This is a genomic window from Streptomyces sp. NPDC096310 (assembly GCF_044763125.1).
Classification (GTDB): Bacteria; Actinomycetota; Actinomycetes; order Streptomycetales; family Streptomycetaceae; genus Streptomyces.
Genome location: NZ_JBIWFO010000038.1, coordinates 1 through 43,565, shown reverse-complemented (window position 1 = coordinate 43,565; position 43,565 = coordinate 1). Strand labels below are relative to the sequence as shown.

Here is a 43,565-nt window from a genome sequence, read left to right as displayed (position 1 = left end):
CACGCACATCCGCGGCGTTGTCGTCGGTCATCCCCAAGGTCTCGGCTTCGCTCGACCAGGGGAGACCCCATCCGCTCCCGCGTCGCTTCCCTCCTGCGCCTTGCGGCTGCGCTCGGCATCCGAAGGACCGTTCAATGCGCCGAGACGGAGCGAGCGCGGCGAGTGCAGTGCACCTGACACCTCCCCGCCCGCCCCAAGGGGCGGACGACGCTACTTCGGAATGACTCGTCTAGTTGATGGCCTTGATCAGCTCACCGTTCGCGGTGTCCCCGCTCAGCTCCCAGAAGAAGGTGCCGCCCAGGCCCTGCTGGTCCTTGTACGCCATCTTCCCGGCGATCGTGGCCGGGGTGTCGTAGCTCCACCACTGGTCGCCGCAGAAGGCGTACGCGGTGCCGCCGACCGTGCCGCTGGCCGGGCAGCGGTCCTTGAGGAGCTTGTAGTCCTCGATGCCCGCCTCGTACTTCCCCGGCGCCGCGCCCGTCGCGGTGCCGCCCGGCTCCGCCCGGGTGACGCCGGACCAGCCGCGCCCGTAGAAGCCGATGCCCAGCAGCAGCTTCTCGGACGGGACGCCGAGGCTCTTGAGCTTGGTGATCGCGGTGTCCGAGTCGAAGCCCTGCGTCGGGATGCCCGTGTACGAGGTCAGCGGCGAGTGCGGGGCGGTGGGGCCCTGCGCGGCGAAGGCGCCGAAGAAGTCGTACGTCATCGGGTTGTACCAGTCGAGGTACTGCGCGGCGCCCGCGTAGTCCGCGGCGTCGATCTTCCCGCCGTCCGTGCCGTCGGCCGTGATCGCCGCCGTCACCAGATCCGAGCCGAACGTGCCGCGCAGCGCCGCCGCCATGTCCTTGAAGGCGTCCCGCCCGCTGGTGTCACAGGTCAGCCCGCAGGCGTTCGGGTACTCCCAGTCGATGTCGATCCCGTCGAACACATCGGCCCAGCGCGGGTCCTCGACCAGATCGCGGCAGGACTGCGCGAACGCCGCTGGGTTCTTCGCCGCCTCGGCGAAGCCGCCGGACCACGACCAGCCGCCGAAGGACCAGATCACCTTGAGACCGGGGTGCATCGCCTTGAGCTTGCGCAGCTGGTTGAAGTTGCCGCGCAGCGGCTGGTCCCAGGTGTCGGCGGCGCCGTCCACGCTCTGGTCGGCGGTGTACGCCTTCTCGTAGTCCGCGTACGAGTCGCCGATGGCGCACTTGCCGCCGGTGACATTGCCGAAGGCGTAGTTGATGTGCGTGAGTTTGCCGGCCGAGCCGGACGTCTCGATGTTCTTCACGTGGTAATTGCGGTCGTAGACACCCCAGTTGGTGAAGTATCCGATGACCTTGTCCCCGGCCGCGGCGGCAGGCGCGGCAGCGGGTGCGGGTGCGGCCGCTGTGGTCTCGCCGGCCGCGGCGGTGCCCGCCCCGGAGAGCAGGGTCACGCCGAGAACGGCGGTACACGCGGCGGCGGTCAGCGCCCGGAACCGGGCACGGGAACGGGAACGGTGGAGCCTGAACATGGAGTCTCCTCGTGGGGGAGGAAGCAGGAAGCGCGGGTGGGGGGAAGGGCCTAAATCGCCGACTGGGCGGAGATGCCAGGCGTGTGGGAAGGGACTGATGAAGCGGCTTCAGAAGGGGACGTTAGAAGGACTAGACCACTGGGGTCAATGGTTCGGACCAATTAACCCCCGTCGCGACGCCGGTCGCATCCGGTCCCGTACCGCCCGTGACCACACCTGGCGCATGATCGCCAACCCGTGACGAACGCCCTCCGATCGGGCACACTGAACGCGCCACAGCTACCGATCAGACCCTGCCGCGATCCGGGAGGGCAGCATCGGCGAGGCAGGTACGACCCGTCCGGGGACCTCCCCGGACCCCACGCCGGCGGCGCCCGCCCACACCCGCGCGCGACCGCCTCAGCGCCCGACAGGGAGGAGAGCGCCGCCATGTCCGACCGCGCCCCGCATCCGGTGGACCGTTTGCTGCCCACCGAGGAGGCCCAGGACCTCGTCGCCCTCGTACGCGACATCAGCCGGCGGGAGATCGCCCCGAAGGCCGCCGAGGAGGAGGACGCCGGGCATTTCCCGCGCGAACTCTTCCGTCTGCTCTCCACCTCCGGTCTGCTCGGCCTCCCCTACGACACCGCCCTCGGCGGCGGGGGACAACCGTACGAGGTCTACCTCCAGGTACTCGAAGAACTCGCCGCCGCCCGGCTCACCGTGGGCCTCGGCGTCAGCGTCCACACCCTCGCCTGCCACGCCCTCGCCGGCTACGGCGGCAAGGGCCAGCAGACCGGACTCCTCCCCGCGATGCTCGGCGGCGGCCTGCTCGGCGCGTACTGCCTCTCCGAACCCGCCTCGGGCTCCGACGCCGCCTCGCTCAGCACCAAGGCCGTACGCGACGGCGACCACTGGGTCCTCACCGGCACCAAGGCATGGATCACCCATGGCGGGATCGCGGACTTCTACACCGTGCTCGCCCGGACCGGCGGGGACGGCGCGCGCGGCATCACCGCGTTTCTCGTACCCGGCGACGCGCCCGGACTGAACGCGGCTCCGCCCGAGAAGAAGATGGGCATGAAGGGCTCGCCCACCGCCCAACTCCACTTCGACGGCGTACGCGTGGCCGACGACCGCCGGGTCGGCGAGGAGGGCCAGGGCTTCACGATCGCGCTCTCCGCACTCGACTCGGGACGCCTCGGCATCGCGGCCTGCGCCGTCGGCGTCGCCCAGGCCGCCCTGGACGAGGCCGTCACGTACGCCACCGGACGGCGGCAGTTCGGCAGACCCGTGGCGGACTTCCAGGGGCTGCGCTTCCTGCTCGCCGACATGGCGACCCGTATCGAGGCCGGACGCGCGCTCTACCTCGCCGCGGCGCGGCTGCGCGACGCGGGCCGGCCCTTCTCCCCGCAGGCCGCCATGGCCAAGCTGTTCTGCACCGACATGGCCATGCGGGTCACCATCGACGCCGTACAGGTGCTCGGTGGCTACGGCTACACGGCCGACTTCCCGGCGGAGCGCTATCTGCGCGAGGCGAAGGTGCTACAGATCGTCGAAGGCACCAACCAGATCCAGCGGATGGTCATCGCACGCCATCTCGCGGGCCCGGAGACCCGCTGACAGCACTTCAGGCGGCGTCGCGCCGCACGGTCGGCACCCTGACCGGACGCGAGCCCGGGCCGCCGACGTGCGAGAAGGGCTGCGTACGCCAGTCGAGCCCCTGGGGGAGCGTCAGCAGCAGCCCGGTGTCCTGCTCCTGGGCCTCGTACGAGGAGTCCGCGGGCCGCGCCTCGGCAGCGGCGCGGCCCGTACCGGCGCACACCGACAGCACGAACGGGTTCCACGGAGTGGGGCACAGCGCGTGCTCCGGCAAGGTGTCCTCGTCGGCGAGCAGCGCGATCGGCTGCACGCAGTCCGGGCAGACGACCCGGTACATCTCGAAGGTGTCGTAGGAGTCGATCTCGTCACTCTCGTCGAGATCGACAGGGACCGGCTCGGTACGTCCGGCGCGCTTGAGACTCTGCATGGAGACATTCCCCCTCGGGTGGGCCGACCAGGCTGCTGTGGTCTCGACCACAGCAAGCACTTCCCGTCGCGCGCGCCAGGTAACCGTAAGGTCTCGGCGGACACGGCCGCAGGTATGTGGTCTTCGTCACATGCCACCCGCAGATGCGCGCGGAACCGCCCCCTCCGATCCGGCCCTGGCGCGGCCCGGCTGTGCCGGAACGCCCCCGGGGCAATAGGTTGATCCGCATGGAGGAGCTGGATCGTCAGATCGTGGAATTGCTCGTCAAGGACGGCCGCATGAGCTACACCGACCTGGGCAAGGCCACCGGCCTGTCCACCTCGGCGGTGCATCAGCGCGTACGCCGCCTGGAGCAGCGCGGAGTGATCCGCGGCTACGCGGCCGTCGTCGACCCGGAAGCGGTCGGCCTGCCCCTCACCGCGTTCATCTCGGTCAAACCCTTCGACCCCAGCGCCCCCGACGACATCGCGGAACGCCTCTCCGGCATCGCGGAGATCGAGGCGTGCCACAGCGTCGCCGGCGACGAGAACTACATCCTCAAGGTCCGCGTCCCCACCCCCCTGGAACTCGAACACCTCCTGACCCGGATCCGCTCCCTGGCAGGCGTCTCCACCCGCACCACAGTGGTCCTCTCCACTCCTTACGAATCCCGGGCGCCTTCTTTTTAGGGCTCGGTTCGCCTCCGGGGCGCCTCCCGTCGACGTCGACGGCCGACCGTCGACAGTGGCATGAGGCGCCCCGGAGGCGAACCGAGCCCCCCAAAAAAAGAAGGCAGACTGGGGTTATGAGTGACCGTATTGGCTCCCAGGCCGACCATCGCACCGTGCTTCTGCGTCGTGGAGAAGTGCACAGCCCCGCCGACCCTTTCGCCACCGCGATGCTCGTCGAGCGCGGACATGTCGCCTGGGTGGGCTCGGAGGGGGCCGCCGACTCCTTTGTCGCCGGGGCGGACGAGGTCGTGGATCTGGATGGCGCGCTGGTCACGCCGGCTTTCACGGATGCCCATGTGCACACCACGGCGACGGGGCTCGCTCTGACGGGGCTCGATCTGTCCGGTGCCGGCAGTCTGGGGGAGGCGCTCGCGCTCGTACGGGCGCACAGTGCCGCGCGGCCGGACGAGCGGGTTCTGCTCGGGCACGGGTGGGACGCCGAGCGCTGGCCCGGGCGGCGGGCGCCGACGCGGGCCGAGTTGGACGAGGCGGCCGGTGGCCGGGCGGTGTATCTGCCGCGGGTCGATGTGCATTCGGCCGTGGTGACGACGGCACTGCTCGATCTGGTTCCCCGCGTCACCTCGCTGGCCGGCTACCGCACTGAGGGGCCGCTGACCGCCGCGGCGCACCATGCCGTACGCAAGGCCGCTCAGGGGGCCGTCAGTGCCCGTCAGCGCACCGAGGCGCAGCGCGCGGCCCGGTCGCGGGCCGCTTCGCTCGGGATCGGGACGCTGCACGAGTGCGCGGGGCCCGAGATCTCCGACGAGGGGGACTTCACGGCGCTGCTGGCGCTCGCCCGGGACGAGGCGGGGCCGCGGGTCCACGGCTACTGGGCGGAGCTGGTCGGCGACGAGAAGGACGCCCGGCGGGTCCGGGAGCTGGGGGCGGCGGGGGCCGCGGGCGATCTGTTCGTGGACGGTTCGCTCGGCTCGCACACCGCGGCTCTGGGTGAGCCGTACGCCGACGCCGCCCACTCCGGTTCCGCGCATCTCGACGCGGACGCCGTCGCCGCCCATGTCGCCGCCTGTACCGAGGCCGGGCTCCAGGCCGGTTTCCACGCCATCGGTGACGCGGCGATCGGTACGGTCGTGGCAGGGGTGCGGGCCGCCGCCGAGCGTCTTGGCCTGGCGCGGATCCGGGCCGCCAGGCACCGCGTGGAGCATGCCGAGATGCTCACTCCGGAGACGGTCGCCGCCTTCGCGGAGCTCGGGCTCACCGCTTCCGTGCAGCCCGCTTTCGACGCGGTCTGGGGCGGCGAGGAGGGTATGTACGCGCGCCGGCTCGGCGTCGAGCGGGCCCGTACCCTCAATCCGTACGCGGCGCTGCTGCGCGCCGGGGTGCCGCTGGCGCTCGGCTCGGACAGTCCGGTCACCCCGCTCGACCCGTGGGGGACCGTGCGGGCCGCCGCCTTCCACCGCACGCCCGGGCACCGGATCTCCGTACGGGCCGCGTTCACCGCGCACACCCGGGGCGGCTGGCGGGCTGTGGGCCGGGACGACGCGGGGACGCTGGTGCCGGGCGCGCCCGCCGACTACGCGCTCTGGCGTACCGAGGAGCTGGTGGTGCAGGCGCCCGACGACCGGGTGGCGCGCTGGTCGACGGACCCGCGCTCCGGGACGCCCGGCCTGCCGGATCTCACGCCGGGGCGTCCGCTGCCCGTATGCCTGCGGACCGTTGTCGGCGGGCACACCGTGTTCGTGAGCCCGAACGAGTGACGTACGGACATTTCGTACCGCCGACCGATGCTTACCGGCCTCTGCCGCGACCTGCGGGTCTTCGGCGCTGACCTGGTGTTTCAGGTAAACGGTGCTGGTCAAGGGGGTATTGACAGTGAGCCGCCACCGGCGGGTAGGTTCGGCCGGGTCCACCACAGGACGTCCGTCCGGCAACCTCCCCGCACGTCGTCGAACGCCGCTGGGCCATGGGGCGGTGTGCCGCACCGGCGCACCACCACTGGGAGCCAGGTCCAGCGCCCGCGTCTCGGGGGCGAGGGAAGGTGTCCGCCGGCCGGCAGGTGCGACCCGGACGGGGCCCCGGCGTTCAGTAGACAACGGCTTTCGGTCGACCCGCAGCCAGCGGGTCCCAGGTCGGCCCGAAGGACGCCGGGTCCCGGTCCGCAGCGGGTGCCCCGTACGGGACCTCGGACCGGCGGTTCCTTCCGTCATCTCCGGACATCACCGGCCAACTCGTCCGACACCGGGCCACCGTCGTGCTCGGAGGCCCCTGTCCGCTCGCTAAGCTGTGGCGTCTGCGTACGGCGATAAAGGGGCAGCAGTGAACGACGGTGGCCAGAGGCGGTACGGCCCGCTCGGTACAGCCTTGGTGATCATCCCGACCTTCAACGAGGCCGAGAACATCACGCCGATCGTCTCCCGCGTGCGCGCCGCGGTACCGGCGGCCGACATCCTCATCGCCGACGACAACAGCCCCGACGGCACCGGGAAGATCGCCGACGAGCTGGCCGCCGCGGACAGCCAGGTCAAGGTGTTGCACCGCAAGGGCAAGGAAGGGCTCGGCGCCGCCTATCTGGCCGGATTCCGCTGGGGCATGGAGCACGGGTACGGGGTCCTGGTGGAGATGGACGCCGACGGCTCCCACCAGCCCGAGGAGCTGCCCCGGCTGCTGACCGCACTCAAGGGCGCCGATCTCGTGCTCGGCTCGCGGTGGGTGCCGGGCGGGCGGGTCGTCAACTGGCCCAGGACCCGGCAGATGATCTCCCGGGGCGGCAGTACCTACTCACGGGTCCTGCTCGGCGTCCCGTTCCGTGATGTCACCGGCGGCTACCGGGCCTTCCGCAGGGAGACCCTGGAGGGGATCGGTCTGGACGACGTCTCCTCCCAGGGCTACTGCTTCCAGGTGGATCTGGCCCGCCGGGCGGCCGGGGCGGGGTGCCATGTGGTCGAGGTGCCCATCACCTTCGTCGAGCGCGAACTGGGCGACTCCAAGATGAGCAAGGACATCCTGGTCGAAGCGCTCTGGCGGGTGACCGCCTGGGGCGTCGAGTCGCGGGCGAACCGGCTGCTGGGCCGCAAACCGGGCGGATCCTCGGGTCCCTCGGCCTGATCGCGTCCCCGCCGGGGCCCATGATCGTCATGGGCCGCCCCCGCACGCCGTAACGGCCCGCGCCCAGGCACACTGGAACCATGACGACCGCGCAATCGCCCCGGCCCGTTCCCCCCAAGCGCTCACGCGCCCGCACCCTCCTTCCCCTCGCCGTAGCCGTCTGGCTGGTGCTGGAGATCTGGCTGCTGACCGTGGTGGCCGAGGCCGCCGGCGGCTTCACCATCCTGCTGCTCCTGGTGGGCGCGGTCGTGCTCGGCGCGGTGGTGATGAAGAGCGCCGGGCGCCGTGCGTTCCAGAACCTGACCGAGACCCTTCAGCGGCAGCAGAACCCCGGCACCGCCCCGCCCGAGGCCGCCACCGGCTCGACCGGCAACGGCTTCCTCATGCTCGGCGGTCTGCTGATCATGCTCCCGGGGCTGATCACTGACGTACTGGGCCTGCTGCTGCTCGTACCGCCCGTACGGACGGCGCTCGGCGGGTACGCGGAGCGGTCGCTGGAGCGCCGGATGCGCTCGGCGGGCCCGGGCACCCTCGGCGACGCGTTCCAGCAGGCCCGGATGCGCAGGCCGGACGGCAAGGTCGTCCAGGGCGAGGTCATCAAGGAGGACGGTACGTCCGCGCGGCGCCCCGAGGACGAGGGCCCGCGTCCGCCGCTGACCCCCTGACCGTACGCCCTCGCGGGCACAACGCCGCGGGCCGCGTCACACAGTTCGTGTGACGCGGCCCGCGGCGTGTGCTGTTGTGCGCTTGACGCGGTCAGGCGGACTTCCGGCTGTCCCGCGGGTGCACGGCGATGTTCATGGCGCCGGAGCGCAGGACCGCCAGCCTCTCGGCCAGCACCTCCTCCAACTCCTCGCGTGTGCGCCGCTCCATGAGCATGTCCCAGTGCGTACGCGCAGGCTTGCCCTTCTTCTCTTCGGGGCCATCCCCGTCCACCAGGAGTGCCTGGGCGCCACACGCCTTGCACTCCCACTCCGGCGGAATTTCCGCCTCAACCGAGAACGGCATCTCAAATCGATGGCCGTTCTGGCATGCGTACTCCACCGCCTGGCGCGGGGCCAGATCGATGCCGCGGTCCGTCTCGTAGCTGGTCACCACGAGTCGCGTGCCGCGGAGAGCTCGCTCACTCATGAATCGTGCCTCCCGGGCTTGTCGCCCACAGGACAGGTGTCGCTGTCGTCGTCATCCGGTCAACGTTCGGTCGGCGGTAAAGATTCCCGTTGCGGGTCGTGCCTCGTCCGTCGTGCCGCTGCTTATCAAGGGTTGCGTACCCACCGGCGCCCGGTTTGTCACATCTAACAGGAGATGTCACCCAGCTATTTCATTGGTCGAGTACGCAGTAACGGTCCGCCTGGCAGGCCAAACGCGTACACTACCGCCCTTTCACTTCAACGTCTAAATCCGGTCCGGTACGGGGTTCCCCGCGGCGGCGATCGCCGCCTTGACGGGTACCCGCGCCAGCAGCGCCGAACCGATCGCGAAGAAGACCACCAGCGAGATGATCGCATCCCGGTAGCTCCCCGTGAGCTGAAACGCCAGACCGAACACCAAAGGCCCCAGCCAGCTCAGCCCCCGGTCGCTCATCTCGTACGCGGAGAAGTACTCGGCCTCCTTGCCGCTCGGTACGAGATGGGAGAAGAGCGAACGCGAGAGTGCCTGGCTGCCGCCCAGGACCAGGCCGATCGCGGCGGCCATCAGATAGAACGCGACCGGCGCCCCCGCGGGCAGGAAGTAGCCCGCCGCGAGAATCAGCGTCCAGACGGCCAGCGAACCCAGGATGACGCGTTTGGCCCCGTACGCCCTGGCCATCCGGCCCATCCCCAGTGCGCCGGCCACCGCCAGGATCTGCACCAGCAGCACGGCGGTGATCAGGGTCGTCTGGTCCAGGCCCAGCTCCTCCGAGCCGTAGACCGACGCCTGGGAGATCACCGTCTGGATGCCATCGTTGTAGATCAGATAGGCGAGCAGGAAGGAGAGCGTCAGCGGATGGCGGCGCATGTCCCGCAGCGTGGCCATGAGCTGCCGCCAGCCGGTGCCCACCGCACCCTCGCCGCGCGGCGCCACCCGCCGGTCGCGCAGCCGCCGCAGCGGTACGAGCGTGAAGGCGCCCCACCAGAGCCCCGCCGAGGCCAGACAGATCCGTACCGCCGCCGACTCGGAGACGCCGAAGCCGTCGTGCCCGGTGTAGAGCACCAGATTGAGGACCAGGACCAGCGCGCCCGAGGTGTAGCCGAACGCCCAGCCCCGCGAGGAGACCGCGTCGCGCTCGTCCGGCCCCGCGATCTGCGGCAGATACGCGTTGTAGAGCACCATCGAGACCGCCAGCGCGGCGTTCGCCACGACCAGCAGCAGCGCGCCCAGCAGATAGCGGTCCCCGTCGAGGAAGAACATGCAGGTCGTGGCCGTCGCCCCGACGTACGCCGCCGCCGCGAGCAGCGGCTTCTTCCGCCCGGTACGGTCCGCCACCGCGCCCACCAGCGGCATCACCAGCACCGCCACCACGATCGAGACGGAGACCGCGTACGCGAAGACCGAGCCCGCGCGCACCGGGACGCCCAGCGGATGGACGAACCCCTCGGCGTCGGCGGCGTTCTTCGCCACCGATGTCAGATAAGGGCCGAGGAAGACGGTGAGCACGCTCGTCGAATAGACCGAGCACGCGAAGTCGTAGAAGTACCAGCCGTGTTGCTCACGCCTGAGGGCGCTCGCCCCGTCGGCCCGTTCCACCGTGTCAGCGGTCACCCGCGCTGCCTCGCTCTCCCCGTACGGACGCCGCACCCGGCCGCCGGTACCCACCCGGGCACTACCGCCAGGCTCCCCGTGCGGTCAACACCGAGCGCAGCGTCTCCAGTTGATCAGTCATGATGCCATCCACGCCGAGATCGACAAGCGCTTCCATGCGTACGGGGTCGTTGACCGTCCAGACATGGACCTGGAGGCCGAGGGCGTGCGCCGTCCGCACGAAGCGCTCGTCCACCACCCGGACGCCGTTCTGCGCCTCGGGGACCTGAGCGCACACCGCGCCGGCACGGACCGGGACGGGGATCCCGTACGACCTCAGCCGCAGGCCCGCCACGCCCCGTACGCCGTACGAGGTGGCCAGCCGGGGGCCAGCGAGGCGGGCCGCGCGGGCCACCCTGGCCTCGGAGAACGAGCCCACGCACACCCGGTCCCAGCTCCCGGTCGCGCGGATCAGCTCGACCAGCGGGACCAGGGCGGGCGCCGCCTTGATGTCCACGTTCCAGCGGGCCTCGGGGAACTCCTCCAGCAGCTCGGCGAAGAGCGGCAGCGGCTCACGGCCCGCCACCCTCGCCCGGCGCACCTCGTGCCACGGCAGCTCCGCGATGGCGCCCCGGGCGTCCGTCACCCGGTCCAGCGTCGGATCGTGGAAGGCGACGAGCCGGCCGTCCGAGGTGGTGTGCACATCGGTCTCGAAGTAGCGGTAGCCGAGGCCGGCCGCCCGGCGGAAGGCGGCGGCCGTGTTCTCCAGGCCGTCCGCGGCGCCGCCCCGGTGGGCGAAGGGGATGGGGCCGCCCGCGCCGGGCCGGTCCAGATAAGGGTGGAGTTCGCGCGTCACCGCCGCAGTATGGCGCCCTCCGGTGACCCGGCGGCGACCACCGTGCTGCCGTTGTCCGCCGCGGGGACGGCGAAGACCCGCAGGAAGAGCTGGGCCAGCGGCCCGATGGCCAGCGTGTACGCCACCGTACCGACGCCCACGGACCCGCCGAGCGCGAACCCGGTGGCGACGACCGCCACCTCGATCGCGGTACGGACCAGCCGCACCGAGCGGCCCGTCAGCCGGTGCAGCCCGGTCATCAGACCGTCGCGCGGCCCGGGGCCGAACCGGGCCGCGATGTACAGCCCGGTGGCCACTCCGTTGAGCACGATCCCCGCGACCAGCAGCGCGATCCTCACGGGCAGCCCGTGCACCTCGGGGACCAGGGCGAGCGTCGCGTCGATCGCCAGCCCCACGGCGAAGACGTTGGAGACCGTGCCCAGCCCCGGCCGCTGCCTGATCGGTATCCAGAGCAGCAGCACCGCCGCCCCCACGACGATCGCCACGACCCCCATCGAGAGCCCCGTCAGCTCGGCCAGCCCCTGGTGCAGCACGCCCCACGGCTCCAGCCCCAGACCCCCGCGCACCACCAGCGCCGCACTCGCGCCGTACAGCGCGAGACCGGCGTAGAGCTGGCAGAGCCGACGGGTCGGATGGGGAGCCCGGAGACCGGAGGTGATGGACACGATGCCGTCCCTTGATGCGATGGTGGACTGATACGTGTCACTCTGTGGCGGGCCGACAGCGAGCAACCAGGGCCAATTCCGAGAAGGTGGACTGATTTCCATGGCGCAGTGGACCTCAGCGGTCGGGGCGGCTCAGCTTGCCCGGCAGCTTCACAACCAGCAGCCGCGGCCCGCCGGACCCGGCAGCCGCCGCCCGCCCGCCTACCGGGCGCTCGCCGACGGCATCCGGCTGCTCGTCCTCGAAGGCCGGGTCCCCGTCGCCGCCCGTCTCCCCGCCGAACGCGAGCTGGCGCTCGCCCTCACCGTCAGCCGTACGACCGTGGCCGCCGCCTACGAGGCGCTGCGCTCCGAGGGCTTCCTGGAGTCCCGCAGGGGCGCGGGAAGCTGGACGGCCGTCCCGGCGGGGCACCCGCTGCCCGCGCGCGGCCTCGAACCCCTGCCGCCCGAGTCGCTCGGCTCCGTCATCGACCTCGGTACGGCCGCGCTGCCGGCCCCCGAGCCCTGGCTCACCCGGGGCGTCCAGGGCGCGCTGGAGGAGCTGGCCCCGTACGCCCACACCCACGGCGACTACCCGGCCGGACTCCCGGCGCTGCGGCAGATGCTCGCCGACCGCTACACGGCGCTGGGCGTCCCGACCATGCCCGAACAGATCATGGTGACCACCGGTGCCATGGGCGCGATCGACGCGATCTGCCATCTCTTCGCCGGCCGTGGCGAACGGATCGCCGTGGAGTCGCCCAGCTACGCCAACATCCTCCAGCTCATGCGCGAGGCGGGCGCCCGGCTGGTGCCCGTCGCCATGGCCGAGGGCCTGGCCGGCTGGGACCTCGGCCGCTGGCGCCAGGTGCTGCGCGACGCGGCGCCCCGGCTCGCGTACGTCGTCGCCGACTTCCACAACCCGACGGGCGCGCTGGCCGACGAGGACCAGCGGCGCGGACTCGTCGACGCGGCCCGCTCGGCGGGCACCGTCCTGATCGTCGACGAGACCATGTCCGAACTGCGCCTCGACCCGGAGGTGACCATGCCGCGCCGGGTCTGCGCCTTCGACCCGGCGGGCAGCACGGTCCTCACGGTCGGCTCCGCCAGCAAGGCCTTCTGGGCGGGGATGCGGATCGGCTGGGTGCGCGCCGCCCCCGACGTGATCCGCTCCCTGGTCGCCGCGCGTGCCTACGCCGACATGGGCACCCCGGTGCTGGAACAGCTCGCCGTCAACTGGCTGATGCGGACCGGCGGCTGGGAGGAGGCCGTCGCGCTGCGCCGCGCCCAGGCACGCGACAACCGGGACGCGCTGGTGGCGGCGGTGCGCGAGCGGCTGCCCGGCTGGCGGTTCGACGTACCGCACGGCGGGCTGACCCTGTGGGTGCGCACCGGCGGGCTCTCCGGCTCCCGGCTGGCCGAGGTGGGCGAGCGGGTCGGCGTACGGGTTCCCTCGGGGCCCCGCTTCGGGGTCGACGGGGCGTTCGAGGGATATGTACGGCTGCCGTTCACCGTGGGCGGCCCGGTCGCCGTGGAGGCGGCGTCCCGGCTCGCGGCGGCGGCGCGCCTGGTGGAGACGGGCGCGGCCACGGGCACGGACGCGCCGCGCACCTTCGTCGCCTGAGCGCCCCGGGCGTCCGGGACGTCCGAGGCGGCCGGGGCGGCCGGGGCGCGGGGCGTCAGCCCTCGGCGGCCACCGGCGCGGGGGCCTGTCCTGGCACCTGTTCGTACGCCTGCCGCTGGATCTGCTGCCGGGGCGGCAGCAGATCCAGTACGGCGCGGCGGTGCGCCTCGCCCGTCGCGTCGTCGTACGGGTCGGGCGTGGCCGGGACCTGGAGCCTGAGCACCGGGGCCGTGCCGAGCCGTACGTACCCCCGGCCCGGCGGGACGTCCGGTGTGGGCGTGGTGTGCGGCTCCACCCCGAGCACCGCCGCCACCCGTTCGGGAGTGGCGGGCCCGAGGACGATCCGGGCGAGAGTGTGCGCCGTCACGTCCTGGTGCAGCAGGTCGAGGGCGTCGAGGTGTTCGGCGACGACGACGGTCACCTGCGCGGTCCTGCCGTGCCGCAGCGGCACCTGGAGCAGCTCCTGCGGATCGGGCCGGCCGCCGGCCGCCGCGAGATGGCCGAGGACGCCCGGCCGGTCGCACAGGATCCACAGCGGGCGCCGGGCGTCCTCGGGGGCGGGGAGTCCGGACTGGCGGGCGCGGTCGATCGCGATCAGCCGCCGTTCGGTCTCGCGCGCGGCCCATTCGAGTCCGGCGAGCGCCCCGTCGAGCCCGCACTCCACGGCGAGTACGCCCGTACGCCCGGCCAGACAGGCGAAGTCGCCGTTCCCGCCGCCGTCCACGACCAGGACATCGCCGTGGGGCAGCGCCTGGAGCGCGAGCGAGCGCAGCAGGCCGGTGGCGCCGCTGCCCGGCCGGCCCACGACCAGCAGATGCGGTTCGGGGGAGCGCGGCCCGGTCCGCCAGATCACCGGGGGAGCGTCCCGGTGGCCGGTGTCCGTCGTCACGGGCACGGTGCGCGGTACGGCGCCGTCGTCGGTGAAGCCGAGGACGCTCTCGCCCGGCGCCGTGACGAAGCGCTGGGCGGCGATGTCGGTGGGGAGCGGGGGCAGGACCGTCATCAGCAGGCGGTTGCCCTCCTCGTCCCAGTCGAAGAGGTATTCGCGCCCGCGCCCGGACTTGGCGTGCAGCAGCTGTTCGATGCGGGCGCGTTCGGCGGGTTCGCCGTCGGGGAAGTACGGCGGATAGGCGACCTGGAGCCGGCTGAGCCGGCCGTCGCCGTCGAAGGCGTGGTCGGCGAACGCGGTGCTCCACGCGCCGCCGTGGGTGAAGAGCGGACTCGGGTCCTCCGCCACGGCGAAGTACGGCACGAGCGCCTCGTAGAGGGACTGGAGGCGCCGTACCTCCGCCTCGTCGGGCCCGGTCCGCACGGTCGGGCGGTCCCGTCCCTGCCGGCCGGCCACGGCCATCACCGCGATCAGGGCGAGCAGCGGCCCGTACGGCATGAGGACGACCAGCAGGACACAGGCGGCGGCCAGGAACAGCGTGGGGCCGCGCCGGTCCTTGGGCATGCCCGCCCATCTCCGGCGCGTCGCGGCGGCGATCCTCCGCAGTCCGCGGACGATCGTGATCAGCGGGTGGAGCACGTCGGTGGCGCCGTCCGCGGCCGTGCGGGCCATCTCCCGCCCGCGCGCGATCCGGTCGCCGCCGCTGGTCAGCAGGTGGGTGAGAGGGAGCCGGGCCACGTCTGTCTCCTGGGGGTGCGGAAGGGATGGGCGGGCGTCAGAACTTGATCCCGCCCAGGAGGCCGGCGAGGCTCGCGCCGCCGGCCGTGATGCTCGGCGCGATGGCGGTCCCCGCGAGGTAGAAGCCGAAGAGCGCGCAGACGATCGCGTGCGACGCCTTGAGCCCGTCCTTCCGGAAGAAGAGGAAGACGATGATTCCGAGCAGCACGACGCCGGACATGGACAGAATCATGAGCATTCTCCTGGTTTGTGGGGACAGTCACCATGAGTTCTTCCAGGATCACGAAAAGTATCTATGCGATAAAAGGTGCAAATGAGTGAAATGGTCTGCATTTCACTGCACTGGCGCACGACCGCCCGCCACGCCGCCCGAGGACGTCCGGACTCTCCGCTTCCTCTTACGGCACCGGGCAGTACCCTGTCGGTTTACTCCGCACAGACATTCCGGAAGGCGGTCCCGCCGATGAGTGAAGCCCCCGACCCCGAGGTCATCGAACTGGCCACGAAGGTCTTCGATCTGGCCCGGACGGGCGAGGCCGCGACGCTCGCCGCCTACGTCGACGCCGGTGTGCCCGCCGATCTCACCAACGACCGGGGCGACTCACTCCTCATGCTCGCCGCCTACCACGGCCACCCGGCGGCCGTCGAAGCGCTCCTCGCCCGCGGCGCCGACGCCGGCCGGGTCAACGACCGCGGCCAGACCCCGCTCGCCGGCGCCGTCTTCAAGGGCGAGGACGAGATCATCCGCGCACTGTTGGCCGGGGGAGCGGATCCGGCCGGCGGCAACCCCTCCGCGGTGGATACCGCGCGCATGTTCGGGAAGACGCATCTCCTGGAGCTGTTCGGGGCCCGGTGACCGTCGTGACGGACAGCGTCGTAAATGTGGTCGCGGTGACGAAATGGCTGGGTCATCATGACGACGGGCCCACGGAGGGCCACCGACGAGAGGCAGGACAGATGGTCTGCGTTTGGCAGAAGACGACAACGGACGGCCGATCATGTCGCCGCACGGTCTAGACGAGTCATTCCGAAGTCCGGTCCGCGGGGGCGGACGACGCTGCTTCGGAACAACTCGTCCAGAGCCGCGACCGGCGATGTCTGCCCGCGACGGGGCAGGGCTCGCCGGAAGGGGCACGAGGACGTGGTCAGGTCCGAGAGGGCTTCGGCACCACACCCCCCGGTTGCGTCGACAGCTTGATGTGAGGCTTTCTCCATGTTCGATCCAGTCATAGCGCCGAGCGGCACGCTGCTCGGCCTGCTGCAGAGGGGCCGTGGCGACGGCACGCTGCACGCGCTCGCCGCGCCCCGGGCGGAGGCGCTCGCCGCCCTCAACCACTGCGTGCTCAACGACCCGCGCCACGACTGGCAGGTCGAGAACCGCTCGCTGTACTACGCCCGTCTCTATCTGGACATTCACGGCGGTCTCGACGCCATCGACGACCACCTCTTCCGCGCCGAGGACCACCTCGACCCCGACGAGTCACGCACCGGGCTCTCGCTCGCCGTCCTCGGCCACCTCGCCGCGTACGGCCGGCACGACGCGCTCGACCTGCTCCGGCGCTACACCGCCACCGGCACCAACTGGGCCTGGGCCCTGGACGAACTCGCGCTGCGCGACGACGACACGGGCCTGCGCGCCCTCGCCGGACCCGTCCTCGACCGGTTCCCCGCCACCCCCGACGGCGACGCCCGACTGGCGTCCACCGTGCGCGACGCCTTCGAACCCCGGCCCTGGCGGCTCTGGGCCGACGACCCGCGCCCCACCGTCGGCGCCCGCATCAGAACCGCCGGCGAACAGGGCTCCTTCGACCGCTGGCAGCGCCAGATGCGGCCCAGCGGCCCCCGCCCCGGCTGGAGCGTCCAGGCCGTCTTCGACTGGGCCCAGCAGGGCCTGGAACGCGGCACCGAACTCCACCTGCCCGCGGCCCGCTGCCTCACCGCCGTCGCCGGACCCGGCGACCGCCCGCTCATCGTCGAGGCGGCCAGGAGCGGCCCCGGCGGGGCGCGCTGCGCCGCGCTCCACTACCTGGCCGAGGCCCGCGACCCCGCCGTCCTCGACCTGATCGAGGCGGCGGCCGGCGACCCGCACCGCGCCGTCGCCGACGCCGCGGTCTCCGCCTTCGAGCGGATGTGCGGCGACGAGGCCGTCGACCGGGCCCGGGGCTGGATCCACCGGCCCGACCCCCTCGGCGCCTCCGCCGCCGGCGTCCTCGCCTGCCGCGGCGGTACGAAGGACACCCCCCTGGTCCTCGGCGCCCTGCGCGAGACCGTACGCGCCGAAGGCCCCGACTCCCCCCGGCTGTGGTCCCTCGTCGACGGCACGGGCCGCCTCGGCATCGTCTGCGCCGCACCCGTCCTGCGCCATGTCTACCGGGAGACCGCCTCCTCCCAGCTCCGTGGCCGCGCAGCCCGCGCCCTCGCCGCCACCGACCCCTCGTACGCCACCGGATTCGCCGTGGAATGCCTGTGGGACTGCGAGGAGACCACCCGGGAGATCGCCGCGCTGCACGCCGAGACCGGCGACGTACGGGTGGCCGACCGGCTGCGGCGGCTGGCCGCCGACCCGGCCGAGGAGGCCGAGGTCCAGACGGCCGTACGCAACCGGATGGGCCCTGACGCGGCGGCCCGGTGAACACGCCGTAACGCCTCGGACGTGGTGCGGGGGCGCCCCCGCACCACGTCCGAGGCGTCCTCCCCCGGTGCCAGGGCGCCCCCGCTTCCAATGCTCACGGGACGTTCCCCACGCGGAAAGATCCACGTTGGCAGGGACACGTTCGGTACGACGACAACACGGATATGCGTGTCGTCATCGTCACCGAGTCCTTCCCGCCCGATGTCAACGGCGTGGCCCACTGCGCCCTCCAGACCGCCCGGCACCTCGCCGCGCGCGGTCACGACCCCCTCGTCATCGCCCCGTCCGTCGCCGGCGACGACGAGACCGACACCCCGTGCCCCGTGGTACGCGTGCCCTCCCTCCCCCTGCCCGGCTACCCCCAGGTACGCGTGGCCCTCCCCAGCCGCCGCATCGCGGCCACCATCACCGCCCACCGCGCCGACCTCGTCCACCTCGCGAGCCCCTTCGTCCTCGGCGTCCGCGGCATGACCGCCGCCGCACGCCTCGGCGTCCCCGCCGTCGCCGTCTACCAGACCGATCTGGCCGGCTACGCCCGTACCTACGTGGGCGCCGGGGAGGCCGCCGCCTGGCGCCGCCTCAAGGCCGTCCACACCGCGGCCGACCGCACCCTCGCGCCGTCCAGTGCCGCCGTCGCCGACCTCGCCGAACACGGCATCCCCCGGGTCAGCCTCTGGCCGCGCGGCGTGGACACCGTACGGTTCCGCCCCGAGCTGCGCGACGAGGCGCTACGGAGCCGGCTCGCCCCCGACGGCGAACTGATCGTCGGCTACGTCGGCCGGCTCGCCGCGGAGAAGCACGTCGAACTCCTCGCGGGCGTCTGCGCCCTGCCCGGCGTCCGCGTCGTCATCGTCGGTGACGGACCCAGCGAGACCTCCCTGCGCACCGCACTGCCCGGCGCCGTCTTCCTCGGCCGCACCACCGGCGACGCGCTCGCCAAAACCTTCGCCTCCTTCGACCTCTTCGCGCACACCGGTCCCTACGAGACCTTCTGCCAGACCGTGCAGGAGGCCATGGCCAGCGGCGTCCCGGTGATCGCCCCCGCCGCGGGCGGACCGCTCGACCTCGTCGACCACGGCCGTACGGGACTTCTCGTCACCCCGCACGACACGGACGCCGTCACCGAGGCCGTCCGCGAACTCGCCCACGCGCCCGCCCGCCGCGCCGCCTACGGACGGGCCGGCCGGGCCGCCGTCGAGGACCGGACCTGGGCCGCCGTCGGGGACCAGCTCCTCGGCCACTACGCCGAGGTGCTCGGCGCGCGTACGGCGGTGGTCGCGTGAACGCGCTGCGGATCGTACGGCTCGCCAACTTCGTCACACCGTCCTCCGGCGGACTGCGCACCGCCCTGCACGCGCTGGGCAGCGGCTACCGTACGGCCGGACACGAACCGGTACTGATCGTCCCCGGGGAACGCGCGTCCGACGAGGACACCGAACAAGGCAGGGTGATCACCCTGCCCGGCACCGAACTGCCCGGCACCGGCGGCTACCGCGTCCTGGCGGCCCGGCGCCGGCTGCGCGACGTGCTCGAAGACATCGCACCCGACCGGCTCGAAGTCTCCGACCGGACCACGCTGCGCTGGACCGGCGAATGGGCCAGGCGCCACCGGATCCCCTCCGTGATGGTCTCCCACGAGACGGCCGACGGGGTGCTGCGCACCTGGGGCGTGCCCGGAGCCGCCGCCGCCCGCGCGGCCGACCGGCTCAACACCCGCAGCGCCTGGGCGTACTCACGGATCGTCTGCACCACCGAGTGGGCGGAGCGCGAGTTCCTGCGCATCGGCGCCCGCAACGTGGTGCGCGCCCCGCTCGGCGTGGACCTCGACCGCTGCCGGCCGCAGCGCCGCGACCCGGCCCTGCGCGCCCGGTACACCCGGGGCGGCGCGCCGGACGTCCTGCTCCTCCTCGGCTCCCGGCTGTCCGTCGAGAAGCGCCCCGGCGCCGCGCTCGACACGCTGGCCGAGCTGCGCCGGCGAGGAGTACGCGCGTCACTGGTCGTCGCGGGCGAGGGACCGCTCCGCGCCGGACTGGCCCGCAGGGCCGGGGCGCAGGGGCTGCCCGTGGTCTTCCTCGGCCATGTCGGCGACCGCGCCGCGATGGCCGGCCTCCAGGCCTCCGCCGACATCTGCCTCGCCCCGGGCCCCGCCGAGACCTTCGGCCTCTCGGCCCTGGAGGCGCTGGCCTGCGGCACCCCGGTCGTCGCGAGCGCCTCGTCCGCGCTGCCCGAGGTGATCGGCGACGCGGGCCGGGCGGCGGCCGACGACGCGGCCTCCTTCGCGGACGCCGTCGAGGACCTGCTGGCCCGCCCGGAGGACACCCGCCGCGCGGCGGCCCGCGCACGGGCCGAACTCTTCGGCTGGGACACGTCGGTGGCGGCCTTCCTGGCGGCGCACGACGCCCGGCCCGTGGCCTCCGCCCCGCGCCCGCACGGGACATGCCCGCACGGGACACCCCGATGACGCCGCGGCCGAGACCCGCACCGGCGGTCACCCCCCTGGAGTCCGTACCGTCTCCGCGCCGCGGCGGCACCGGCACGCCGACGACCGCGACCGCGCCCCCGCGGTTCGCCGCGCTCGGGGACTCCCTCACCTTCGGGATCGGCGACCCCGTCGACAGCGGAGCGTGGCGCGGATGGGCCACGCTGCTCGGAGCCGCCTTCGGCGACGAGGACGGGACAGCGTTCCGGAACTTCGCCGTCAGCGGCGCCCTCACCCGCGACGTCGAGGAACGGCAGACCCCCGACGCCCTGGCCTTCGCGCCCGACATCGCCTCCGTCGTCGTCGGCGTCAACGACACGCTCCGCCGCGCCTTCGACATCCAGGACCTCGCCCCGCGCATCGACCGCATCTGCGCCGCCCTCGCCGCACACGGCACCGTCCTGCTCACCGCCTGCCTGCCCGACCCCGGCGCCATGCTCGGACTGCCCGCCCCGCTCGCCCGGCCGCTCGCCAGGCGCCAGCGGGCCGTCAACGCCGTCGTCCACACCCTGGCGACCCGGTACGACACCGTCCACCTGCACCTCGCCGACACCGCCTGGGTCGCCGACCGGACGCTGTGGAGCGCCGACCGGCTGCACCCGGGGGAGCGCGGCCACCGCATGATCGCGGTACGTTTCCACGCGGCGCTCACCGCGCGGGGGTTCGCGCTCGGCCCGCCGCCCGACCCCGACCCCGACCGGTCGCCGCCCACTCGCGCCGAGTCACTGCGCTGGCTCGCGACCTCCGGCACCGGATGGGTGGCCCGCCGCTGCCGCGACCTCCTGCCGGAGCTGCTGCGCCTGGCGGGCGACGAGGTCACGCACTGGGCCCGAGGCAGCAGCGCCCGCCTCGACCTGAAGGCCGACCACGCCCTCTCCGGGGCGCTGGCCGCACTCGCCGCCCCGGCGGCGGGCAAGGGGAATTGAGCGGACGGCACCGGGGCGCTCTGCGTCGTTTCGACCGTTGTCAGTGCGAGGACATAATCTGTGCACGTGACTTCGCCTGCCCCGACGGATTTCGTTCCGCCCCAGCTCAGCGCGGGGCCGCGGCCCGCACAGGGCCCGGCCGCCGACGAAGGGCTCGCGCGGCGCCTGCGCGCGCTCGCCTGCACCGCGCCGCTGCACGACCTGGACACCCGTAAGGCCAATCTCGCGGGCGAGTACTCGGTGTACGCGATGGCGGAGGTCGCGCTCTCCGCCATCGACCTGGTCACGCTCAACATGGACTTCGACACCGGAGCCGACCACGAACAGATAGTGGCCAGACTCCTGCCCCGGATCGCCGCCCAGGCCCCCCGCCGCCCGGTCGCCGAGCACGAACGCGTCGCCCGCTGGGTCCTGGAGAACCTGATCAACGTGGGCAGCGTGGACCGCGGCTTCCGCGCCGTGTACGGCACGTTCGGCACGGACGGCGTCTACACCCGCAGGGATTACGACTTCAAGCTGATCGAGGAGGTCCCGGGTCCCGGCGGCAGCGTCTTCCTCCGTACGACCGACGAAGCGGTCAACGTCCTGGTCGGAGCCCTCGACACGGACGTCACCAGCGCCCAGATCGCCGCCGAGGTCAAGCTGGAGGTCCTGATCAGCCGGGGCAGGCTGGCCGACGCCCAACTCGCCGCCGAACAGGCCAGATACCGGACCGTCCAGTACGCGGAGACGCTGCGCAGGACGCTGGAGGCGACCCGGCGCAACGTACGGGCCGTCGACTGGCTCCACGCCGTCCCCGACATGATCGACGAAGCCCTCGACCATGTCGCCGACCGGTACCGCCACGAGAACGCGATCCTGACGAACATCCGCAAGGCGCGCGACGAGGCGGAGACCGGCGGCGACCCCAGGACGGCCGAGCACAAACGGCGCGCGGCCGAACTCGTCGACATCGTCAAGGACTGCATCCGCCGCCACACCCAACTCCAGTCCCGTCTGCTGGAGGCGGGCCCCCTCTTCCGCGCCGAACAGGACCGCCAGGCCTTCGCCCGGCCCACCGCCCACACCGGACTCGACCTGTACGGACAGCTCGTCGCCCCGCTGCTGCCGCTCCCGGTGGAGCAGGCGGGCCGGGTCACGGACGCCTTCTTCGCCCGCGGTACGGGGCTGCGCACCCCGGCGTCCGTCCGGGTCGGCGACCTGATCGACCTGCTGCTGACCCCACCGGTGGAGCGCGAACACCTGGGCGCCGAGATGCCGGAACCGGACCTGATCGCGACACCGGACGACAGCCGCTTCAGCGAGGAACAGCTCGCGAGCGCGCGGGAACTCCTCGACCTGGAACACGACGCGCCGCGCCGGCTCTCCGGCCTCCTCGCGGAGGCCCGCCTGCGCGACCCCGAACTGCCCTACCTCGTCGCCCTCCTGGCCGTCCACGCGGCCAGCCCCCCGGTGGGCACCGCCTACCGCCAGGGCGAGGAGCGCCTGCTCTTCGCGGTGGACGACGGCACCCCGCTCGACGACTGGGAGTTCGGCGGCGCGGACCTGATAGTGGGCACGGCGCTGCTGGACGCGGCAGGCATGACGGCGGACCGCACGGAGGCGGCATGACCAGAGCCGCGGAGCGTTCACCGACGGGAGGGGACGGGGGGCGGAGAGGTGCGTGTCCGGACACTGAAGCGTGATGTGTGGCGCGCAGACGCCCGTCTCTCCGTACAAGAGCCGTACCGCGCCGTACATCATGCCGTCCGGACAGGTACCTCCGGAGGCCCCGGGCCCCGCATCACGACGAACCACCCGCACCCCCCTCAAGGAGCCGCCCCGTGAGCGACCACACCGCCGAGCCTTCCGCCACGTGGCCCGACCCCACCGACCCGGATCCGGCCGAGCCCGCCACGCCAGGCGCGGGCGTGAGCCGGACCGTCACCCCCGCCGACGCGGCCGACGCCGCCCGCCTCGTCTCCTTCGGGCTCCAGCCCAAGCTGCTGCCGGCCCGCGACGCCGAGTACACCGAACTGCTCCGCCGCTACCGCGAGGACCCGGCCTTCGCCCGTGTCACCGACGCCGTCGCCACCGGGTTCGGCCTCGTCGTCCTCGAAGTCTCCCCGCGCGCCGGCATGGCCGTCACCGCCGCCGAGGACTCCGTCTTCGCGGTCCGCATGGGCGACTACGCACGCCGCGCCTCCACCGACTCCGCCGACCGCTTCCTGCACGGCCTCGCCCATCTCGCCGTCGCGGCCCTGGCCTTCCCCCGCCCCGAGGACCTCGCCGACGACGGATACATCGGCCGGATCACGGTCAACGGCGTCGACGCGTTCGTCCGGCAGGCCTGCCGCCGCCTGGAGGAACGCGCCGAGCGGGACGGGGAGAACACCGACCCGTCGACCGACGCCCCCGGCCTGGAGGCCGCCTGGCGCACCTACGCACGGCGCAGCGCCACCGGCGCCACCAAGGACGCCCGCCGCCTCGCCGGGTCCACCACCGGCATCATCGGCAAGGCCGTCGCGTTCCTCACCGACTCCGGATTCCTCCAGCGCACCGGCGACGACGCCGGAGGCGCCTACCGCACCACCGCCCGCTACCAGCTCCAGGTGCGTGACATGGCGGGCCACGCGGCCCTCACCGAACTGCTGGAGCTGGGCGTCGTCCCCGTCTCCGACGGCTCCGCCACCCTGCTGCCCCCGCCCGACGGGGACGACCTGGAACTGGCGGCCGACGCTGGCCTCCCCTTCCACGCCTGACACCCACTCGCCCACCCACCCCTCACCGCCGCCATCCACCAGACGAGAGTCCGCCATGTACGAGCTGTCCCGGGTCCGCCTCTACTCCATCGGCCCCGCAGGCGCGCGCTACGCCGACACCGTGCTCGACCTGCGCGGAGTGGGCGCCCCCGTGCCCCACCCCGCGCCCACCCAGGCGGAGTTCTTCGAGGAGGACCCGGTCGGCCCGCCGCGCCGCCCCGCCCCCGCGGGCGTCCTCTTCCTGGAGAACGGCGGCGGCAAGTCCGTCCTGCTCAAGCTGATCTTCTCGGTGATGCTGCCCGGACACCGCAACACCCTCGGCGGCGCCAGCTCCGGCGTGCTGCGCAAGTTCCTGCTCGCCGACGACTGCGGCCATGTCGCCCTGGAGTGGCAGCACACCCTCACCGGGGAACTCGTCGTCGTCGGCAAGGCCAGCGAGTGGCGCGGCCGGCAGGTCTCCAACGACCCGCGGAAGTTCGCCGAGGGCTGGTACTCCTTCCGGCCGGGCCCCGGACTCAGCCTCGACTCGCTGCCGGTCGCCGAGTCCACCACGGTCCGCCCGCCCGTCGAGGGCGTCTCCGGCGCGCGCGGCAGGCGCCGCACGATGAAGGGGTTCCGGGACGCCATCACCGAGGCGGGCAAGTTCTATCCGCATCTCGACATCCACTGGGAGGAGATCCACGACCGCTGGAACGAACACCTCGGCGATCTGGGCCTCGACCCCGAACTCTTCCGCTACCAGCGCGAGATGAACGCCGACGAGGGCGAGGCCGCCGGTCTCTTCGCCGTCAAGAAGGACTCCGACTTCACCGACCTCCTGCTGCGCGCCGTCACCGACACCCGGGACACCGACGGCCTGGCCGACCTGGTCGGAGGCTTCGGCAACAAGCTGGGCCGCCGCGCCGAACTCACCGCGGAGCGCGACTTCACCGCGGGTTCCGTCGATCTCCTCGGCCGGATCATGGAGGCGACCGAGACCCGCTCCCGCGCCCGCGACGTCCACGCGGGCGCCGAGCGCCGCGCCCGTACGCTCGTCACGCGGCTCACCGCGCGCGCCGGTGAGGAGCGCGGCCGGGCCGCCGACCTCGCCCAGCAGGTCACCGCCGCCGCCCACACCGTGACCGAGGCCGAGCGGGCGCGCGGCCGCAGCGCGCTGATCGCCGCCGAACTCGCCTACCGGCACGCCTCCCTGGCCCTCACCGTCGCCGAGAAGCGCGCCGCCGCCCAGCGCCGTGAGCTGACCGACGCCCGAACGCTCCACTCCGCCTGGCAGGCCGCCGAGAACGTGCTGCGCCACCGCGCGGCCGGCGACCGCTCCGCGCGCGTGGCCGTCGCGATCCGGGAGGCCGAGCGGGACGCCGCGCCCGCGCTGGCCGCCCGCGCCACCGCCGCCGCGGATCTCGTCCGGGCGCTGCACGCCGCGGCCGAGGAGGGCGAGCGCCTCGCGAACGAGGAGGAGGAGCGCTCCGCGACCCTCCAGGAGACCGGCGAGGCCGCCCACCGCGACGCGACCTCCGCCGCCACCGACGCGCAGCGCGCCCGCAGCGAGGCCGGTCATCTGCGCCAGCGTCTCGCCGAGGTCGAGCAGGAGACCGCCGAGGCGGTACGGGCCGGCTGGCTCGACGACACCGCGCCCGACGCCGATCCGGCCCGCGCCGCGCTCGCCGCCAGTGACGCCGAGAAGACCGCCGTCGCCCTGTGGGACGCGGCCCGCGACTCCGCGCGTACGGCGGCGGACCGGGCCAGGGAGGCGGCGTCCGCCGAATCCCGTGCCGAACTGGCCGCCGCCCGCGCCGCCGACGCCACGCGGGCCGCGGAACAGTCCTACGAGGCCGAGCGCCGCGCCGCCGAGTCGATCGCCGGGGACGAACGCCTCGCCGAACTGCTCAGCCTGTCCGTGACCGCCGCCGCCCCGACCGCCGCGCGGAACGCGGTCCCGGGGCAGCGCACCGGCACGGCCCCGGACCCGGGCCACCACGGGAACGACGGAAAACCGCACGACGCGGACCCGGACAACGAGCATCCGCACGGCGCACCGGACGGCCCCGGCACCCGCCGGAGGCAGTCGTCCCCGCGGCCCGCCGAAGGCCCCCTGAGCCCCGAGGAGCTGGACCGGTACGCCGACGAGCTGCGCGAACTGCTCGACCAGGGCATCACCTCCGCCGAGCGGAGCCTCTTCGACCTGCGGACCGCCGCCGCCGACGACGCGCGGATCCTCGGCGCCCTCGGCGACGGGGGGCTGCTGCCCCCGGGCCCCGACGTGCTCGCCACCGTCGAATTCCTCGGCGAGCACGGCATCCCGGCCCTGCCCGGCTGGCGCTACCTCGCCCAGGCCGTCGACCCCGCCGACCACGCCGCCGTGCTGGCCGCCAGGCCCGAGCTGGTCGACGGCGTCGTGATCACCGACCCCGACTCGCACGCCCGCGCCCGGGAAGCCCTCGCCGGCGCCGCGCTGCTGCCGCGCTCCACGGTCGCCGTCGGCACCGCCGCCGCGCTGCTGGCCCCGGTGCCCGCGCCCGGCGCCGACGCCGACAACGGGGTGAACGGCGTCTTCCTCGTACCGCCGAACCCGGCCATGCACGACGAACACGCCGCCGACGAGGAGCGGCAGACGCTGCGCGCCCGCGCCGCCGCCCGCGACGAGGAGATCCGTACCCTCGCCGCCCGGCTGACCGGGGACCGCTCGCTCGCCGCCCGGCTCGGCTCCTGGCGCGCCGACTGCCCGCCCGGCATGCTCACCGAGCTGTCCGCCGCCGTGGCCACGGCCCGGGAGAGCGCGGAGACGGCCGCGGCCACGCTCGCCGAGGCGCGTACGGTACGGGCCGAGGCGGACGAGACCGCCGCCGACACCGCCCGGGTGCGCGACGAGCGCCAGGAGACCGCCCAGCGCGCCCGCCGGGCCGCCGATGTGCTCTCCGGCCTCGCGTTCCGGCTCCGCGAACGCTCCGGCTGGCAGGCCAAGCTGCGGGAACTGACCGACGACGCCGCCGCGTACGAGGCACGCGCCGCGGTCTGTCTGGAGCGGGCCCGCGCGGCGGACGAGGACCGCAGAGCCGCCCAGCGCGCCGGCGACGACGCCCGCCGTACCGCACGCGCCCTGCGCGCCGAGCGTGCCGAGATCGCCGGTGCCCCCGAGACGATCCCGGAGGCGGCGCCGGACGCGCCGCGCGCCGCGCTGCCCGCGCTGCGCGAGGCGTACCGGGCGGCCTCCCAGTTGTACGAGAAGGTGGGCGTCGGCGCCGATCTGCGCGCCGAGCAGGCCCGCGCGGAGAGCGACGAGAGCGCCGCGCTCGCCGAACTGGACCGGCTCACCAACAAGGTCCGCACCCGCGCCGCCCAGCTCCTCGAATCCACCGACGGGGCCGACGGCCCCTCCCGGCAGGCCGCCGCCGCCCGCGCCGAGTCCCTGGTCCAGATGCTGGAGTCACGCGCCTCGGCCGCCAGTGAGCAACTGGGCCGGTTCCGCGGCGAGGCCGAACGCCTCGCCCCCGAAGACGGCGACACCCACACCGAACTCCCCGAGGACCAGGTTCCCGCCGACGCCGAGCAGGCCCAGGCCCTGCTCCGTACGGCCACCACCGAACTGGCCGTACGGTCCGACGCGCTGGAGACCGCGCGGGCCGCGCACGGCGAGCTGCTGTACGCGCACCGCGCCGCGGAGGAGGCGGCCGGCGGCTTCGACGAGACCGCGGCCCTCCTGCGCGACCTGCTGCGCGGAACCGTCACCGAGGAGAGCGACGCAGAGGAGGCACCGCGCCCGCCGGAGCCGTACCCGGGCACGCTGGAGGAGGCCCGCCACTCGACGTCGGAGGCCCGCCGCTCGCTGCGCGCCTGCGCGGCCGAACTCTCCGCGGCGGAGGCGGGTGTACGGGAGGCATGCGACGTGCTCGTACGCCACGCCAACTCCACCCGGTACGAGCAGGTACGCACCCCCGCCAGGCAGCAGATCCGCGAGCTGCCCGCGTCCGCCCTGCCCGAGCACGCAGGGGCGTGGGCGCAGGCGTTCGCGCCCCGGCTGCGGGTACTGACCGACGAGCTGGCGCAGTTGGAGCGCAACCGCGACTCCATCGTCGACCGGCTGCGCGGGCTGGTGGAGTCCGCGCTGACGACGCTCCGTTCCGCCCAGCGGCTCTCGCGGCTGCCCGAGGGGCTGGGGGAGTGGTCGGGGCAGGAGTTCCTGCGGATCCGCTTCGAGGAGCCGGACCGCGCGACACTCACCGAAAGGCTGGGCGAGGTCATCGACGAGGCGACCCGCGCCGCCCTCAAGAAGAACTCCGACCTGCGCAGGGACGGCATGACCCTGCTGCTGCGCGGGGTGCAGGCGGCGCTCGAACCCAGGGGCATCGCCGTCGAGATCCTCAAGCCCGACGCCGTGCTGCGCGCCGAGCGCGTCCCCGTCGGACAGATGGGCGACGTCTTCTCCGGCGGTCAGCTCCTGACCGCCGCCATCGCCCTGTACTGCACGATGGCCGCGCTGCGCAGCAACGACCGGGGGCGTGACAAGCACCGGCACGCGGGCACGCTCTTCCTCGACAACCCGATCGGCCGCGCCAACGCCACGTATCTGCTGGAACTCCAGCGCGCGGTCTCGGACGCGCTGGGCGTACAGCTCCTGTACACCACCGGCCTCTTCGACACGACGGCGCTCGCCGAGTTCCCGCTGGTCATCAGGTTGCGCAATGACGCGGATCTGCGCGCGGGGCTGAAGTACATCAGCGTGGAGGAGCATCTGCGGCCCGGGCTGCCGCAGCGGGACCCGGACGGCGAGCCCGTGCACGGCGAGATCACCGCGACCCGTATGTTCAAGCGGACCCCGGACCCCGCCTCCGCTCCGGCTTCCGTCACCGCGCCCGGCTCCACCGCCACGCCCGGCTCCGCCCCGGTCCCGGCCCCGGCGGGCAGTCAGGACCCGGCGCCGGACGCCGTGACGGAGCCGTAACGGCCCCTGGAACCCGTACGACAACACCGCACGGCGCGCCGCCACGGCCCACAGCGCGCCGCCACGGACCCGCGCCCGTGCCGGCGCCACGCGCGGACCCCGTTCAGGCCGCCTTGAGCCCGCCCGGTGTCTGCTCCTCGCTCCTGGCGCTCGCGCCTGTCGGCGGTATCCGTACCCCGTCGCCGCGGGCCGCGCTCCTGGCCGCCCGGCGCGCCCTGCGCCGCTCACGGCGCAACTGCCGCGCCGTACTGCTGGGCGCGGAGACCACTCCGTACCGCTGGTTCCACACCTGGCGCGTCACCCAGACGTCCAGCACGCCCCAGGTCGCCACCACCGTCGAGGCCACACTGCTCAGCACCATCGGGAAGGCCAGCCAGGACCCCGCGAGCGTGCTGAGAAACGCGGTCATGGCCTGAATCAGTGTCACGGCGGTGATGATGACCGCCCGGACCGCGGCCGTCCTGACCGGATCCGGGAGGCGGTAGGACCGCGCGGGCTCCTCGACCCACAAACCGCGCGAGACCCGCTCGAACCCGCCCGCCGACACCGCACCCCGCCGCGCATCCGTCTGCATGGACCGTCACTCCCCAACCCGCTCCCCAACCCGCTGTCCGTATCAAGGGTGACTGCCCGGCTCGTCATGCTTCACGCCGTCCCGGGACCGAACCGGCCCCGAAACGTGATGCGCTCGCCGCTCGCCGTGCTCTCCGCTTCCCCTTGATCCCCGTACATAAGGACGAATGTCCGCCCACAAAGATTCCCGGCCGGATCGCCAAGCGAATGATTTCGGCCATCTGTCCTGACCGGTACCTGTCTTCCCCCGTGACACGCCTCCAGCGGAGGCGGAAGTCATCTCGCCGAATACCAGGACAACTCATGATCAAGGAGTCAGGAGGCGGCTGAAAAACATACGGACGCGTCTTCGAGTTGCCGGTGTGACAGTAGTAGGCTCGCGCCGTTTGCTGACGAAGTATCTCCCGCAACAGGCGGGGATCGACCAGGGGGAGGCCATGCGCTTTCGCGGGAAATCCATCCGCCGGAAGATCGTGGCGCTGCTGCTCGTGCCGCTCATCGGGCTCACCGTTCTCTGGGGGCTCGCGACCACGCTCGCCGGTACTCCGGCCAAGCAGCTCATCGATGTCAGCTACGCGATCAAGGAAATCGGCCACCCGGTGGAGGACGGCATCCGGGTCCTCCAGAGCGAGCGCCGCCAGACGCTGATCTTCCTGGCGGACCCCGAGGCCGCCGATTCACTGACCGAGCTGCGCAGCCGCCGAAGCGACACGGACCGGGCCCTGACCAAGGTCAGGCGTAACTCCGAGTCCGGCGTACGCGACCGGATGGACACCATCACCTCCGAGCGGCTCGGCCGGCTCCTCGACGACCTGGACGGCCTCGACCTGATGCGCCGCTCCGTCGAGGAGAGCACCGTCACCCGTGAGGGTGCCCTCGACTTCTACAACAAGCTCATCGACCCCGGCCACAACGTCCTCGCGTCGCTCTACAGCACCGAGGACATGGACGGCGACAACTGGGGCCGGGCCCTGATCGGCCTGGACCGCGCCAAGGAGATGCTCTCCCGCGAGGACGCGCTCGTCGCCTCCGCGCTGGTCGGCCGCACGATGACCGCCGAGGACCTGCGCCGCACCTCCGACCTGGTCGCCAACCGCGTGCTGCTCTACGAGTCCAACCTGGCCGACCTGCCGCTCTCCGACCGCTCGACGCTGGAGCAGTACTGGCGGACCCCCGCCACCCTGGAACTGCGCGAGACCGAGGACCGCCTCATCGCCGCCGGGCCGGCCAAGAACCCGAAGTCGGTCAGCGCCAAGAGCTGGCAGCGGATGACCGCCTCCGTCCTCAGCGACCTCACCGACGAGAGCGCGGAGGCCGCTTCCCTCTACCGGGACCACATCGACCCCGTCCGCCAGGACATCTTCGTCAGGACCGGACTCGCCGCGGCACTGGGCCTACTCACCCTCCTCATCTCCATCTTCGTCTCCACCCGCGTCGGCCGTGACCTGATCCGCGACCTCTCCCGGCTCCGCAAGGAGGCCCACGAGGTCTCCGGCGTACGCCTGCCGAGCGTCATGCGCAGGCTCGCCGCGGGCGACCCCGTCGACGTGGAGACCGAGGCGCCCCGCCTCGAATACGACAGGGACGAGGTCGGCCAGGTCGGCCAGGCCCTCAACACCCTTCAGCGCGCCGCCGTCGAGGCCGCCGTCAAACAGGCCGACCTGCGGCGCGGCGTCTCCGAGGTGTTCGTCAACCTCGCCCGGCGCAACCAGGTCCTGCTCCACCGTCAGCTCACCCTCCTGGACACCATGGAGCGCCGTACGGAGGACACCGAGGAACTGGCCGACCTCTTCCGCCTCGACCACCTCACCACCCGTATGCGCCGGCACGCCGAGGGCCTGGTGATCCTCTCCGGCGCCGCCCCCTCCCGCCAGTGGCGCAAACCCGTCCAGCTCATGGACGTCGTGCGCGCCGCCGTCGCGGAGGTCGAGGACTACGAGCGCATCGAGGTCCGCAGGCTCCCGCGGATCGGTGTCGGCGGCCCGGCCGTGGCCGACCTCACCCACCTCATCGCGGAACTCCTGGAGAACGCCACGGTGTTCTCGCCCCCGCACACCGCGGTGCAGGTGCACGGCGAGCGGGTCGCCAACGGCTTCACCCTGGAGATCCACGACCGCGGTCTGGGCATGGCCCCCGAGGTGCTGCTCGACGCGAACCTCCGGCTCGCGGAGACCCCCGAGTTCGAACTGTCGGACACCGACCGGCTCGGGCTGTTCGTCGTCAGCCGGCTCGCCCAGCGGCAGAACGTACGGGTCTCCCTCCAGCCCTCCCCGTACGGCGGTACGACGGCGATCGTCTTCCTGCCCGTCGCGCTGCTCACCGACGCCCCCGAGACCGAGGGCACCGGCTTCCGGCTCGACCGCAAGAACGCCCTGGAGCGGGGGCGCGGCCGTACGGACTCCGGCGGTGGACGGCTCACCGCACTGGCGCAGGTCCCCACCGGACTGGGCAGCGGCCCGTCCGTGCTCGACGGTCCGGTCGAACTCGAAGCACCCGTCGGTGCGTTGGGTGCCGACAGCGGGCCGGTACTCGGCGGAGGTGACGGCATCGGCGATCTCGATGACACGGAGAGCGAGCGTGGCGGACTGTTCCGCGCGCGTGAGCACCTTCGCGATTCCCCCCAGGGCACCCACGACACCGAGGGGCGTCGCGACACCCGCGACACCCGCGACAACTACGAAGCACGGGACGCCCGGGACGGCCGGGGTGACCTGTACGACGTACGGGACGCCCGGATGAGCCGTGACGAACTGCGCGAGCTGCGGGACGAGAACCGGCGCGACGACACCCGCGACTTCCGCGAGCGCCGCGACGGCCGGGTCACCCCGTCCCCGCGCGGCCGGCACGCCCGCTACGACCAGGCTCCCGGCACCGGACCCGACGCCGGCTCCGCCGACGAGCCGGCCCTGCCCCGCCGCAAGCCCCCGACCCTGGTCGCGGACCGCGGCCGGCGCGTGGACGAGCCGGAGCGCGGCCAGTCGGCGCAGGACCGGCCGGCACCCGGCGGAGCGAGCGGACGCGCACGTTCGGGCGTACCGTCGCAGACCTCCCGCCGCACACCGGCCGGAACATCGTCGGACGAGGCCCCGCCCATGATCGACGGACTGCCTCGCCGGGTCCGGCAGGCCAGCCTGGCCCCCCAGTTGAGGGATGTCGCACAGGACACGAACTCCGGCCCGGGGCCCGCAGCGGGCCGGCCCGCCGATCAGGAGCGGGACGCGGACGAGGTCCGCAGCCGTATGGCGTCGCTTCAACGCGGCTGGCAGCGCGGTCGTCGGCAGAACGACGCCGACGACACCAGCGGCCGGGCCGAGACACAAGGAACCACATCGGAGGGGGACGGTCGATGACCGCACCGAATGTCGCAGCACGCTCCACCGACCCCAATGGCGCGGGAGAGCTCAACTGGCTGCTCGACGAGTTGGTCGAGCGGGTCGCCAGCATCCGTAAAGCGGTGGTCCTCTCCGGGGACGGCCTCGCCACCGGCACGTCGAAGGACCTGACGCGCGAGGACGGTGAGCATCTCGCGGCCGTCGCCTCCGGATTCCACAGCCTCGCCAAGGGCGTGGGCCGGCACTTCGAGGCGGGCAGGGTCCGCCAGACCGTGGTCGAGCTGGACGACGCCTTCCTCTTCGTCACCGCGGCGGGCGACGGCAGTTGTCTGGCCGTCCTGTCCGACGCGGACTCGGACGTCGGCCAGGTCGCCTACGAGATGACCCTCATGGTCAAGCGGGTCGGGGTCCACCTGGGCACGGCCCCACGGACCGGCCTGCCCGCCGGAGGGTGAGTGGGCTGAGATGAGTGACTCAGGTCAGGATCCGCAGCACTGGTTCGACGGCGAAGCCGGACCGGTGGTGCGCCCGTACGCGATGACGCGTGGCCGCACCAGCAGCGCGACGCGCCACCAACTCGACCTGATCGCGCTCGTCGTATGCGAACCCGAGGCCGGTGACCCCGGCCGGGACCAGACGCTCTCCCCCGAACACGTGGAGATCGTGGATCGCTGCTACACGAGCCCCCAGTCGATCGCCGAGCTCTCGGCGGGCCTCGACCTCCCCGTAGGGGTGGTCAGGGTGCTCGTCGGAGATCTCGTCGAGGACGAAATCGTGCGTGTAACCCGTCCCGTTCCGCCGGCCGAGCTGCCGGACGTGAGCATTCTCCGCGAGGTGATCAATGGTCTTCGGGCGCTCTAGCCGCAGGCAGCGTCCGGTCGATCCGGTGGCGCTGAAGATCCTGGTCGCGGGCGGCTTCGGGGTGGGCAAGACCACCCTCGTCGGTGCCGTGAGCGAGATCAGGCCGCTCCGTACCGAAGAGGTGCTGAGCGAGGCCGGCCGGCCCGTCGACGACGTCGACGGCGTCGAGTCCAAGACGACCACCACGGTCGCCATGGACTTCGGCCGGATCACCCTCCGCGAGGACCTGGTGCTGTACGTCTTCGGCACCCCCGGGCAGGACCGCTTCTGGTTCCTCTGGGACGAACTGGCCCAGGGCGCCCTGGGCGCCGTCGTGCTGGCCGACACCCGGCGGCTCGCGGACTCCTTCGCCGCCGTCGACTACTTCGAACGGCGCGGCATCCCGTTCACGGTCGCCGTCAACTGCTTCGAGGGGGCCGACCGCTTCCCCGGCGAGACCGTACGCTCGGCGCTCGACCTCGACCCCGAGGTCCCGCTGGTGATGTGCGACGCGCGCGAACGCGAGTCCGTCAAGGAGGTGCTGGTCTCCGTGGTCGAACACGCCATGACCCGCGCGGCCCTGCAGCGCGAGCACGCGCCCACCTCCTGACCGCCCGGCGGTCGGGAACGAGAACCGGGAGCGGCCGGCCGGCGTCCCCCACCAGGGGGACGGCCGGAGCCCACGGGGGTGGCCCCGGCCGTCCCGCTCCGTTCCGCGGACTCAGCGGCCGGTCACCGAGCACCACGCCACCGGGAAGTCGAAGTAGCGGTCCGGGAACGTCTCCGGTTTGTGGGTGAAGTGCCACCACTCCTCGGGCAGGTTGGTGAACCCCACCTCGGCCAGGGCCGACCTCAGCAGCAGCCGGTTAGCCCGCTGCTCGCCCCGGACACGCGGATCGTCGGTGTGCGAGAGCGTGTCGAAACAGTCGAAGCCGGTTCCCATGTCGATGGAGTTGTCCGGAAACCGCTCCTCCTTCGGGCCGTGGCACGGAGCGAGCCGCTCACCCGGTACGTACGGACGCGTCGGCAGCGCCGGCAGTCTCACCAGCGTCAGATCCACCGTGGAGCCCCGGCTGTGCCCGGACTTCTCCGCGATGTAACCGTCCTCGAACAGCCGTGACTTGTCGACCCGCGGATAGAACTCCGCCTTCATACGCTGGTCCTGGAGGTCCTTCGCCCAGCGCACGAAGTGGTCGACGGCCCGCTGCGGCCGGTAGCAGTCGTACACCTTCAGTGAGTAGCCCTGCCGCAGCAGCCTCGACTGCGCGGTACGCAGCGCCCGGGCCGTGGACCGGGTGACGAGGCACACCGGCTCCCGGTAGCCGTCCACCGGCTCGCCCAGGAAGGTGTGCCGGGTCGGATAGCGCATCTCCTGGATGATCGTCGGCGCGACCGTCCGCAAGGCGACGAACTCCGGGGGAGCCGCCGGCCCGGAGACGGCCGACGCGGGCGACGCCCCGGCGGCCGGGGCCGTGGCGGTGACCGTGAGCAGCGCGGCGGCCCCCGCGACGGTGACGGCGAGGGCACGGCGGAACGCGAGTCCTGTCATGAACATATGGATGTATCAGCTTCACGGGCACGGGGAAAGAGCGATCGCATACGGTCCGGCCCTCTCCGGTACGGTCCGCGCGTGTCCGGGCCCCCGAAGAAGACCGGCGCCCACGCGTACTGCGGCGCCCCGTACCCCGCGGCGGCCGGCCCCGTACCGGCCCGCCCGAGACCGGCATCGAGGCCGCCGGCCGGCATCTCCTGCGCGCCCCCGACGAACCGGCGTACCCGCTCCACACCGAGGCGGCGCGCGCCCCGGCCGCTGTGCCCCCGGGGCGCGCCGCTGACCGTGCGGCGGTACGGCCCCGCGCCGGCCCGCCCGGTCAGCGGCCCCGGCCCCTGACCCGTACCGGCCACCGCGGCAACACCGCGCCCCCGTCCGTCACCCGCTCGACCCGCACCGCGCCGTCCACCAGCCGCGACGTGTACCGCTCCACCTCCGGCACGGGATCCGCCGCGGACCCCACCTCCACGCCACCGACGCCACCGTCCACGGCGTCCACCGGCTTCCGCCCGGCCTCCTGCGGATCCAGCACCACCAGCCCGCCGCCCGCGCGCCCCGCCACCGGAGCCCACACCTCCAGCTCCATCCCACCGTCGGCGCCCCGCACCGGAATCACCGCACCCGCCCGGGCCAGTACCGGGATACGGGACGGCGGCGCGTCCAGCAGCACCTGGCCGGGCCCCTCGTACACCTCCTCCGTCGCCGTGTCGTACCACCGCCCCCGCGGCAGCCGCACCGCCCGCCGGTCCGCGCCCCGCGTCAGCACCGGCGCCACCAGCAGCGAGTCACCCAGCAAAAACGCGTCCTCGCAGTCGCGCAGCGTCCGGTCCTCCGGCGCGCCCCACCACAACGGCCGGACATACGGAGCCCCCGTCACCCCGGCGAGCTGGGCCAGCGTCACGAAGTACGGCCGCAGCCGCTCCCGCTCGTCGAGCGCGGCCCGCGCGTGCTCCAGCACCCGCGGACCGAACTCCCACGGCTCCCTGCGCCCCGCGTCGATCGCCGCGTGCGTACGGAACAGCGGCAGATACGCGCCGAGCTGGAACCAGCGCAGATACAGCTCCGGCGACGGACTCCCGTCGAAACCGCCCACGTCAGGACCCGAGTACGGCACCCCGCACAGCCCGAGACCCAGCACCAGTGCCAGCGACGCGCGCAGCCCGGGCCACCCCGTCGACACATCACCGGACCAGGTCCCGCCGTACCGCTGCATCCCCGCCCACCCCGAGCGCGAGAAGAGGAACGGCCGCTCGCCGGGGCGCAGCCGCCGCAGCGCCTCGTACCCGGCCCGCGCCATCGTCAGCGCGTACACGTTGTGGCCCTCGCGGTGGTCCCCGCCCCGCCCCTCCAGCGCGTGCCGGGACGAACGCGGCAGCGTCGGATCACCGAACGGGGCGAAGGACACCGGCTCGTTCATGTCGTGCCACACCCCCGCGAACCCCTGCGCCAGCCGCTCCTCGTACAGCCCGCCCCACCAGTCACGTACCACCGGATCGGTGAAATCCGGATAGACGCACTCACCGGGCCAGACGACCCCCCGCACCGGGTGCCCCCGCGCGTCCCGTACGAACGCCCCGCCGGCCCCGGGGTCCCCCGCGCGCGCACCGAGCGCGCGCCCGCTGTCGTACACCGCGTTCCCCGGCTCCGCCTTCACCGCCGGATCGACGATCGAGACCAGCCGGACCCCCTCCGCGCGCAACTCCGCGGCGAGCCCCGGCAGATCGGGAAAACGCTCACGGTCGACGGTGAAGACCTGATGCGCGTCGTAGTGATCGATGTCGAGATGGACCGCCGACAGCGGCAGATCCCGCTCGCGGTACCCCGCCACGATCCGCCGCACCTCCCGCTCGCTGCCGAACCCCCACCGCGCGTGCTGCGGACCGAGCGCCCAGGACGGCGGCGCCACCGGCGCCCCGCTCAGCGCCGTCCAGCCGTGCAGCACCCGTGCGGGAGTACCGGTCACCACCCAGCAGCGCAGCGGCCCGCCCTCCATCCGCAGCTCACTGGTGCCCGGCCGGTCGTGCCCGGAACCCGCGCCCTCCTCGCCCTCCCGGAGCGTGACCCGGCCGTCCCAGGAGTTGTCGTGGAAGGCGAGATGCGTCCCCGCGTCGGCCACCACGAGCTGCACCGGCATCGTCACGTACAGCGGATCGTCCCCGGGCCCGAAGCCGCCGCCCGGGTCCGTGTTCCACAAGCGGTACGTGCCATTCCGAAGCCGCGGCCCCGACGCCCGGCCGCCCAGACCGAAGAACCGGCCGTCCGCCGCCACCTCCGTCCGCTGCACCCAGCGCGCACCGCCCCCCGCCACCGGCTCCCACCAGCGCGGCGGCAGCTCCCGGCGGAGCGCCACACCCCCCGGCGTACGGATCTCCACACCCCCGTGGCGCGACACCGCCACCGTCACCCACTGCGACACCACCCGCCAGCCGCCGTCCGTGTCCGGTTCGAGCCCGGCCCGCGGATCCGGCTCCGGCGGAGCACCGGCCAGCCCGTACGACGGCAGCGGACCCGCCCCGTCCCACCCCCAGAAGACCGCACCGCCCACCATGACGCACACCCGCAGCTCCGCCCGCGCGAACCGGACGATCCCCCCGCCCGGCAACGCCTCCGTCCCCGTGACCGCACCCGGTACCCGGGCCCGCTCCGGACCGCGCGGCGCCAGCTCTCTGGCGTCCGCCCGCCGCCCACGCCACGCCGACCGTACGGAGCGCAGCCCCCGCACCGATCCCGCCACTCTCATCGAACGCACCAGTTCCCGACCGTCCATGCCGCTCAGCCTGCCATCCGCGCCGCCCCGGAGAGACACCGTTCAACTCCCGTTCACCCGTGGCCGCCCCGGCCCGACATCGACGACGGAACCTGGTGCCCGCGACGATCACATGGCATCGTCCGTACCACGTCACCGCGTGACCACTGCCGAGCCAGCCGGGAGCCGCCCCATGACCGCAGCCGCCAGCCCTGACGCCCCCCTGTGGCAGCCGGACCAGGACCGTATCGCCACGGCCGGGATCACCCGCTTCCAGAGCTGGGCGGCCGAGCGGTACGGCGCACCGGCCGACGGCGGCTACGCGGCGCTGCACCGCTGGTCGGTGGAGGAGCTGGAGAGCTTCTGGGCCGCCGTCGCCGACTGGTTCGACATCCGGTTCTCCACCCCGTACGAACGCGTCCTGGGCGACCGCTCCATGCCCGGCGCCCGGTGGTTCCCCGGCGCCACCCTCAACTACGCCGAACACGCCCTGCGCACGGCGGACGACCCGGCCCGCGCCCACCAACCGGCGCTCCTGTACGTCGACGAGACCCCCGAGCAGACCGCGGTGAGCTGGGCGGAGCTGCGCCGCCAGGTGACCGCGCTCGCGACACAACTGCGGGAACTGGGCGTACGCCCGGGAGACCGCGTCAGCGGCTACCTCCCCAACATCCCGCAGGCCGTCGCGGCGTTCCTCGCCACCGCGGCCGTCGGCGCGACCTGGACCTCCTGCGCCCCCGACTTCGGCGCCCGCGGCGTCCTGGACCGCTTCCAGCAGGTCGAACCTGTCGTGCTCTTCACCGTCGACGGCTACCGCTACGGCGGCAAGGAGCACGACCGTACGGCGACCGTCGCGGAACTCCGCCGCGAACTGCCCACCTTGCGAGCCGTGGTCCACATCCCGCTGCTGGGCACACCCGCGCCGGACGGGGCGCTCGACTGGGCGGACATCACGGCGCCGGACGCGTCGGCGTCGACCGCGGACGGATCCGACGCGTCCGGGGCCGGCGCGGACGGCTCCGGAGAGGCAGCGTCCGCCCTCGCGTACGAACAGGTCCCCTTCGACCACCCCCTGTGGGTCCTGTACTCCTCCGGCACCACCGGACTGCCCAAGGCGATCGTCCAGTCCCAGGGCGGCATCCTCCTCGAACACGTCAAGCAGCTCGGCCTCCACTGCGACCTGGGCCCCGAGGACCGCTTCTTCTGGTACACCTCCACCGGCTGGATGATGTGGAACTTCCTCGTCTCCGGACTGCTCACCGGCACCACGGTCGTGCTGTACGACGGGAGCCCCGGCTATCCGTCCGTCGACGCCCAGTGGGGCGTTGCCGAGCGGACCGGCGCCACCCTCTTCGGCACCTCGGCCGCGTACGTCATGGCCTGCCGCAAGGCCGGCGTGCACCCCGGCCGCGACCACGACCTCTCGCGCGTCGGCTGTGTCGCCACCACCGGATCGCCGCTGCCGCCCGACGGATTCCGCTGGCTCCACGACGAGGTCGCCGCCGACCTGTGGATCGCCTCCGTCAGCGGCGGCACCGACGTGTGCAGTTGCTTCGCCGGAGCCGTTCCCACCCTCCCTGTCCACGTCGGGGAGCTCCAGGCACCCTGCCTCGGCACCGACCTCCAGGCGTGGGACCCCCAGGGCCACCCGGTCATCGGCGAGGTCGGCGAACTCGTCGTCACCCGGCCCATGCCCTCCATGCCCGTCCGCTTCTGGAACGACCCCGACGGCAGCCGCTACCGCGACAGCTACTTCGAGATGTTCCCCGGCGTCTGGCGCCACGGCGACTGGATCACCCTCACCGACCGGGGAACCGTCATCATCCACGGCCGCTCCGACTCCACCCTCAACCGCCAGGGCGTCCGGATGGGCTCCGCCGACATCTACGAAGTCGTCGAACGCCTCCCCGAGATCAGGGAATCGCTGGTCATCGGCGTGGAGAAGCCGGACGGGGGCTACTGGATGCCGCTCTTCGTCCACCTCGCCGAGGGCGCCGAACTCGACGACGCGCTGCGCACCCGCGTCGCGCGGACGATCCGGGAACAGCTCTCGCCGCGCCATGTCCCGGACGAGATCATCGAGGTCCCCGGCATCCCGCACACCCTGACGGGCAAACGCATCGAGGTCCCCGTCAAACGCCTTCTCCAGGGAACGGCGCTGGACAAGGCCGTCAACGCCGGCTCCGTCGACAACCTCGAACTGCTCCGTTTCTACGAGAAACTCGCCCGCGAACGCCCCTGACCCCGGCGGCGGGACCCCGTTGTCAGACCCCCCGATTACTCTGAGTGAGCAATGATCGACCGTGCTCAGGGGGAATCATGACGCACACCGACCGCACACCCATCGACCACCCGCGCCCCGGCCGGGGCGACCGCACTCGCGCGGCCAGGCGGCGCGCGCTGCGCCGCGAAGTCCCCAGCATCGTCGGCCTGCTCGCCGACGAGCGGGACTTCACCGCGATGAAGAGCTACCGCAGCTTCACCTTCGACGACCATGCGGCCTATCTGCGCCAGCTCGACGGACTGCTCAGGGCGCTGGCCGACCAGGGGGTGCACACCACCGTCGCCCTCTTCGACCCGGAGGAGTTCGCCGCGTACTGCGCGGACACGGGGCTCGACCCGGACACCCCGGCCAGCCGCAGCCGCTTCACCGCCGCCATCCCGGCGAGCGGCGCCGCCGTGGCGTACGAGGGCCAGCCCATCGACACCCTCGTCCCCCAGCTCATCAACACCGCCGTCCGCAGGGCCACCTGGGAGTACGTGACGACGCTCCTCGCCGACCTCGGCGCGTGCGCCGACTGCGGACTGGACATCGGACGCGCGGCCTTCGACCGGGCCTCCCACATCCTGCTGCGGCTGCTGGACGGGGCCGGCCCCGGCACCCACCACCTCGTGTGCAGCGTCCCGGCGGGCGACGAACAGCTCCTGGCCGTCCTGCACGCGGAGCGCGACGAGGGCGCCACACCTCCCGGGCGTGCCACGGCACTCGACGGTGGCCTGTCGCTCGACGGCGACCTGCCCCTCGACGGCGCGCCGGCCCTGTTCGACACGTCCGAGGCCGCCGAGTTCGTCAGCGTGCTCGCGGCGGGCGTCGCCCTGGAGAGCGCCGGGGGAGTGGTGCTCCGTACGACGGCCCCCGGCACCCCGGACCGGCTGCACGGCTGGCGCCTGGCCGCCGGCGGCCTCGTCCCCCTCACCGAGGGCGAGGTCTTCAGCGCCTACTGCACCGACGCGGACACCGGGGAGCCGCTCTCACCCGAGCCGGGCGTGGAGTACCGCGCGGGCTTCGACCTGCGTCTGGACGACTCCGGCACCCATTACTGACCCCGACGGAAAAGGGGCTTGTCCGCCGTGCACGGCGGACAAGCCCCTCAGGACATCGGTGACCCGGTGGGCCGGACGTACCGGCCCGGGTCACCGATGTCATTCACCGGACAACACCGCCTGCGCGGCCTTCCGCGCCTCCTCGGCGGAGTCAGTCGCCCGAGCCGCTGCGGCGGCCCGCTCGCACTGCGCCAGCGTGTGCTGGGCCAGCGCCGACCGTACATAGGGAATCGAGGCCGCACCCATCGACAACGACGTCACACCGAGGCCGGTGAGCACACAGGCGAGCAGCGGATCGGCGGCGGCCTCGCCGCACACACCGCAGCTCTTGCCCTCCGCCTTCGCGCCCTCGGCCGACAGCGCCACCAGATCGAGCAGCGCGGGCTGCCACGGATCCTGGAGCCGCGAGACGGCGCCCACCTGACGGTCGGCGGCGAAGGTGTACTGGGCCAGGTCATTGGTCCCCAGCGAAAGGAACTCGACCTCCTGGAGGATCGACCGCGCCCGCAGCGCGGCCGACGGAATCTCCACCATCGCACCGAACTTCGCGTTCAGCCCCGCCTCGCGGCAGGCGTCCGCGAACGCCTTGGCGTCGGCGCGGTCGGCCACCATCGGCGCCATGACCTCCAGATACACCGGCAGTCCGGCCGCGGCCTTCGACAGCGCGGTGAGCTGGGTGCGCAGCACATCGGGGTGGTCCAGCAGACTCCGCAGCCCGCGCACGCCCAGCGCCGGGTTCGGTTCGTCGGCGGGGGTCAGGAAGTCCAGCGGCTTGTCCGCGCCGGCGTCCAGCACCCGTACGACCACCCGGCCCTCGGGGAACGCTTCGAGGACCTTGCGGTACGCCTCGATCTGCTTCTCCTCCGAAGGCGCCCGCTCACTGTCGTCCAGGAACAGGAACTCGGTACGGAACAGCCCGACGCCCTCCGCCCCCGCCTCGACCGCGGCCGGCACATCCCCGGGCCCGCCGACATTGGCGAGCAGGGGCACCTTGTGCCCGTCGGAGGTCGCGCCCGGCCCGGTGGACGCGGAGAGCGCGGCCTTGCGCGCGGCGGCGGCGGCCTCCAGCTCGGCGCGCTTCGCGTCCGTCGGCTCGACGAAGATCTCCCCCGTACTGCCGTCGACCGCGATCACGGTGCCCTCGGAGATCTCGCCCGCACCCGGCAGCGCGACCACGGCGGGAACCCCCAGCGCACGCGCCAGGATCGCGCTGTGACTCGTCGGCCCGCCCTCCTCGGTCACGAAGCCGAGCACCAGCGCCGGGTCGAGCAGCGCCGTGTCCGCCGGGGCGAGATCGCGCGCGATCAGTACATATGGTTCGTCGCTGTCCGGCACTCCGGGCATCGGGACCCCGAGCAGCCGGGCGACGATACGATTCCGCACGTCGTCCAGGTCCGCGACCCGCCCGGCGAGGTACTCACCGGCTCCCGCGAGCAGGGCCCGGTACGAGGCGAACGCGTCGTACACACCGCGCTCGGCCGTGGACCCGACGGCGATGCGCCGCTCCACGTCTGCCATCAGCTCGGGGTCCTGCGCCATCAGCGCCTGGGCCTCCAGCACGGCCTGGGCCTCGCCGCCGGCCAGGTTGCCCCGGGCGATCAGATCGGCTGCCACGGCCTCGACGGCCTGGTGAGCACGCCCCTGCTCGCGCTCGGCCTCCTCCACCGGGATCTGCTTGGCCGGCGGTTCGAGCACCGCGGTCCCCATGTGCCGGACCTCGCCGATCGCCACTCCGTGGCTGACCCCGACGCCTCGCAGAGTTGTCTCCATTTCACCCGTCTCCGGTTATGCGGCGACCAGCTCGCCGCGATGGATGTACGACGGACGCGCCGCGTCCGTTCCTGACATACCTCGCCGGCGTCACTGCCAGCCGAACAGCTCGTCGCCTGTCTTCACTTCGCCGTCCTCGCGGACGTCACCGAGCGCGTCGGGGGTGGCCTCCAGCGCCACGACGGGGCAGATCGGCGACTTGCCGGCCTGCTCGACCGCGGCCGGGTCCCAGCGCACGACACCCTGCCCGCGGCGAACGGTGTCGCCCTTGTTGACGAGCAGTTCGAAACCCTCACCGTTGAGCTGCACCGTGTCGATGCCGAGGTGGGTCAGTACCCCGTGCCCCTCGTCGTCCACGACGACGAAGGCGTGGGGATGAAGGGAGACGACAACCCCGTCCACCGGCGAGACGACCTCGCCGGGCGCCCGCTCCGGATCGATGGCGGTACCGGGGCCCACCATCGCTCCGGCGAACACCGGGTCGGGAACGGCGGGCAATCCGATGGCACGTCCGGGCAGTGGTGCCGTGACGGTGGTCATGGAGGAGCCTCCCAGGGGGCGGAGAAGAAGTCAGGGGCCGCCGTCACCGTCTGTGAGGGAACGACGCGCTGTTCAGAAGGGTAAGTCATAGGAAGTGACGGTTCCGCGTAAGAGCTGCGGGTTGGCAGGCCTCCGGCGCACCGGAAACGATTTGCCTGTCCCGACCGGCGGGATGTACTGTCGTACTCCTGCCTGACACCAACACGACATCAAGTCGGGGGTCGGCAGCATCTATCAAACCTTGATCGTCATCCGGACTCCGCTTTTGCATGCCTGCGGAACGGTGGTCAGGAAGTCGAAAAAGACCTGATAGAGTTTGAAACACGAAATGCCGAAGGGAAGCGCCCGGAGGAAAGCCCGTAGGGGTGAGTACGAAGGAAGCGTCCGTTCCTTGAGAACTCAACAGCGTGCCAAAAGTCAACGCCA

33 protein-coding genes are annotated in these 43,565 nt (G+C 73.0%); 20 read left to right on the top strand and 13 right to left on the bottom strand.

Annotation, left to right across the window (positions count from 1 at the left end):
• Nucleotides 1–229 precede the first annotated feature (229 nt).
• Nucleotides 230–1,495, bottom strand: a complete 1,266-nt coding sequence (locus ACIQ7D_RS35610; RefSeq protein WP_403945076.1) for a glycoside hydrolase family 18 protein — start codon at nt 1,493–1,495, stop codon at nt 230–232.
• Nucleotides 1,496–1,924: 429 nt separating this feature from the next.
• Here ACIQ7D_RS35610 and ACIQ7D_RS35605 point away from each other — a divergent pair, with 429 nt between their 5' ends.
• Nucleotides 1,925–3,097, top strand: a complete 1,173-nt coding sequence (locus ACIQ7D_RS35605; RefSeq protein WP_403945074.1) for an acyl-CoA dehydrogenase family protein — start codon at nt 1,925–1,927, stop codon at nt 3,095–3,097.
• A gap of 7 nt (nt 3,098–3,104) precedes the next feature.
• Here the strand turns inward: ACIQ7D_RS35605 and ACIQ7D_RS35600 are convergent, their stop codons facing one another.
• Nucleotides 3,105–3,503, bottom strand: coding sequence for a hypothetical protein (locus tag ACIQ7D_RS35600; protein WP_403945072.1), 399 nt, complete (start codon nt 3,501–3,503; stop codon nt 3,105–3,107).
• A 227-nt stretch (nt 3,504–3,730) separates the two neighbouring features.
• On the opposite strand from ACIQ7D_RS35600, the gene ACIQ7D_RS35595 reads away from it, so the two are divergent.
• From ACIQ7D_RS35595 to fxsA, 4 genes are all read left to right on the top strand, one after another.
• The gene (locus ACIQ7D_RS35595) at nt 3,731–4,171 is read left to right on the top strand and encodes an Lrp/AsnC family transcriptional regulator (RefSeq protein ID WP_385004436.1); all 441 of its coding nucleotides are present in this window, start codon (nt 3,731–3,733) and stop codon (nt 4,169–4,171) included.
• A 116-nt stretch (nt 4,172–4,287) separates the two neighbouring features.
• Nucleotides 4,288–5,928 (top strand): amidohydrolase, encoded by a 1,641-nt coding sequence (locus ACIQ7D_RS35590; protein ID WP_403945071.1) that lies wholly within the window; start codon nt 4,288–4,290, stop codon nt 5,926–5,928.
• 559 nt (nt 5,929–6,487) lie between these two features.
• Nucleotides 6,488–7,276, top strand: coding sequence for a polyprenol monophosphomannose synthase (locus ACIQ7D_RS35585; RefSeq protein WP_403945069.1), 789 nt, complete (start codon nt 6,488–6,490; stop codon nt 7,274–7,276).
• Between the two features lie 80 nt (nt 7,277–7,356).
• Complete coding sequence (gene fxsA / locus ACIQ7D_RS35580; protein ID WP_403945067.1) at nt 7,357–7,941, top strand: FxsA family membrane protein; 585 nt, start codon at nt 7,357–7,359, stop codon at nt 7,939–7,941.
• A 91-nt stretch (nt 7,942–8,032) separates the two neighbouring features.
• On the opposite strand, the gene ACIQ7D_RS35575 is transcribed toward fxsA, so the two are convergent.
• The 4 genes from ACIQ7D_RS35575 to ACIQ7D_RS35560 all read right to left on the bottom strand — a co-directional run bounded on the left by ACIQ7D_RS35575 (nt 8,033) and on the right by ACIQ7D_RS35560 (nt 11,518).
• Nucleotides 8,033–8,407, bottom strand: a complete 375-nt coding sequence (locus ACIQ7D_RS35575; RefSeq protein WP_003959706.1) for an RNA polymerase-binding protein RbpA — start codon at nt 8,405–8,407, stop codon at nt 8,033–8,035.
• Between the two features lie 264 nt (nt 8,408–8,671).
• Nucleotides 8,672–10,018: an MFS transporter gene (locus ACIQ7D_RS35570; protein WP_403945064.1), complete on the bottom strand. Its 1,347-nt coding sequence runs from the start codon at nt 10,016–10,018 to the stop codon at nt 8,672–8,674.
• A gap of 61 nt (nt 10,019–10,079) precedes the next feature.
• Nucleotides 10,080–10,853: a glycerophosphodiester phosphodiesterase gene (locus ACIQ7D_RS35565; protein WP_403945062.1), complete on the bottom strand. Its 774-nt coding sequence runs from the start codon at nt 10,851–10,853 to the stop codon at nt 10,080–10,082.
• Nucleotides 10,850–11,518: a YitT family protein gene (locus tag ACIQ7D_RS35560; RefSeq protein ID WP_403945060.1), complete on the bottom strand. Its 669-nt coding sequence runs from the start codon at nt 11,516–11,518 to the stop codon at nt 10,850–10,852. The genes ACIQ7D_RS35565 and ACIQ7D_RS35560 overlap by 4 nt, the downstream gene beginning before the upstream one ends.
• Before the next feature lie 100 nt (nt 11,519–11,618).
• On the opposite strand from ACIQ7D_RS35560, the gene ACIQ7D_RS35555 reads away from it, so the two are divergent.
• Nucleotides 11,619–13,118, top strand: a complete 1,500-nt coding sequence (locus ACIQ7D_RS35555) for a PLP-dependent aminotransferase family protein (RefSeq protein ID WP_403945058.1) — start codon at nt 11,619–11,621, stop codon at nt 13,116–13,118.
• Nucleotides 13,119–13,173: 55 nt separating this feature from the next.
• Here ACIQ7D_RS35555 and ACIQ7D_RS35550 read toward each other — a convergent pair whose 3' ends face one another.
• Together ACIQ7D_RS35550 and ACIQ7D_RS35545 are read right to left on the bottom strand one after the other, a co-directional pair.
• On the bottom strand, nt 13,174–14,745 hold the full coding sequence (locus ACIQ7D_RS35550; RefSeq protein ID WP_403945056.1) for a hypothetical protein: 1,572 nt from the start codon (nt 14,743–14,745) through the stop codon (nt 13,174–13,176).
• A gap of 37 nt (nt 14,746–14,782) precedes the next feature.
• Complete coding sequence (locus tag ACIQ7D_RS35545; protein WP_114627688.1) at nt 14,783–14,977, bottom strand: hypothetical protein; 195 nt, start codon at nt 14,975–14,977, stop codon at nt 14,783–14,785.
• A gap of 231 nt (nt 14,978–15,208) precedes the next feature.
• Here ACIQ7D_RS35545 and ACIQ7D_RS35540 point away from each other — a divergent pair, with 231 nt between their 5' ends.
• The 8 genes from ACIQ7D_RS35540 (at nt 15,209) to ACIQ7D_RS35505 (ending at nt 28,462) form a co-directional block, all read left to right on the top strand.
• On the top strand, nt 15,209–15,601 hold the full coding sequence (locus ACIQ7D_RS35540) for an ankyrin repeat domain-containing protein (RefSeq protein WP_403945054.1): 393 nt from the start codon (nt 15,209–15,211) through the stop codon (nt 15,599–15,601).
• 357 nt (nt 15,602–15,958) lie between these two features.
• On the top strand, nt 15,959–17,377 hold the full coding sequence (locus tag ACIQ7D_RS35535; RefSeq protein WP_403945051.1) for a HEAT repeat domain-containing protein: 1,419 nt from the start codon (nt 15,959–15,961) through the stop codon (nt 17,375–17,377).
• Nucleotides 17,378–17,541: 164 nt separating this feature from the next.
• Complete coding sequence (locus tag ACIQ7D_RS35530; protein ID WP_403945048.1) at nt 17,542–18,660, top strand: glycosyltransferase family 4 protein; 1,119 nt, start codon at nt 17,542–17,544, stop codon at nt 18,658–18,660.
• A complete protein-coding gene (locus ACIQ7D_RS35525; RefSeq protein ID WP_403945046.1) occupies nt 18,657–19,838 on the top strand; it encodes a glycosyltransferase in 1,182 nt (393 codons plus the stop codon). Before ACIQ7D_RS35530 ends, ACIQ7D_RS35525 begins: the two co-directional genes overlap by 4 nt.
• A complete protein-coding gene (locus tag ACIQ7D_RS35520; RefSeq protein WP_403945044.1) occupies nt 19,835–20,782 on the top strand; it encodes an SGNH/GDSL hydrolase family protein in 948 nt (315 codons plus the stop codon). Before ACIQ7D_RS35525 ends, ACIQ7D_RS35520 begins: the two co-directional genes overlap by 4 nt.
• 66 nt (nt 20,783–20,848) lie before the next feature.
• Nucleotides 20,849–22,393 carry a hypothetical protein gene (locus tag ACIQ7D_RS35515; RefSeq protein WP_403945042.1) on the top strand — a complete coding sequence of 515 codons (1,545 nt, stop codon included), beginning with the start codon at nt 20,849–20,851 and terminating at the stop codon, nt 22,391–22,393.
• Between the two features lie 212 nt (nt 22,394–22,605).
• Nucleotides 22,606–23,523 carry a hypothetical protein gene (locus tag ACIQ7D_RS35510; RefSeq protein ID WP_403945040.1) on the top strand — a complete coding sequence of 306 codons (918 nt, stop codon included), beginning with the start codon at nt 22,606–22,608 and terminating at the stop codon, nt 23,521–23,523.
• Between the two features lie 55 nt (nt 23,524–23,578).
• Nucleotides 23,579–28,462 (top strand): hypothetical protein, encoded by a 4,884-nt coding sequence (locus ACIQ7D_RS35505; protein ID WP_403945038.1) that lies wholly within the window; start codon nt 23,579–23,581, stop codon nt 28,460–28,462.
• Between the two features lie 103 nt (nt 28,463–28,565).
• Here ACIQ7D_RS35505 and ACIQ7D_RS35500 read toward each other — a convergent pair whose 3' ends face one another.
• Nucleotides 28,566–29,036 (bottom strand): hypothetical protein, encoded by a 471-nt coding sequence (locus tag ACIQ7D_RS35500; protein ID WP_403945037.1) that lies wholly within the window; start codon nt 29,034–29,036, stop codon nt 28,566–28,568.
• A gap of 436 nt (nt 29,037–29,472) precedes the next feature.
• Here ACIQ7D_RS35500 and ACIQ7D_RS35495 point away from each other — a divergent pair, with 436 nt between their 5' ends.
• Genes ACIQ7D_RS35495 through ACIQ7D_RS35480 form a run of 4 tightly spaced genes read left to right on the top strand, consistent with a single transcriptional unit; the run spans nt 29,473 to nt 33,817 of the window.
• Complete coding sequence (locus tag ACIQ7D_RS35495) at nt 29,473–32,385, top strand: nitrate- and nitrite sensing domain-containing protein (protein ID WP_403945078.1); 2,913 nt, start codon at nt 29,473–29,475, stop codon at nt 32,383–32,385.
• Complete coding sequence (locus tag ACIQ7D_RS35490; RefSeq protein WP_329828359.1) at nt 32,382–32,822, top strand: roadblock/LC7 domain-containing protein; 441 nt, start codon at nt 32,382–32,384, stop codon at nt 32,820–32,822. The genes ACIQ7D_RS35495 and ACIQ7D_RS35490 overlap by 4 nt, the downstream gene beginning before the upstream one ends.
• A gap of 10 nt (nt 32,823–32,832) precedes the next feature.
• The gene (locus ACIQ7D_RS35485) at nt 32,833–33,228 is read left to right on the top strand and encodes a DUF742 domain-containing protein (RefSeq protein WP_329828358.1); all 396 of its coding nucleotides are present in this window, start codon (nt 32,833–32,835) and stop codon (nt 33,226–33,228) included.
• Nucleotides 33,209–33,817: a GTP-binding protein gene (locus ACIQ7D_RS35480; RefSeq protein WP_403945034.1), complete on the top strand. Its 609-nt coding sequence runs from the start codon at nt 33,209–33,211 to the stop codon at nt 33,815–33,817. Before ACIQ7D_RS35485 ends, ACIQ7D_RS35480 begins: the two co-directional genes overlap by 20 nt.
• Nucleotides 33,818–33,928: 111 nt before the next feature.
• On the opposite strand, the gene ACIQ7D_RS35475 is transcribed toward ACIQ7D_RS35480, so the two are convergent.
• Both ACIQ7D_RS35475 and ACIQ7D_RS35470 read right to left on the bottom strand, forming a co-directional pair.
• A complete protein-coding gene (locus ACIQ7D_RS35475) occupies nt 33,929–34,756 on the bottom strand; it encodes a M15 family metallopeptidase (protein ID WP_403945033.1) in 828 nt (275 codons plus the stop codon).
• Nucleotides 34,757–35,078: 322 nt separating this feature from the next.
• Nucleotides 35,079–37,526 carry a TIM-barrel domain-containing protein gene (locus tag ACIQ7D_RS35470; protein WP_403945029.1) on the bottom strand — a complete coding sequence of 816 codons (2,448 nt, stop codon included), beginning with the start codon at nt 37,524–37,526 and terminating at the stop codon, nt 35,079–35,081.
• A gap of 172 nt (nt 37,527–37,698) precedes the next feature.
• Here ACIQ7D_RS35470 and ACIQ7D_RS35465 point away from each other — a divergent pair, with 172 nt between their 5' ends.
• Complete coding sequence (locus tag ACIQ7D_RS35465; protein WP_403945026.1) at nt 37,699–39,747, top strand: acetoacetate--CoA ligase; 2,049 nt, start codon at nt 37,699–37,701, stop codon at nt 39,745–39,747.
• Between the two features lie 77 nt (nt 39,748–39,824).
• On the top strand, nt 39,825–40,829 hold the full coding sequence (locus ACIQ7D_RS35460) for a hypothetical protein (RefSeq protein ID WP_403945025.1): 1,005 nt from the start codon (nt 39,825–39,827) through the stop codon (nt 40,827–40,829).
• Between the two features lie 99 nt (nt 40,830–40,928).
• On the opposite strand, the gene ptsP is transcribed toward ACIQ7D_RS35460, so the two are convergent.
• Entirely contained in the window at nt 40,929–42,599 is a 1,671-nt protein-coding gene (gene ptsP, locus ACIQ7D_RS35455) for a phosphoenolpyruvate--protein phosphotransferase (protein WP_403945022.1), read from the bottom strand.
• A 90-nt stretch (nt 42,600–42,689) separates the two neighbouring features.
• On the bottom strand, nt 42,690–43,139 hold the full coding sequence (locus ACIQ7D_RS35450; RefSeq protein WP_403945020.1) for a PTS glucose transporter subunit IIA: 450 nt from the start codon (nt 43,137–43,139) through the stop codon (nt 42,690–42,692).
• Nucleotides 43,140–43,565: the final 426 nt, after the last annotated feature.

Coding starts and splice junctions, on each gene's coding strand:
- ACIQ7D_RS35610 (WP_403945076.1), bottom strand. CDS start 1,495: ATGTTCAGGCTCCACCGTTCCCGTTCCCGTGCCCGGTTCCGGGCGCTG.
- ACIQ7D_RS35605 (WP_403945074.1), top strand. CDS start 1,925: ATGTCCGACCGCGCCCCGCATCCGGTGGACCGTTTGCTGCCCACCGAG.
- ACIQ7D_RS35600 (WP_403945072.1), bottom strand. CDS start 3,503: ATGCAGAGTCTCAAGCGCGCCGGACGTACCGAGCCGGTCCCTGTCGAT.
- ACIQ7D_RS35595 (WP_385004436.1), top strand. CDS start 3,731: ATGGAGGAGCTGGATCGTCAGATCGTGGAATTGCTCGTCAAGGACGGC.
- ACIQ7D_RS35590 (WP_403945071.1), top strand. CDS start 4,288: ATGAGTGACCGTATTGGCTCCCAGGCCGACCATCGCACCGTGCTTCTG.
- fxsA (WP_403945067.1), top strand. CDS start 7,357: ATGACGACCGCGCAATCGCCCCGGCCCGTTCCCCCCAAGCGCTCACGC.
- ACIQ7D_RS35575 (WP_003959706.1), bottom strand. CDS start 8,407: ATGAGTGAGCGAGCTCTCCGCGGCACGCGACTCGTGGTGACCAGCTAC.
- ACIQ7D_RS35555 (WP_403945058.1), top strand. CDS start 11,619: ATGGCGCAGTGGACCTCAGCGGTCGGGGCGGCTCAGCTTGCCCGGCAG.
- ACIQ7D_RS35545 (WP_114627688.1), bottom strand. CDS start 14,977: ATGATTCTGTCCATGTCCGGCGTCGTGCTGCTCGGAATCATCGTCTTC.
- ACIQ7D_RS35540 (WP_403945054.1), top strand. CDS start 15,209: ATGAGTGAAGCCCCCGACCCCGAGGTCATCGAACTGGCCACGAAGGTC.
- ACIQ7D_RS35535 (WP_403945051.1), top strand. CDS start 15,959: ATGTTCGATCCAGTCATAGCGCCGAGCGGCACGCTGCTCGGCCTGCTG.
- ACIQ7D_RS35530 (WP_403945048.1), top strand. CDS start 17,542: ATGCGTGTCGTCATCGTCACCGAGTCCTTCCCGCCCGATGTCAACGGC.
- ACIQ7D_RS35520 (WP_403945044.1), top strand. CDS start 19,835: ATGACGCCGCGGCCGAGACCCGCACCGGCGGTCACCCCCCTGGAGTCC.
- ACIQ7D_RS35505 (WP_403945038.1), top strand. CDS start 23,579: ATGTACGAGCTGTCCCGGGTCCGCCTCTACTCCATCGGCCCCGCAGGC.
- ACIQ7D_RS35500 (WP_403945037.1), bottom strand. CDS start 29,036: ATGCAGACGGATGCGCGGCGGGGTGCGGTGTCGGCGGGCGGGTTCGAG.
- ACIQ7D_RS35495 (WP_403945078.1), top strand. CDS start 29,473: ATGCGCTTTCGCGGGAAATCCATCCGCCGGAAGATCGTGGCGCTGCTG.
- ACIQ7D_RS35490 (WP_329828359.1), top strand. CDS start 32,382: ATGACCGCACCGAATGTCGCAGCACGCTCCACCGACCCCAATGGCGCG.
- ACIQ7D_RS35485 (WP_329828358.1), top strand. CDS start 32,833: ATGAGTGACTCAGGTCAGGATCCGCAGCACTGGTTCGACGGCGAAGCC.
- ACIQ7D_RS35480 (WP_403945034.1), top strand. CDS start 33,209: ATGGTCTTCGGGCGCTCTAGCCGCAGGCAGCGTCCGGTCGATCCGGTG.
- ACIQ7D_RS35475 (WP_403945033.1), bottom strand. CDS start 34,756: ATGACAGGACTCGCGTTCCGCCGTGCCCTCGCCGTCACCGTCGCGGGG.
- ACIQ7D_RS35470 (WP_403945029.1), bottom strand. CDS start 37,526: ATGGACGGTCGGGAACTGGTGCGTTCGATGAGAGTGGCGGGATCGGTG.
- ACIQ7D_RS35465 (WP_403945026.1), top strand. CDS start 37,699: ATGACCGCAGCCGCCAGCCCTGACGCCCCCCTGTGGCAGCCGGACCAG.
- ACIQ7D_RS35460 (WP_403945025.1), top strand. CDS start 39,825: ATGACGCACACCGACCGCACACCCATCGACCACCCGCGCCCCGGCCGG.
- ptsP (WP_403945022.1), bottom strand. CDS start 42,599: ATGGAGACAACTCTGCGAGGCGTCGGGGTCAGCCACGGAGTGGCGATC.
- ACIQ7D_RS35450 (WP_403945020.1), bottom strand. CDS start 43,139: ATGACCACCGTCACGGCACCACTGCCCGGACGTGCCATCGGATTGCCC.